63 protein-coding genes and 1 pseudogene (2 of these 64 running past the window's edge) are annotated in these 53450 nt (G+C 65.0%); 26 read left to right on the top strand and 38 right to left on the bottom strand.

The window, feature by feature from the left end; genetic code table 11:
• On the top strand, positions 1–480 hold the 3' portion of the coding sequence (locus tag AC1DJB_RS04870; protein ID WP_306960068.1) for an esterase/lipase family protein. Its footprint begins 369 nt before the window's first position; only the last 480 of its 849 coding nucleotides appear in the window; its start codon lies beyond the left edge, outside the window; its stop codon occupies positions 478–480.
• A 158-nt stretch (positions 481–638) separates the two neighbouring features.
• Complete coding sequence (locus tag AC1DJB_RS04865; RefSeq protein ID WP_476909985.1) at positions 639–1529, top strand: nuclease-related domain-containing protein; 891 nt, start codon at positions 639–641, stop codon at positions 1527–1529.
• A 3-nt stretch (positions 1530–1532) separates the two neighbouring features.
• Here the strand turns inward: AC1DJB_RS04865 and AC1DJB_RS04860 are convergent, their stop codons facing one another.
• Together AC1DJB_RS04860 and AC1DJB_RS04855 are read right to left on the bottom strand one after the other, a co-directional pair.
• The gene (locus AC1DJB_RS04860) at positions 1533–2441 is read right to left on the bottom strand and encodes a prephenate dehydratase (protein ID WP_307053756.1); all 909 of its coding nucleotides are present in this window, start codon (positions 2439–2441) and stop codon (positions 1533–1535) included.
• Positions 2442–2614: 173 nt separating this feature from the next.
• Positions 2615–3171, bottom strand: a pseudogene (locus AC1DJB_RS04855) (SDR family NAD(P)-dependent oxidoreductase).
• Between the two features lie 302 nt (positions 3172–3473).
• On the opposite strand from AC1DJB_RS04855, the gene AC1DJB_RS04850 reads away from it, so the two are divergent.
• Positions 3474–3911, top strand: coding sequence for a hypothetical protein (locus tag AC1DJB_RS04850; RefSeq protein WP_306972489.1), 438 nt, complete (start codon positions 3474–3476; stop codon positions 3909–3911).
• 28 nt (positions 3912–3939) lie between these two features.
• On the opposite strand, the gene AC1DJB_RS04845 is transcribed toward AC1DJB_RS04850, so the two are convergent.
• Both AC1DJB_RS04845 and AC1DJB_RS04840 read right to left on the bottom strand, forming a co-directional pair.
• Positions 3940–4482, bottom strand: coding sequence for a phosphatidylserine decarboxylase (locus AC1DJB_RS04845; RefSeq protein WP_306960237.1), 543 nt, complete (start codon positions 4480–4482; stop codon positions 3940–3942).
• Between the two features lie 28 nt (positions 4483–4510).
• Entirely contained in the window at positions 4511–4852 is a 342-nt protein-coding gene (locus tag AC1DJB_RS04840; protein ID WP_476909984.1) for a phophatidylserine decarboxylase associated domain-containing protein, read from the bottom strand.
• A 192-nt stretch (positions 4853–5044) separates the two neighbouring features.
• On the opposite strand from AC1DJB_RS04840, the gene AC1DJB_RS04835 reads away from it, so the two are divergent.
• Positions 5045–5998 (top strand): DUF5996 family protein, encoded by a 954-nt coding sequence (locus AC1DJB_RS04835; RefSeq protein ID WP_441437512.1) that lies wholly within the window; start codon positions 5045–5047, stop codon positions 5996–5998.
• Between the two features lie 55 nt (positions 5999–6053).
• Positions 6054–6401, top strand: a complete 348-nt coding sequence (locus tag AC1DJB_RS04830) for a UBP-type zinc finger domain-containing protein (protein ID WP_306960054.1) — start codon at positions 6054–6056, stop codon at positions 6399–6401.
• 152 nt (positions 6402–6553) lie between these two features.
• On the opposite strand, the gene AC1DJB_RS04825 is transcribed toward AC1DJB_RS04830, so the two are convergent.
• Positions 6554–6874 (bottom strand): hypothetical protein, encoded by a 321-nt coding sequence (locus AC1DJB_RS04825; RefSeq protein ID WP_306960052.1) that lies wholly within the window; start codon positions 6872–6874, stop codon positions 6554–6556.
• Between the two features lie 734 nt (positions 6875–7608).
• Positions 7609–8727: an alanine racemase gene (locus AC1DJB_RS04820; RefSeq protein WP_476909983.1), complete on the bottom strand. Its 1119-nt coding sequence runs from the start codon at positions 8725–8727 to the stop codon at positions 7609–7611.
• 224 nt (positions 8728–8951) lie between these two features.
• On the opposite strand from AC1DJB_RS04820, the gene AC1DJB_RS04815 reads away from it, so the two are divergent.
• A complete protein-coding gene (locus AC1DJB_RS04815; RefSeq protein ID WP_059388952.1) occupies positions 8952–9257 on the top strand; it encodes a hypothetical protein in 306 nt (101 codons plus the stop codon).
• A gap of 11 nt (positions 9258–9268) precedes the next feature.
• Positions 9269–9730, top strand: a complete 462-nt coding sequence (locus tag AC1DJB_RS04810; RefSeq protein WP_307053764.1) for a GyrI-like domain-containing protein — start codon at positions 9269–9271, stop codon at positions 9728–9730.
• A 91-nt stretch (positions 9731–9821) separates the two neighbouring features.
• On the opposite strand, the gene AC1DJB_RS04805 is transcribed toward AC1DJB_RS04810, so the two are convergent.
• Positions 9822–10517, bottom strand: coding sequence for a maleylpyruvate isomerase family mycothiol-dependent enzyme (locus AC1DJB_RS04805; protein WP_284989147.1), 696 nt, complete (start codon positions 10515–10517; stop codon positions 9822–9824).
• A 144-nt stretch (positions 10518–10661) separates the two neighbouring features.
• Here AC1DJB_RS04805 and AC1DJB_RS04800 point away from each other — a divergent pair, with 144 nt between their 5' ends.
• Entirely contained in the window at positions 10662–11144 is a 483-nt protein-coding gene (locus tag AC1DJB_RS04800; RefSeq protein ID WP_059388955.1) for a MarR family winged helix-turn-helix transcriptional regulator, read from the top strand.
• A 24-nt stretch (positions 11145–11168) separates the two neighbouring features.
• Here AC1DJB_RS04800 and AC1DJB_RS04795 read toward each other — a convergent pair whose 3' ends face one another.
• On the bottom strand, positions 11169–12563 hold the full coding sequence (locus AC1DJB_RS04795) for a glycosyltransferase 87 family protein (RefSeq protein ID WP_441437510.1): 1395 nt from the start codon (positions 12561–12563) through the stop codon (positions 11169–11171).
• Between the two features lie 112 nt (positions 12564–12675).
• Between AC1DJB_RS04795 and AC1DJB_RS04790 the strand changes: the two genes are divergently transcribed.
• Both AC1DJB_RS04790 and AC1DJB_RS04785 read left to right on the top strand, forming a co-directional pair.
• Positions 12676–13893: a molybdopterin-dependent oxidoreductase gene (locus tag AC1DJB_RS04790; RefSeq protein WP_284989145.1), complete on the top strand. Its 1218-nt coding sequence runs from the start codon at positions 12676–12678 to the stop codon at positions 13891–13893.
• A complete protein-coding gene (locus AC1DJB_RS04785) occupies positions 13893–14405 on the top strand; it encodes a hypothetical protein (protein ID WP_441437509.1) in 513 nt (170 codons plus the stop codon). The genes AC1DJB_RS04790 and AC1DJB_RS04785 overlap by 1 nt, the downstream gene beginning before the upstream one ends.
• Here AC1DJB_RS04785 and AC1DJB_RS04780 read toward each other — a convergent pair.
• The 8 genes from AC1DJB_RS04780 to AC1DJB_RS04745 form a co-directional block, all read right to left on the bottom strand.
• The gene (locus tag AC1DJB_RS04780) at positions 14366–15115 is read right to left on the bottom strand and encodes a methyltransferase domain-containing protein (protein WP_441437508.1); all 750 of its coding nucleotides are present in this window, start codon (positions 15113–15115) and stop codon (positions 14366–14368) included. The two genes, AC1DJB_RS04785 and AC1DJB_RS04780, sit on opposite strands and share 40 nt — an antisense overlap.
• A complete protein-coding gene (locus tag AC1DJB_RS04775) occupies positions 15112–15816 on the bottom strand; it encodes a TIGR04282 family arsenosugar biosynthesis glycosyltransferase (protein ID WP_284989142.1) in 705 nt (234 codons plus the stop codon). Before AC1DJB_RS04775 ends, AC1DJB_RS04780 begins: the two co-directional genes overlap by 4 nt.
• Entirely contained in the window at positions 15813–16586 is a 774-nt protein-coding gene (locus AC1DJB_RS04770; RefSeq protein ID WP_476909982.1) for a glycosyltransferase family 2 protein, read from the bottom strand. Before AC1DJB_RS04770 ends, AC1DJB_RS04775 begins: the two co-directional genes overlap by 4 nt.
• Positions 16587–16702: 116 nt before the next feature.
• Positions 16703–17767 carry an NAD-dependent epimerase/dehydratase family protein gene (locus AC1DJB_RS04765; protein WP_441437506.1) on the bottom strand — a complete coding sequence of 355 codons (1065 nt, stop codon included), beginning with the start codon at positions 17765–17767 and terminating at the stop codon, positions 16703–16705.
• Positions 17764–18753 (bottom strand): MTAP family purine nucleoside phosphorylase, encoded by a 990-nt coding sequence (locus AC1DJB_RS04760; RefSeq protein ID WP_441437505.1) that lies wholly within the window; start codon positions 18751–18753, stop codon positions 17764–17766. The genes AC1DJB_RS04765 and AC1DJB_RS04760 overlap by 4 nt, the downstream gene beginning before the upstream one ends.
• Positions 18754–18843: 90 nt before the next feature.
• Positions 18844–19191, bottom strand: a complete 348-nt coding sequence (locus tag AC1DJB_RS04755) for a DUF6510 family protein (RefSeq protein WP_441437504.1) — start codon at positions 19189–19191, stop codon at positions 18844–18846.
• Complete coding sequence (locus AC1DJB_RS04750) at positions 19188–19925, bottom strand: FAD-binding oxidoreductase (RefSeq protein ID WP_441437503.1); 738 nt, start codon at positions 19923–19925, stop codon at positions 19188–19190. Before AC1DJB_RS04750 ends, AC1DJB_RS04755 begins: the two co-directional genes overlap by 4 nt.
• A gap of 10 nt (positions 19926–19935) precedes the next feature.
• Positions 19936–20532 (bottom strand): sulfite oxidase-like oxidoreductase, encoded by a 597-nt coding sequence (locus AC1DJB_RS04745; protein WP_216363205.1) that lies wholly within the window; start codon positions 20530–20532, stop codon positions 19936–19938.
• A 130-nt stretch (positions 20533–20662) separates the two neighbouring features.
• Here AC1DJB_RS04745 and AC1DJB_RS04740 point away from each other — a divergent pair, with 130 nt between their 5' ends.
• Complete coding sequence (locus tag AC1DJB_RS04740; RefSeq protein WP_441437502.1) at positions 20663–21469, top strand: MGH1-like glycoside hydrolase domain-containing protein; 807 nt, start codon at positions 20663–20665, stop codon at positions 21467–21469.
• Between the two features lie 9 nt (positions 21470–21478).
• Here AC1DJB_RS04740 and AC1DJB_RS04735 read toward each other — a convergent pair whose 3' ends face one another.
• From AC1DJB_RS04735 to AC1DJB_RS04725, 3 genes are read right to left on the bottom strand one after another with little or no spacing between them, the layout of a single operon-like run.
• Entirely contained in the window at positions 21479–22567 is a 1089-nt protein-coding gene (locus tag AC1DJB_RS04735; protein ID WP_284989137.1) for a DNA polymerase IV, read from the bottom strand.
• Positions 22564–23190 carry a dihydrofolate reductase family protein gene (locus tag AC1DJB_RS04730; RefSeq protein WP_441437501.1) on the bottom strand — a complete coding sequence of 209 codons (627 nt, stop codon included), beginning with the start codon at positions 23188–23190 and terminating at the stop codon, positions 22564–22566. The genes AC1DJB_RS04735 and AC1DJB_RS04730 overlap by 4 nt, the downstream gene beginning before the upstream one ends.
• A 51-nt stretch (positions 23191–23241) precedes the next feature.
• Entirely contained in the window at positions 23242–23670 is a 429-nt protein-coding gene (locus tag AC1DJB_RS04725; protein ID WP_307053775.1) for a hypothetical protein, read from the bottom strand.
• 252 nt (positions 23671–23922) lie between these two features.
• Here AC1DJB_RS04725 and AC1DJB_RS04720 point away from each other — a divergent pair, with 252 nt between their 5' ends.
• Together AC1DJB_RS04720 and AC1DJB_RS04715 are read left to right on the top strand one after the other, a co-directional pair.
• Entirely contained in the window at positions 23923–24558 is a 636-nt protein-coding gene (locus AC1DJB_RS04720; protein WP_441437500.1) for a dihydrofolate reductase family protein, read from the top strand.
• A 22-nt stretch (positions 24559–24580) separates the two neighbouring features.
• Positions 24581–25120, top strand: coding sequence for an SDR family oxidoreductase (locus AC1DJB_RS04715; protein WP_441437499.1), 540 nt, complete (start codon positions 24581–24583; stop codon positions 25118–25120).
• A 16-nt stretch (positions 25121–25136) separates the two neighbouring features.
• On the opposite strand, the gene AC1DJB_RS04710 is transcribed toward AC1DJB_RS04715, so the two are convergent.
• Positions 25137–25697 carry a hypothetical protein gene (locus AC1DJB_RS04710; protein ID WP_476909981.1) on the bottom strand — a complete coding sequence of 187 codons (561 nt, stop codon included), beginning with the start codon at positions 25695–25697 and terminating at the stop codon, positions 25137–25139.
• A gap of 410 nt (positions 25698–26107) precedes the next feature.
• Here AC1DJB_RS04710 and trxA point away from each other — a divergent pair, with 410 nt between their 5' ends.
• The 4 genes from trxA to AC1DJB_RS04690 all read left to right on the top strand — a co-directional run bounded on the left by trxA (position 26108) and on the right by AC1DJB_RS04690 (position 27698).
• Complete coding sequence (trxA, locus tag AC1DJB_RS04705) at positions 26108–26434, top strand: thioredoxin (RefSeq protein WP_307053779.1); 327 nt, start codon at positions 26108–26110, stop codon at positions 26432–26434.
• A 65-nt stretch (positions 26435–26499) separates the two neighbouring features.
• The gene (locus AC1DJB_RS04700) at positions 26500–26889 is read left to right on the top strand and encodes a heavy metal-responsive transcriptional regulator (protein WP_307053799.1); all 390 of its coding nucleotides are present in this window, start codon (positions 26500–26502) and stop codon (positions 26887–26889) included.
• 46 nt (positions 26890–26935) lie between these two features.
• Complete coding sequence (locus tag AC1DJB_RS04695; protein ID WP_307053780.1) at positions 26936–27307, top strand: hypothetical protein; 372 nt, start codon at positions 26936–26938, stop codon at positions 27305–27307.
• A gap of 10 nt (positions 27308–27317) precedes the next feature.
• On the top strand, positions 27318–27698 hold the full coding sequence (locus tag AC1DJB_RS04690; protein ID WP_441437498.1) for a carboxypeptidase-like regulatory domain-containing protein: 381 nt from the start codon (positions 27318–27320) through the stop codon (positions 27696–27698).
• Positions 27699–27703: 5 nt separating this feature from the next.
• On the opposite strand, the gene arfB is transcribed toward AC1DJB_RS04690, so the two are convergent.
• The 3 genes from arfB to AC1DJB_RS04675 are packed head-to-tail and all read right to left on the bottom strand — an operon-like array spanning position 27704 to position 29062.
• Positions 27704–28126, bottom strand: a complete 423-nt coding sequence (gene arfB / locus AC1DJB_RS04685; RefSeq protein ID WP_441437497.1) for an alternative ribosome rescue aminoacyl-tRNA hydrolase ArfB — start codon at positions 28124–28126, stop codon at positions 27704–27706.
• Between the two features lie 51 nt (positions 28127–28177).
• Positions 28178–28762 (bottom strand): HhH-GPD-type base excision DNA repair protein, encoded by a 585-nt coding sequence (locus AC1DJB_RS04680; protein ID WP_307053783.1) that lies wholly within the window; start codon positions 28760–28762, stop codon positions 28178–28180.
• Between the two features lie 45 nt (positions 28763–28807).
• Positions 28808–29062 carry a hypothetical protein gene (locus tag AC1DJB_RS04675; RefSeq protein ID WP_441437496.1) on the bottom strand — a complete coding sequence of 85 codons (255 nt, stop codon included), beginning with the start codon at positions 29060–29062 and terminating at the stop codon, positions 28808–28810.
• 392 nt (positions 29063–29454) lie between these two features.
• Here AC1DJB_RS04675 and AC1DJB_RS04670 point away from each other — a divergent pair, with 392 nt between their 5' ends.
• The 3 genes from AC1DJB_RS04670 to AC1DJB_RS04660 all read left to right on the top strand — a co-directional run bounded on the left by AC1DJB_RS04670 (position 29455) and on the right by AC1DJB_RS04660 (position 32089).
• Positions 29455–30327 (top strand): NAD-dependent epimerase/dehydratase family protein, encoded by an 873-nt coding sequence (locus AC1DJB_RS04670; protein WP_284989130.1) that lies wholly within the window; start codon positions 29455–29457, stop codon positions 30325–30327.
• Between the two features lie 8 nt (positions 30328–30335).
• Complete coding sequence (locus AC1DJB_RS04665) at positions 30336–31367, top strand: aldo/keto reductase (protein WP_284989246.1); 1032 nt, start codon at positions 30336–30338, stop codon at positions 31365–31367.
• 77 nt (positions 31368–31444) lie between these two features.
• Positions 31445–32089 carry a hypothetical protein gene (locus AC1DJB_RS04660; protein WP_148667581.1) on the top strand — a complete coding sequence of 215 codons (645 nt, stop codon included), beginning with the start codon at positions 31445–31447 and terminating at the stop codon, positions 32087–32089.
• Positions 32090–32115: 26 nt separating this feature from the next.
• On the opposite strand, the gene AC1DJB_RS04655 is transcribed toward AC1DJB_RS04660, so the two are convergent.
• Positions 32116–33015 carry a transglycosylase domain-containing protein gene (locus tag AC1DJB_RS04655; protein WP_476909980.1) on the bottom strand — a complete coding sequence of 300 codons (900 nt, stop codon included), beginning with the start codon at positions 33013–33015 and terminating at the stop codon, positions 32116–32118.
• A gap of 290 nt (positions 33016–33305) precedes the next feature.
• On the opposite strand from AC1DJB_RS04655, the gene AC1DJB_RS04650 reads away from it, so the two are divergent.
• Positions 33306–34205: a diacylglycerol/lipid kinase family protein gene (locus tag AC1DJB_RS04650; RefSeq protein WP_441437495.1), complete on the top strand. Its 900-nt coding sequence runs from the start codon at positions 33306–33308 to the stop codon at positions 34203–34205.
• An 89-nt stretch (positions 34206–34294) separates the two neighbouring features.
• Here AC1DJB_RS04650 and AC1DJB_RS04645 read toward each other — a convergent pair whose 3' ends face one another.
• Positions 34295–34594, bottom strand: coding sequence for a muconolactone Delta-isomerase family protein (locus tag AC1DJB_RS04645; protein ID WP_307053787.1), 300 nt, complete (start codon positions 34592–34594; stop codon positions 34295–34297).
• 152 nt (positions 34595–34746) lie between these two features.
• On the opposite strand from AC1DJB_RS04645, the gene AC1DJB_RS04640 reads away from it, so the two are divergent.
• On the top strand, positions 34747–35673 hold the full coding sequence (locus AC1DJB_RS04640) for a LysR family transcriptional regulator (RefSeq protein WP_284989127.1): 927 nt from the start codon (positions 34747–34749) through the stop codon (positions 35671–35673).
• A 47-nt stretch (positions 35674–35720) separates the two neighbouring features.
• Here AC1DJB_RS04640 and AC1DJB_RS04635 read toward each other — a convergent pair whose 3' ends face one another.
• The 9 genes from AC1DJB_RS04635 to AC1DJB_RS04595 are packed head-to-tail and all read right to left on the bottom strand — an operon-like array spanning position 35721 to position 45833.
• On the bottom strand, positions 35721–36821 hold the full coding sequence (locus AC1DJB_RS04635; protein ID WP_476909979.1) for an ABC transporter permease: 1101 nt from the start codon (positions 36819–36821) through the stop codon (positions 35721–35723).
• Positions 36821–37930: an ABC transporter permease gene (locus AC1DJB_RS04630; protein WP_476909978.1), complete on the bottom strand. Its 1110-nt coding sequence runs from the start codon at positions 37928–37930 to the stop codon at positions 36821–36823. Before AC1DJB_RS04630 ends, AC1DJB_RS04635 begins: the two co-directional genes overlap by 1 nt.
• Positions 37927–38865 (bottom strand): ABC transporter ATP-binding protein, encoded by a 939-nt coding sequence (locus tag AC1DJB_RS04625; RefSeq protein WP_476909977.1) that lies wholly within the window; start codon positions 38863–38865, stop codon positions 37927–37929. The genes AC1DJB_RS04630 and AC1DJB_RS04625 overlap by 4 nt, the downstream gene beginning before the upstream one ends.
• On the bottom strand, positions 38858–40147 hold the full coding sequence (locus tag AC1DJB_RS04620) for a vWA domain-containing protein (protein WP_476909976.1): 1290 nt from the start codon (positions 40145–40147) through the stop codon (positions 38858–38860). Before AC1DJB_RS04620 ends, AC1DJB_RS04625 begins: the two co-directional genes overlap by 8 nt.
• The gene (locus AC1DJB_RS04615) at positions 40140–41081 is read right to left on the bottom strand and encodes an AAA family ATPase (RefSeq protein ID WP_284989122.1); all 942 of its coding nucleotides are present in this window, start codon (positions 41079–41081) and stop codon (positions 40140–40142) included. Before AC1DJB_RS04615 ends, AC1DJB_RS04620 begins: the two co-directional genes overlap by 8 nt.
• Positions 41068–42021 (bottom strand): XdhC family protein, encoded by a 954-nt coding sequence (locus AC1DJB_RS04610; RefSeq protein ID WP_476909975.1) that lies wholly within the window; start codon positions 42019–42021, stop codon positions 41068–41070. Before AC1DJB_RS04610 ends, AC1DJB_RS04615 begins: the two co-directional genes overlap by 14 nt.
• 1 nt (position 42022) lies before the next feature.
• Positions 42023–44416, bottom strand: coding sequence for an aerobic carbon-monoxide dehydrogenase large subunit (locus AC1DJB_RS04605; RefSeq protein ID WP_476909974.1), 2394 nt, complete (start codon positions 44414–44416; stop codon positions 42023–42025).
• The gene (locus AC1DJB_RS04600) at positions 44413–44949 is read right to left on the bottom strand and encodes a (2Fe-2S)-binding protein (protein ID WP_284989119.1); all 537 of its coding nucleotides are present in this window, start codon (positions 44947–44949) and stop codon (positions 44413–44415) included. Before AC1DJB_RS04600 ends, AC1DJB_RS04605 begins: the two co-directional genes overlap by 4 nt.
• Before the next feature lie 5 nt (positions 44950–44954).
• A complete protein-coding gene (locus tag AC1DJB_RS04595) occupies positions 44955–45833 on the bottom strand; it encodes an FAD binding domain-containing protein (protein ID WP_476909973.1) in 879 nt (292 codons plus the stop codon).
• 212 nt (positions 45834–46045) lie between these two features.
• Here AC1DJB_RS04595 and AC1DJB_RS04590 point away from each other — a divergent pair, with 212 nt between their 5' ends.
• The 4 genes from AC1DJB_RS04590 (at position 46046) to AC1DJB_RS04575 (ending at position 48776) form a co-directional block, all read left to right on the top strand.
• Positions 46046–46372: a YciI family protein gene (locus AC1DJB_RS04590; protein ID WP_113990748.1), complete on the top strand. Its 327-nt coding sequence runs from the start codon at positions 46046–46048 to the stop codon at positions 46370–46372.
• 40 nt (positions 46373–46412) lie between these two features.
• On the top strand, positions 46413–47756 hold the full coding sequence (locus tag AC1DJB_RS04585; RefSeq protein ID WP_332602254.1) for an RNA polymerase sigma factor: 1344 nt from the start codon (positions 46413–46415) through the stop codon (positions 47754–47756).
• Positions 47753–48091 (top strand): YciI family protein, encoded by a 339-nt coding sequence (locus tag AC1DJB_RS04580; protein WP_059389936.1) that lies wholly within the window; start codon positions 47753–47755, stop codon positions 48089–48091. The genes AC1DJB_RS04585 and AC1DJB_RS04580 overlap by 4 nt, the downstream gene beginning before the upstream one ends.
• 79 nt (positions 48092–48170) lie before the next feature.
• Complete coding sequence (locus AC1DJB_RS04575; RefSeq protein ID WP_476909972.1) at positions 48171–48776, top strand: DUF1326 domain-containing protein; 606 nt, start codon at positions 48171–48173, stop codon at positions 48774–48776.
• A 185-nt stretch (positions 48777–48961) separates the two neighbouring features.
• On the opposite strand, the gene AC1DJB_RS04570 is transcribed toward AC1DJB_RS04575, so the two are convergent.
• The 4 genes in view from AC1DJB_RS04570 to AC1DJB_RS04555 are tightly spaced (at most 6 nt apart) and all read right to left on the bottom strand, a layout consistent with a single transcriptional unit that may run on beyond the window.
• Positions 48962–50683, bottom strand: coding sequence for a CocE/NonD family hydrolase (locus AC1DJB_RS04570; RefSeq protein WP_441437486.1), 1722 nt, complete (start codon positions 50681–50683; stop codon positions 48962–48964).
• Between the two features lie 6 nt (positions 50684–50689).
• Positions 50690–51643 carry an MBL fold metallo-hydrolase gene (locus AC1DJB_RS04565; protein ID WP_441437485.1) on the bottom strand — a complete coding sequence of 318 codons (954 nt, stop codon included), beginning with the start codon at positions 51641–51643 and terminating at the stop codon, positions 50690–50692.
• Positions 51640–52581 (bottom strand): alpha/beta hydrolase, encoded by a 942-nt coding sequence (locus AC1DJB_RS04560; RefSeq protein ID WP_441437484.1) that lies wholly within the window; start codon positions 52579–52581, stop codon positions 51640–51642. Before AC1DJB_RS04560 ends, AC1DJB_RS04565 begins: the two co-directional genes overlap by 4 nt.
• Positions 52578–53450 carry the 3' portion of an FAD-dependent oxidoreductase gene (locus AC1DJB_RS04555; protein WP_332602250.1) on the bottom strand. The gene runs 282 nt beyond the window's last position, so the window shows 873 of its 1155 coding nt (coding positions 283–1155); the start codon falls outside the window, past its right edge — the gene reads right to left on this strand; the stop codon is at positions 52578–52580. Before AC1DJB_RS04555 ends, AC1DJB_RS04560 begins: the two co-directional genes overlap by 4 nt.

Raw genomic sequence — 53450 nt, 5'->3', positions numbered from 1 at the left:
GGCCACAGCCAAGGTGGGATGATGCCGCGCTATTACATCGGCTTCCTCGACGGCGCCAAGTATGTGCACCATTTGGTTGGCATTGCGCCGTCGAACCATGGCACCCAAGGCCTGATCGCGCCGTCGCCCGCAGGGATGATTCTCGACACGACCGCAACGAGCACCCTGTGCCAGGCCTGCGCGGACCAGCATGCCGGCTCGGCATTCATGACCGAGCTCAATTCGATCGGCGACGCCGTGCCGGGGCCGTCGTACACAGTGATCTCGACCCGCTACGACGAGGTCGTGACGCCCTATACGAGCCAGGCTCTTGTTGGGCCGCTAAAGCAAGTGTCTAACCTTGTCCTGCAGGACTACTGCCCGCTCGACACATTCGAACACGATCAATCTCCCAACGACCCGAACGTGTGGTCTCTCGTCTCCAACGCGCTTCTCCAGAGCGGCCCCGCAGATCCGAGGTATCGCCCGGAGTGCGTGTAGCGGGTGGTGGCCCGCCTGGGCTTTTGGTCCAGGAGGTTGCAGGCCCCGACGGCCATGCACGGTCCGCAGATCAGTCGGGCCGCCGATAATGTGCTGCCTGTATTCTCGCCCGGCACCGTTAGGATCGGTCCTGTGTACCAACGACAATGCGAAAGCCCATGATCCCCGACCCTTTCCCGACTGGTACAGGTCTGCCTCCGGACCCGCCGGAGGTTCCCGGCAAAGGTCCAGACACCGAGCTCAGTCCCGGGCTGCTGACTGACCGGGTACCGGGACAGGCCGTGATGGCCGAGCTCTTGGCCGTGCGGGAAAGGGACGCTCCGCGGTCCCGGCTGGGGCGCGTGTTCGGGCTTGACCCGCTGACCGCAGACAGCCGCCCCTGGTACACGGGCGCCGTCGGGGAATTGGCGGTGGCTCGGGTTCTGGCGCGGCTGGGACCGGAATGGACAGTCCTTCATGCGGTTCCGGTCGGGGCCGGCACGTCAGACATTGATCATGTGTTGATCGGGCCGGCAGGGGTGTACACAGTGAACACCAAGAATCATTCAAACCAGAGAATCTGGGTGGCTGGCCGCACTCTGATGGTGGCCGGCACGAGACAGCGCTATCTTCCCAACGCCATGCACGAGGCGGCCCGAGCCGCCAAGCTCCTCTCCGCAGCAGCAGGTCTGGCGGTGGAGGTCACCGGTGTCCTGGTGTTCGTGGAGCCCAAGGGCATCACGGTCCGGGAACGGCCCGAGAGCATAACTGTGCTGAGCGATGGTCAGCTGTTGCGCTGGCTTAACCGGCGCAGACCGGTCCTCACTCCGGAGCAGATCGCCCGCATTGTCGCCGTTGCCGCGTTGCCGGGAACCTGGCACCGCCAGCCTGCGGGGCCCGGGGACGCTGTCGCTCTTCAGCGGGCCTTCGACGCTGTCAGGACGGAAGTCGTGGGGGCCCGACGACGGCGGGCGGCATGGGCGCTTGCCGTCGCGGCCTGCTTCGTCGTCGCTGTTTTCAAACTTCCGGTGATCATTGCGTGGTTCGTTCCGATGCCCGTGCACGGCTAGCCACTAAAGCGACAAAGTGGTCTTTGGAGTGCCGGCAGGCGTTGTGCCTGGGTTGCCGGAATTGGTGAACCCCTGGCTTCGGTATGGAGCAGCAGCATATACGCCGAGAACCCTGACCTCATCGGTGAAGAACTCCAGCTCCTCGAGCGCGAGGCGCACGGGGGTGTCGGATGGGTGACCTTCAACGTCTGCCATGAAGGTGGTCGCAGCAAACTCGTTGCCCACCATGTAGCTTTCCAGGCGCGTCATGTTCACACCGTTCGTTGCGAAACCACCCAGGGCTTTGTACAGGGCCGAGGGGACGTTCCTGACCCGGAAGACGAAGCTCGTGATCACGGGACCGGGCAACTCGTCGCGGGTTTGCTGCCGACGCTCCCTGGACAGGGCGACAAACCGGGTCGTGTTGGTGGCGTCGTCCTCGACGTCTTCTGCCAAGACGTCCAGCCCGTACATCTGGGCGGCGAGCGGAGGCGCGAGCGAGACTTTGGAAGCGTCATTCCAGTCGCGGACCTCCCGTGCGGATCCTGCCGTGTCGCCGGCAACAACTGGTTTCAGCCCCATTGACCGGATCAGCTTCCTGCACTGGCCGAGGGCATGAACGTGGCTGTGCACTTCTCGCGCCTGTTCGAGGGTGCTTCCGGGTATGCCCAGCAAGTGGAATCGGATCCTGAGAAAATGTTCGCCCACAATCTGCAATCCGGATTCAGGCAGGAGCACATGGATATCCGCAACGCGCCCGGCGATGGAGTTCTCAATCGGAATCATGGCGAGGTCCGCGTCGCCGGATTTCACTAGTTCGAAAGCATCTTCGAAGCTGGGGCACGGTACTGGCTCCATGTCGGGGAACATCTGTAGGCAGGCGATGTTGGAGTTGGCGCCGGGCTCTCCTTGATATGCAACTTTACGAACCATGGAGCAAATGGTGTCACATTTTGCCGGGTGGGAAGCGCCGCGCCAGAACGGACTTTGGGTGTGAACCGGCTCGGAGCGCGCCGATGCGTGTGCGGAGGTATCGGGTTACCCTCACTGAACGGGTCCCACACTCGGACTACGCCCTGATCCACGAGCCGCCGGCTGGCAGCAGCTTAGACGGCGGTGTAGCCGCCATCGACGAGTACGTAAGAGCCGGTCATGAAACTGGCCTTGTCGGAAAGTAGGAACGTGGTGACGTTCGCGATCTCCTCAGGCTGTCCCAGGCGGCCGAGCGGATGCTTCGCCTCGAGCCCATTGAGGACTTCTTTAGGCGCAGCGGCCAGCAGCGGCGTATCGATATAGCCGGGGCCGATAGCGTTGACGCGCAACCCCTGGGCCCCATATTCAGCCGCAGCATTCTTGGTCAGGCCCACGACGCCGTGCTTGGCCGCGGTGTAAGCGGCGTTGCCGGGAGCGGCGACGGCGCCATAGCTCGCCACCGCGAAGTCGACGGCCTTCTTACTATCCTCGGCGACCGCTGTGTTGGCCTGAAAGGGAGCGGCGGTGCCGCCAGCGCCGTGATCTCGTTGGCCACGCGGGTGGCACCGTCCAGGTTGATGTCGACGACGACGACGTTGACACCGTTCTTCGCGAGGTCTTTGCTGATCGCTTCCCCAAGTCCGGAGCCTCCGCCGGTGACGATCGCGGTCTTGCCTTCGAAGTTACTCATAGTTCCTCCTCGTGCGGCGGAATCGGTCCCGCGATTTCAGTGTTGAGCGGTGGTTGAGCCGCTCGCTTGTGGCAACCGTACTCCGTCCCGCGAGAAGAAGCCGGGACTTCGAATCTCCTGGCTCCACAGCGAGGGTCCTTTGACCCAAACGTGCAAACGGCCGGAAAGTCTTCCTTCAGGTGCGAAACGGCGGCACCATGAAGGAGAGCAGAACCCGTCCACCGATGGAAGGGAGAGAGAACAGCGTGGATGAGCACAGGTCCCGTCGACGTCCCAGATTCCCGGGGTGGGAAGTCGGACCGGTGGCGGTCGGACTGGGCCTGGTCGCCCACCTGGTCTCGGGTGGCGTGTCTCCCGGGGTTCCGGTGCTGATCGCGCTGACGGCTCTGCTGAGTATGTGCGCTTCGCTGCTCGCCCGGATAAACCTACCGAGTTGGCTATTGGTCTTTCTCTGCGGTGTCGCCCAGCAGGTCCTGCATCTGGCCTTCGGCCGGCTCTCCGGGACCTTCTCGGTTGTTGCGCCAGCCCAACATCAGCATGCAGGGTCAGGATGGCAGCCTGGGCAGCTGGCCGTGACGCCATCCGTCGCGGCCGGGCACTCACCGGATTTGATGCTGGACACGCACGTTGCGGCAGCTTTGCTGACAGCGCTACTCGTCTCCCGGGCGGACATATCGCTTACGCGGGCGTTGGCCCTGTTCCGGCACTCCGGCCAGACCCCTAGGGCACATCTAGACTAGCTCGTGCCTCAGGAGGCCGCCGTCGGCCTCAGGACTTAGCGGTCGCCAGCTTCGACCGGACCCGCACGAGGGGCGCGTTCGGATCCTGCGGTTGGGGGATAGCGGTGAGAGCGAACTGGTCGATGACACCGGGCCGGAAGACGAGGCACTCGGTCGAGCCGCCGAACTGGAAGTACCCCAGTTCGTCTCCCTTGTTTACGTGGTGGCCCGGTACGATCTCCGGATCGATGACGCAGGACGAGACTTCGACCATGCCTACCGGGATCACTGCCATGAGACCGATGACGGGGTCGTCGGCCTGGATCAGGATGATCGCGCGGGCAGCGACGTGGGCCAGATATGACTGGGAGAGGGTCGGCTTGACGGCGTCGGCCCCCTCGGAGTCTGCCTCGGAGAAGTACGTGCCGTCCTTGACGTACGCCCGCACGATCGTTCCGGCGACGGGAGCGTGCCACCGGTGATAATTGAGCGCGCTCAGGAACGCCTGGTACACAGTTCCGCCCACAAAATGATCCATTGACTCGTCCCGGGCGAGCAGGTCCTCGAGTGAGAGGGCTGGTTCTTGACCCAGAACCGGCTCCGGCGTTGAACGTCGGAGCTTATCTTGTATGGGGTCGACTCGCAGGCGCTATGGCGATGATCCGGGGATCGCGGTGAGCCGCGAACCCGGCCTCGGTACCCATGGTCCAATCGAGGATCGCTGTCAACGGCGTGGTGACCATGCCGCCTTCGCTGAACTCGGGGGCAGTCGTCAGGACCTCGTTGATGAGCCGAAGCATCTGGTCAACGCTCGTGAGATGCCGTTTGCGGTAGGGCTTCAATTTAGGTACCTGCTCGATCATCTCCGTCATGTAGAGGCGGACAACCGGATCGCTGGCGATCAGTTCCTTGAACTCCACGATCACGGGATGCAGGGCAGCATCTTCGCCCCGCGCTTCCACTCGTTCCCGGTGACCGGCAATCCATTCCTCAAGGTCGTCTTGTCGCTCGGGCAGCCAGCCGCCCGGTCGTCGGACACGGTCGGATGAAGCGTTGATTGTGATAGTGCCGAGCCTGCGCGCCTCCGACGTCGGGCCAGGCGCCGAAGCAGGGGACCTCGGCGGTTCTGGCGCTTAAGGTGGCAGAATTGTCAGATGGCTCACCCTGGATGGCCACGGCTTCGGGCCGATGATTGGACCCTGACCCGGGAGACCGTGCACATGTGGACCCAGATCGTCGGAAAAATCCGCATGGCGCACAGCCCGATGCTGAACCACTGGTGGCAGGTGACGCTTTACGTCACGCCGCGCGGGCTGACGACATCAATGATCCCGTATGGCCGCGGTGCCTACGACATCGAATTCGATTTCCTTGAACACCGGCTGAACATACGCTCCAGCAATGGAACTTCAGCATTCGTCGTTCTCGGAGCCAAGTCGGTGGCCGAATTCCACTCCGAGGTATTCGAAGCCTTGGGCCGGCTCGGTATCGAGGCGTCTATCCGCGGCATTCCGAACGAGGTGGACCCGGCCATACCCTTCGCCGAGGACCATCAGCACGCCTCCTACGATCCGGAGGCCATCGGGCTGTTTTGGCGGCAATTGGTCCAGTCGGACCGCGTCCTGAACGAATTCAGGTCCCGTTTCAGGGGCAAGGCCAGTCCCGTGCACTTCTTCTGGGGAGGCATGGACCTCGCGTACTCCCGCTTCTCCGGACGGGACGCGCCCACCCACCCCGGAGGAATCCCGAACTGCGCCGACTGGGTGATGGTGGAGGGTTACTCCCACGAGCTAAGCAGCTGCGGGTTTTGGCCCGGGGGAGGGGACGAAGGAGCCTTCTATGCCTACTGCTATCCCGAGCCCGCCGGCTACGCCGAATATGTGACCGACGCCGACGGTGCCGTCTATAACAATGACGGCAGGCTGTACCTCCTCCCGTATGAGAACGTCCGCACTGCCTCGGACCCCGACAAGATGCTGTTGCGGTTCCTGCAGTCCACCTACGAGGCGGCTGCGGAGACAGGACGTTGGGACCGGGCCGCGCTGGAGGCGGATCCGGCCCGCTGGCGGCACTCACGACGAGGGCAGCATTCCTTCGGCGTGAAATAGCCGGGGCGTAAAGTAGTGGGTGGTCCAAAGGCACTCCAATACGAGGGAAAGCCACATGAATGCAAATCACGGAATCGACGTTTCGATTCCACCCAGCGGACCTGGTTGCGTCGAATGCGAGGCCAACGGTGGCTGGTGGCTCCACCTGCGGCGGTGCGCCCAGTGCGGGCACATCGGCTGCTGCGACAACTCGCCGGGGCAACACGCCACAGCCCATGCACAATCCAGCGGCCACCCGGTCATCCGCAGCTTCGAGCCGGGCGAGGACTGGTTCTTCAACTATCCCGACTCCGCATTTTTCGCCGGTCCGGAACTTGAACCGCCGGCGCATCACCCGCTCGATCAAAGCGTTCCGGGCCCAGCCTCACGCGTCCCGGCCGACTGGCAGCAGCGACTGCACTGACGGGGATGGAAGGACGATAGCGTGAGCGGCGTGCATCGCTTCCGGGCTGAACGCGGAGGTTGAGGCTGTGACCAGGGTGACGTCGTAGCCGAGATCCATGCCGAAGCGGCCGGTCTGTTCGTTGCAGCACGCGATCGAGCCCGGGAGCTGTTCTAGGACGCGTCGGTGATGTCAGCCAGCAACCAGTCCGGGGATCCGGGACTCCGCTGCAGATGGAATGTGAGCAATGCGGAGTCTGAGTTGAGGCGAGCCTGTACCCGCCAGTTTTCAACGGATGCGAGGTGTTCGCTGTCGGTGGCGGCGGAGTCGCCGCCATCCCGCCCGCTTCCGCGTCCGAACCAGTGCGCGGCGCCGCCGTCGGGATCCACAGCCCAGATGCCGCCGTCATATCGGACGGCCAACGGGGCGCCGTCGGGGCTGAAGCGGACGGCGATCTCTACTAGCGTATGAATGGCCTCGGCAGTGAGTGTCATTGATGTGTACTTTCCCGGGTTGTACGGCGCGCCGTTGTCATGCAGCCTTCACGAAGGTCAGCTCGGTATTGTCCACTCTTTTAATCGTTTGTGTCCACGGAACAGGTACGCCCTTTTCAAAATAAATTGGCCGGATTGGGGTGACCACGCACGGCCAAAGCGTGTTTCCTCCGGGCGTTTCGACCACTTTTCTACGTGAACCTATTTCGCCCGATCCAACGCGTGCATCAAGGCATCGGGCTCACCAAGTTTGAAATACGGATACTGCCATCGTTGCAATGATAGATATTCGGGAGGCTTCGGAAATAGAGTGGCGAACACCTGTACCGATAGCTCGTTTCCATTCCGGGCGGACCGGGACGTGGTCGCATGCCGCCGGGCCTCGGCGGTGCCCCACCTAGGAGGCGATGAGATGCTTGCGGACATCATTGCCCAAGTGGTGGTAGAACTGATCCAGGGATGGTTCGACGGGCGGCCCACGCCTCGCCAGCGTGTCTTACGGGCTCTGGATCTCTCGAGGGAGCCTGTCCTGTCTCCGAAGCAGCGAGAATTCGGCCGGAAGTGGCTCACGTACGGCTTGGGACATCTCGCGGATCTCGGGCTTGAATCGCGCGCCAAAGATATTCAGAAGGCACTGCAGCGTGTTGAACCCTTCCCTTGGGAGGACAGATGACGTTGCTGCGCAGAGACAAGTCGTAACGGACGTTCCGGATGCCAGCCGCTTGCAGGACTGCCTAGAACACCGGACGCCAGGTCTCGACGGCGTCGTCGCTGACTGCGACAACCTCACGCCAGCGGTCGAACACTGAGCAAGGGTGGGAGATGCCCAGATCCACGATATCGCCGACCTGCAGGCCTTCTGCGTCGTCCACGATGGCGTGGTGGTCGAAGAGGCGCGTCAGCGTGGCGCCTTCGCCGTCCGGCAGGAGGGCCCCGTTACGGAATCGGGAGACGATCACCGGCAGGCCGGCGTCGTACGCCAACTCCCGCTTGCCCGCGTTCAGGACAACGCGCCCGGGTTCAGGGGCGGAGATGACCAGTGCCCGAACCACGACGGCGGCGGTGAGACCCGGGATTGGCGAGACGCTCTGGTAGGTGCCGTGGTCGTGCACGACGTAGCAGCCTGACCGGAGCACGTTGACGGAGGTGCTGTGCGGCAGGAACGCGGCGGCACGGTCTTGGAACGCCGAGCCGCCGTTGCTGAACACCGGTAGATCCACCTCGAAAGTGGCGTGCAGTTCGTCGAAAATGTCGCGGGCCAGGCGGCAATGCGAATCGATCCCGGCCAGGTTTGCATCGGTCCTGGTGTTCGGTGCCACGCCCTCGTAGGCGCTGACGCCGGCCAACAGTAATCCCTGGGCGGCACGAACCTCAGCAGCGAGAGGCCCGGCCTCGGACTCGCTGCGGATCCCGGTGCGGCCGCCGGCGGTCCCGACGTCGATCAGTACGTTGAGCGGCTGTGGCGAGTGTTCGAACACTTCGGCCATGGCTTGGACGCCCGCCGTCGAATCGGCCAGGCAGTAGATCTCCAGCTCCGGCGAGGCTGTCAGCCGGGCGCGGAGCTCCTCGAGGTGGCCGCGGAACAGCACCTCGTTCGCGATGAGGATCCGGGTGGCACCCCACTCGATGGCCTGCGCGGCCTGCGCGGTGGTCGCCACGGTCACGCCCCAGGAACGGGGCAACTGCCGACGGACAATCTCGCCCGTCATGGTGGTCTTGATATGCGGGGCCAGCACCATGCCGCGCTCCCGTGTCCAGGCCGCTTTGATGCCGATATTGCGCTCGACGGCGGCAACGTCCAGGAGCATCTGCGGCAAGGTGTTGAGAGGGAGGGCGGGGTCAAGGTGCGGCATGCGATGCGGTTCCTTCAGGACGTTCCGGAAGCTGGGTACCCGGAGATCCTATCCGGGTTCAGTAACTAGAGAACCCGTCGGCAGGTCGCCGCGAATGACAAGTAGTGGCCACTCGGGCGGTTACAGGGCGGAATGAGTATGGTCTTTCTCGTGTCAGACCTTTCAGGCGGATCGTCGCGTGTCTGGCTGCCACGAGCTGAGTCCAGGCCATAGGAGGTCACATCATGTCCGTCATCATTGCAACCAAGGTTTCCGGTGACACGAGCGTTTTCGCCAAGTCGCTGGAGGAGCGCGCTGACGAGTATCGCCAATGGGGGGAGCGCGGCCGGGCTGCTGGGGCCATCCACCATCAGTTCGCGGTCGGCGACGGGTTTGTCCTCGTAGTCGATGAATGGGAATCGACAGAAGCATTCCAGAAATTCTTCGGTGACCCCGAGATCCAGGCGTTCATCGGCTCGGTCGGCGGCGACCCGAACGTGGCCCCTGAAGTCACCGTCGGGGAATCGGTCGACTCTGCGGACAAGTACTAGCCGACTCCTGCATGTCGGTCCCCGTCAACGTACAGACTGTTCGCCCCCGCATGCTGGCCGCCGTCCGGCGTGAGGTCGTTCCGGGCGAAGTCGGCTCGGCATGGGGCCCTGCTGTGGCGCTGGTCTGGGACTTCATTCGCAGTCAGCCGGGTCTGTGGACGGACGGCCACAATGTCTTCGTCTACCACCACCCGAACACGCCTGACGCACCCCTTCTGTGCGACTTCGGCGTCGAAGTCACGCGCACCTTTGAACCGGCGGGCGAGGTTCATGCAACCGAAACCCCCGCGGGCCAGGCTGCCGTGGCAGTCCACCGTGGGCCGTACCACCGCATGGACGAGGCATACAAGACGATCGAGGAGTGGATGGCGGCGAATCATAGGGAGTCTGCCGGGCATTCGTGGGAGATCTACGGAGATCCGACACCAGATCCGGCGGACACTGAAACCACGATCGTGCACTTGCTGAAGTAGCTGGCCGGCCGGGGCGCCTTTGCCGAGTTCGCGGAACATGGCGGGGGGATGGCTGCGCGCCGCTATGCATATAGGCCGAAAAACCAGGTGGTCAGGGGGTGAGGGGGCCTTGCAGAACCTGGACGGCAAGCGCTTTGTCACCTTCGATGAGAGCAGTTTCTGCGAGGTTGGAGCGGCCCCAGAGCCCCAGGTACATCCCGTGCAGCGGGGCGGCAATGGAGGCCTCGGCTACCCCTTGGCCGAGTTTCCAGCTCCGGGCTCCGGGTACGTGGAAGATCACTGCCCCTTTCGGCTGGGGCATCCGTCCCAGGCGAAGCTGTCGCGGAGTGAACATTGTCAGGATTTCGTCGATTCCGTCGAGCAGGAAATCTTCTGCGAAAACAGGGTCTGCCAACCCTGTTGTTTGGCAGGCGTCGATGAGGTGGACGGCGTGTTCATGTGCCTGGCGCCGGCGCCAGAACCCGGCTTTGCGCGGAGGCGGGCCGAAGTTCCAGCACGGCTCCTCGGGTTCGAGTGCCGACATTGTCGCGAGGAAGGCGTCCGCGCCTTGGAGGAACCACATTTCGGCTCCGGTGACCGGTGGTTCAGGTTCCTCGACGAACTTGCCCGAAAGGACTATTTGGGCTGCCCAACGTTCGATCGACCCCAGATGCCCGAAGAGATCCCTCAGTGTCCAGCCAGGGCACGCGGGGACAGGACGGGTCAGAATGTCCTCGGGTTGGCGAGCGAGGACGCTCAGGCGGTCAAGGCTGTTGGCCAGCTCAGTAAGAAGGCGATCCGGCGACATATGCCGAGCATAATGGGCCGGCCGGTTTCCCTGAATTCCAGCGGGTTCCAACACGGTGTGGCGATCACGCCAACGATGCTCCTGGCGCGGGTCGTTTCACACTGGCATCCCGCACTTAGGAAGCAGGCTTACTATGGTGGATGTATGCCGGACTTAAACGACTGGACGACTCCACGGTTGCTCTCAACTGCAGCGCGACTGGTCGAGCATGCCTGGAATGAAAAGCTTGCTGTCTTGGGCCTGACCCATGCGGGTGTCATAGCGTTGGAGGTTCTCGACGCGGAAGGGGCCATGGTGCAGGCCCGGCTTTCCACCAAAGTCCAGGTGCGGGCGCAGACCATGGGACAGACGCTTTCGAGGTTGGAGGCGCATGGGCACATTACCCGGGAACGTAGCCGCCTGGACGGGCGCTCCCAGCGGGTGGCTGTTTCCGAGTCGGGCCGGACGGCCCTTGTCCAGGCCCGGGCGCTTGACCGGAATCTGACTCCCGGCGTCGAAGTCGGCGTGGAGGAACTGCGCGGCAAGCTAGTGGCCGTTATCCGCTGGCTCGGTTCTGCGCGCTGGGGCGAAGAAATGCCCGAGAACGAGTCAACGGCAACCAGCAAGGATCTGCCTGAGCAGAGCTAGCGCACCAGCAGCATGGCCGCCCGATTACGCCACTGCGTGCTGCCGCCGTCGTCTCACTACCGTTGCAACCACCAAGAGCACGACGACGGTCCCCAGGCCGAGTCGCGCCGCCAATGGGCCGTTGGGTTCGGCGCCGGTGAAATACATCAAGGCCAGCACGGGAGCGATGGCGGTGAACTCGTAGCGACGGCTCAGCACCACGAAAGGAAGGAGCAGCAGTGCGTACCACGGATAGCTGGGCGAAACGACCAGCAGCATCCCTCCGATCATCAAGACTTGTCCGTCCCATGGCCGGGCGGCGTCGGTTGTCCGCCATACGTAACCCGCGAGGCCGAGCAGGAGCACGAGCGCTGCCGGCGCTGCCCAACTGGCCGGGAGCACCAGCTTCAACAAAGCGAACCGCGGGCTGTCCTGCCCGTCGTACCCCTCCGAACGAAGGTATTCGGGAAGATAGCCCAGGACAGCCCAACCGCTGGCGAGGACGTACGGTACGTACACCACGGCGAACGTGGCCACGGCGGCCGCGCCGAAGCGGAACGGCCGCCGGTACAGCAGTGCCGGGGCGCTGATGACGGGGATCAGCTTGGTGGCCACGGCCGCGCCAAAGGCGACTCCGGAACCCAGTGTGCGCCCGCCCACCAGCAGTAGCGCCGCCGCCAAGGCCAGGGCGGTGCCCAACGCATCCACATGCGCCCCGTTGATGGCTTCAAAAGCCACCAGCGGAGACCAGGCCCACCAGACGGCTTGGTGCGCGGGCCTTCCGGTGCGGCGCAGGAACGCCAGCAATGCCACCGTGATGGCGAGGCTAAGCAGGAGCCCTGCCAGTTGGAAGGCGATGAATCCAACCTCGGGACCCGGGACGAACCGCACGGCCAGGAAATAGAGTTCTGCCACCGCCGGGTAGACGGTGGGCACGGCGGGCCTGTTGATGGCCGTGCACAGGGTACTGCCGCCGGGAATGTTGGTGGTGGTCTCCGTACCTGTGGGGAAGGGATTGCTATGGCATGTTCCATCCGGCCCGGCGTCTTGGAACAGCCACGGCGGCCGCAGCGGCCGCAGCGCTTCGTCCGCCGGAACGTGGGCATATGGAGAGATTCCGGCCTTCTGGACGATGCCGTCCCACGCATAGCGTGCGGAGTCGTTGCTGGTGGCCGGCGGTGCGGCGATGGCCGCGGCTCCCACCAAGAGCGAGCCCAGAAGGACGACGGCGGCCGCGTGCCGCGCCGTGATCCGGCGCGCCACTAGTACCGCCGGGAAGAAGACAATCCAGGCGGCCAGCGTGCCAAGGGGAGACACCCACTCCGCGGACGGATCGGTGGTGACGGTCCACCAGACGACGGCGGCGAGCAGGGCCACCAGTGCCAGCGCCATCACCGCGGCCGAAATGCCGGACGCGGGCCGGGTTGTTGGTTCGCTCACCCTTCGATCGTGCACCACGTGCAGGCTGGTGGGCCATTGATCCGCGGCACCGTATGCCTTTCGTAAGGTCTGCATCGGGACGGCGGGAGGGTCTTGGTGGTGTGATCAAGGCATGGACAGATTGACCACTTTCCTCCAACAGCGGATGGAAGCGGTGAACGGACGGTTCTCCTCGCCCTTGCGCAGCAGGCGGCTGACGGTGGTGCTGGGCCGTTGGCTCGGCCTTGCCTTCACTGTGTGCTTCTTGACCGGACTGTTCAGCCACCTTCTGCAGGATCCGCCAGCGTGGATGCTTTTCCTTACCCGCCCCGTATGGCTGTACGTGGCTACGCAGGGCATCCACGTCACCACCGGGATAGCTTCTATCCCGCTCCTCGTCGCCAAGCTCTGGTCCGTGTATCCCGAACTCTTGCGGTGGCCCCCGCTGAAGTCCGTGGTGCACGGCCTGGAACGGGCCTCCATTGCGCTCTTCGTGGCCGCTTCGCTGGTGGAAGTCACCATCGGCCTGCTTAATACTTTCCAGTGGTACCCCTGGCCGTTTTCCTTCAGGGATGTCCACTATTGGCTGGCCTGGGTCATCATCGGATCTTTGGCGCTTCACATCGCTGTCAAGATGCCCCTGATCCTGGCCCATTGGAGCCGTCGGTCGGACGCGGCCACCATCGCTGCGGCGACTGAAGGGGGAGTGCCGGACAGCAAAACTCTTCCTGCAGCCGCGAAGGCTCGAACCGGGCACGGCTGGAGCCGCAGGGGGTTCCTGGCGGCAATCACTGCTGGCACCGGCGTCGTCGTCTTGACGACTGGGGGCCAGTCCTTCGCCTGGCTGTCGGGCCTGAACCTCTTCGCGCCGCGCCGAATGGATACCGGCCCCCAGGCCGTCCCCATCAACAGGACGGCCGCCCAGGCCGGTGTGGCTGACGCTGCGCTGGGCCCCGACTGGGTGCTGACCGTGTCCTCGGGATCGGTGCAGAAGACGTTCACACTGGCGCAGCTCGCGGCCTTGCCGCAGTACAGCTACGGATTGCCCATCGCCTGCGTGGAAGGCTGGAGCCAAGGAGCCCAATGGCGCGGTGTCCGAGTCAGGGACCTGATGGCAACGGTGGGCGCACCGGCTGATGCCGAGTTGCAGATTTCCAGCATGGAGAAAGGCGGCGTCTACGGGCGGTCCTTCATGCCCGCTGCGTACAGCCAGGACGAGCAGACCTTGCTGGCGCTCGAGCTCAACGGCGAACCCCTGGACCTCGACCACGGCTATCCTGCACGGATCATCGCACCCGGACGCCCGGGCGTCTTGCAGACCAAATGGGTGCACAAAGTGGAGGTGATCTGATGCGGCTCTCCTTGGGGATTCCGACGGCGCCCGGTAGGCGCGGGACCGTCTGGTGGGTGCGTGCAGCCCTGGGCATCCTAGGACTGGCAGCCCTCGGATACGCCCTCTTCGGATTCCTTGCCAATGTGCCGCCTGCCCAGCTGATCGGTGTGGCTGCCTGGCTTGCTGTGGCGTTGTTGGTGCACGACGGCGTGCTGGTTCCGTTGACGACGTTGGCCGGCGGCGGCTTGTCGAGGTTGACGTATGGGCTGGGCCCCGTTCAACGGGGGATCGTGCGCGGGGCCCTTCTGGTGGGGGCATTGATGACGTTGGTGGCGGCCCCGCTCATCCGCGCCCAGCAGGTGCTCCAGCCAACCGGGCCGGGCAGCGGCGCCAACAGCACCGTCCTGCAGGGAGGCTATGTGCTGGCCTTGGGCGTTTTCTGGATGGTCCTGGTGGTGGCCGCAGCGGTTGCTGTGGCCGCCGTCGGACTCTACGGCCGCCGTTCCAAGGTCAGGAAGACCCGGCCCTGAACGGTCCGGGTTGCCACGGTAGCCAATCCCGCGCGGGCCGCGTGGACAGCGAGCGCTTTCGCGCCGGCACGGGCCCAGGGAAAGGCCGCGCTGGCACGTCCGTCTGAATCCTCCAACACCGCCAGATAGGCCACATCGAGAAAATCGCGTGCTTCGGCCTCCGAAAGCACTTGCCCGTCCGAGGCGAGCAAAGAGGCAACACGCTCCAGGAGCACCCGGATGTTTCCGCCGATGCCGATGTTGCCATCCAATAACAGGGCCGAACCCCAACCTCGCTCGTGCGGGACGGGGTCAAAGATGGAGCCCAGGATGGCCGCACCGCCCCGGGCGGTGGCCAGCTTCACGGCGGCTGGGCTCGAATCGACACCCATGGAGGCCAGCCCCAGTTCCCGGGCGGCCTCCAGCATCCGCCCTGGGCCGCAGCCCACATCAAGAACGGGCCCGCGGAGGGCGCGAAGCAACTCGCGCTCACCTGCCGTGGCCGGGCCGGACCAGCCGAGCATGTTGAAGTGGACGGGCCCGATGGACTCCGGCAATGCCGACTCCGGACGCAGCGTCAGTCGCCCCAGGCCGAGGGGCAGGCTGCGGGCATAAGGCTCGTGGCCGCCCTGTCCAAAGAGAGCCGGTCCAAACAAGGCGAGCGGGCGGGAGTCAGGCGCAAAGGAATCGGACCGGGCACCAGGGCCTCCGCGAGCTGTCTGGATGCTCATCGCGAGGAACCCCACGTGGGCACGACGCCGGCCGGCACCCCAAGCGGCATGCCCGCCTCGGGCAGTCCGACGCCAAACCGCTCCACTGCGAGGGCAAACCGGGTTCCGCTGCATTCCCGCGCGGCAGCCAGAGCATCGGCGAAGTAGTCCACGTCCCGCACGACGGGAAGCAGTCCGACCTCCAGGCCAGCGCCGGCAAGCCGGGCCAATTGCTGCGCCCCGGTCCGCGGAGTGGACATGTCCACCCCGCGGAGCAAACCGCCGTCGGGCCGGTACAGGCCCAACGCCCAGAAGCCACCGTCCGACGCCGGGCCGAACCACGCGCCGCGATGCGGTACCGGAGCGGGGGCTGCCCAGTCCGCCAGGAGCGGGGCCAATTGCTCCCCGCGTATTTGGGGCGTGTCCATGCCCAGAATCAGCAGGGGTCCGGCCGTGAGCGAACAGATGGCCGCCAGCCGCTCGTCCAGGCCACCGGAGCACTGGGCGGATACTTCAAAACCGGCTGCATCTCTTTCGTGCGGCGTGCCGTCAAAGACGAGCAAACGCCTATCCGCCGGAAGGGATCGCACTGTTTCCAGGGTCTGGCTCAGGCTGGTCTGGGCCAAGGCTGCGGCCTGCTCCGGGGTGAGCGGGGGAGTGAGGCGCGTCTTGACCTTGCCCGGGCTGCATTCTTTGGCAATGACGGCGATGGTGAGGTTCACGGCGTCGCTCCATGGGGATCGTCCGGTGCTCGATCGGCCGGCCCGTCGCCCTTCGTCGCCTGAGTCCGCTGCGATGCGGCGGCCAACTGGGTCCCCATGTCTTTGAGCGCAGTGACGGTTCCGCGGAGTGTCCCCGTTACTTTGGACTTTCCCAGCCGGGGAGCATAGTCGACCGGAACTTCGGCCACACGCCAACCGTCGCGGTGCGCTTTGAGGAACATTTCCAAGGGGTAGCCGCTGCGTCGGTCCTTGAGGTCCAGGCCGAGGAGTGCGCTGCGCCGGGCAAGGCGAAGGGGGCCGAGGTCAGTTAGAGGGATCCCCGTGAGCCTGCGCAACTGCCGGCTCAGGACCATATTGGCCAAGCGGGCGTGGATCGGCCAAGCACCGCGGGCCGGACGCCTGGCACCCAACACCAGATCGGCACGCGCTGTGCGCACGAGCTCGAGCATCGGGGCCAATTGGGCGGGGTCCAGCGAACCATCGCAATCGCAAAAGCCCACAAACTCCGCCGTGGCCGCCAGCAGTCCGGCATGCGCCGCTGCGCCAAAACCGCGCCTCGGTTCGTCGACGACGGTGGCCCCCAGGCTCGAGGCCAGGGCGCCGGAGCCGTCGGTTGATCCGTTGTCCACGACGATTGCGCGGTATCCAGGCGGCAAAGCTCCCAGCACCTTGGGAAGGGCCGAACGTTCGTTGAGGCACGGTAAGACGACGTCCACGAGTGCGGCGGGTGGGCCTCCATCGTCGGCCGGTCCGTTGGGGAGGCCGGCCATTCCTCTTCGATCGCGCGAACCGCTTTGCTCTTTCTCCACCCTTTGACCGTAGAATCCGCAGGCCCGGTGCGACAGGCGGATTTCCTTACGGAACCGGGACGTTTGCCTCCTACGGCCTAGGCCTGATCCCCGCGCAGCGGTGCAATGGCGAACTCCCGCATTCCGTCCTCGAAACCACGCTTGGGGATCCAACCGAGCTCGGCCCAGGCCCGGGCCGAGCTGGCGGTGATATGACGGACGTCGCCCAGCCGGAATTCTCCTGTGACCACCGGCGCGGGCGCCCCGGCAACAGAACTCAGGACCTCCGCCACCTGCCCTACGGTGTGGACCTCCGACGCGCCGATGTTATATGCCCTCACGCAGCCCGAGGCAACCCGGCCGCCAACCAACGCGTCAACGGACAACAGATTTGCCTCCGCAACATCCCGGACATGGACGAAGCTGCGGCGCTGGCCGCCATCCTCGAATACCCGCACTGCCTCCCCACGGGCCAGCGCAGAGCGGAACACGCTGGCCACGCCCGCGTACGGGGTGTTCTTGGGCATCCGAGGGCCATAGACGTTGTGGTACCGGAGGGCAATCGCAGTGCTTCCGGTTGAGCGCGCCCACGCGGCAGCGAGGTGCTCCTGGGCCAATTTGGAGGCGGCATAGACGTTCCGCGGATCCATGGCCGCGTCTTCGGTGACCAGTGCCGGGAGCAACAACTCGCCGGTGGCGGGGTCCCGGGGGTCAAAGATTCCGTGCTCCAGATCCTCCACCCGGCGCGGGGCGGGGTGCACCGGCCTGCCTGCCGAATCGGTGTAGGCCCCCTCACCGTAAACCACCATGGAGGAAGCGAGGACCAGTTTGTCGACGCCGGCGGCTGCCATGCCTGCCAGGAGCACGGCCGTGGCCAAATCATTGTTGCGGATGTAGTCCGGTGCGTCGAAGAAGTCCACGCCGAGTCCCACTTTGGCGCTCTGGTGCACGACGACGTCGACTCCGGCGAGCGCCTGCGCCACCGCGTCCGGGTCTCCGGCGTCGCCCACCAGCAGGGACACGCCAGGAATTCCCGGCGGTGGATCCGGGTGGACTGCCGGATCCAATGAATCCAGGATCCGGACTTCCCAGCCGCGTGCCATAGCGGCTTCGACTATATGGCCGCCGATGAAACCGGCTCCGCCGGTGACCAGAATCCTCACGGCGCTGTTCGTCCCGTGCCGGGGAGGAGAGGGCCGGGGAGGACAGGGCCGGCGGCTCCCATCACGGTGGCCACAGCGCCGGGCGGCATGGGCACCATCCGCCACGTTCCGCCGTCGTCCGCTGGTTCTGCGCCGCCAAGCCCCGCGGACACAGTCCGCACCGCGTCTGACAACACCGCGAGGATCCGCGGTTGCGCCGCCGCCAGGCGTCCCAGGACCAGTTCCGCCGTCACCGGCTCGGAGCCATCGTGCCCCGTGTCGGCATCAGTGATGAATGCCAATGCGGCGAAGTGCATGTTCAATTCCGCCGCGAGCATCGGTTCCGGGTACTGGGTCATGCTGATCAGCTGTGCCCCGGACTTAACCAAGGCCGCGGACTCGGCCTTGGTGGAGAATCGCGGACCATTGATGACGGCCACGGTGCCCGCCCCAGCGAAGTCTTCGCTCCGGTGCTCCAAGGCGGCGATGAGTGCCGCCCGCAGCGGGGCGCTGTAGGGCTCGGCGGCAGGCAGGTGCTGCACCCCGGTGGGCAGCGAGCCGTCGTAGAAGGTGTCCGCCCGTCCCCAGGTCTTGTCCAGGACTTGATCGGGTACGGCAAAAGTACCGGTTCCGTGGCTTGAGACCAGTCCGCCCACGGCCGCGGAGGAGATGACGGCTTCTACCCCGAGGCTCTTGAGGGCCCAGAGGTTGGCGCGGTAGTTGATCTGCTGCGGGGCAACGCTGTGCCCGCGGCCGTGCCGGCTCAAGAACGCGACCACCGGGCCGCCGTCGCGGTCACCGTCTGCGCCGGTGCCGCCGTCGTCGCCGCTGGTGCCGGCCGGCGCGGTGAGCCGGGCAATCGTGACCGGACTGGAGGGAGGCCCGAACGGCGTCGGGATGTCGAGCCTGCTGAGCACGACGGCCCCGGGCAGCTTGTAGAGTCCGGTCCCGCCTATGATTGCAATCCGTGCGCGGTGTTCTGCTTGGTGTTCCGGGAGCGATGACATGACCCCATCATGCCAACGCCGGCCCGCGCCGTCGCGGGTGGAATCCTTACGGGTTCAGAACGCGCGCCGGGACGCCTGGACTGGATTGACTTAGCCCTCGCGGTCGATTTGCAAATAACTGAGTCCGCTCACATCGAGCCAGTACCGTGTGGGCGTCTCCACGAGGCGCAGGAGCACGCCCTCGCAGGAAGCGCAGCGCACAACGATTCCCGGAGCGTCAACGTAGACCGTCGTCTCCCCGAAGACCCGGACCGCGCCGCAGTGCTTGCATCGTCCGATCGCTGCGACGATATCGAAGCGGAACAGTTCCCACAGCGGTCCTGCCACCGCGTTTCCGTCGAGATGGGCTATAGCATTGCCTGCGATTCCAGCGATGTCCTGATCCTCGAAGCCCGGATCTTTGGCACCGGAAGAATCAGGGCCGTTGTTGCCACTCACCGGGTTCCTCCTGTTCCGCCGAAGCGCTCGGTCTTGATCGATCCGGCGGGATATCCCGCCTGCACGAGCCATTCCGCGACAGTTTCCACGAAGACCGTCTGGCCGCAAATGAAGACGTCCGGGGCAGGGTCCGTTGGCAAGATGTTGGCCAGCAGGGTTTCCGCCGTGAGCCGTTGCGGAGGAATCGGCCAATCCGCGGGCGCCTTGCGTGTGTAGACGTAGTCGATGATGAGCTTGCGGGATTCCCGGGTCAAGGCTTGGAGCTCTTCCCGATAGAAGCCCGATTCCGGTGACTTGAGCGAATAGAGCAGCCGGAACTGCGCAGGATTCTCCGAAACATGGTGCGCACGGATCATGGACATGAGCGGTACGACCCCGGATCCTCCGGCAATCAGCTGAACGGGGTTCGTGTCCGTTGGCTTCCAGACGAACCAGCCGCCCACTGGTCCGCGGATCTCCAACTGGTCCCCGACCGCCAGCTCCCGGACCAGATAGGGGGAGACTTCTCCGTTGGCCAATTCGTCAACGGTAATCTCCAAGGTTTCGTCCAGGCCTGCCCTGGCCACGGAATATGAGCGGACGGCCGTGTAACCGTCGTCCGCGGTGAGGCGGATGTCGATGTGCTGTCCGGCGAGGTTGCCGTTCAAGCCGTTCACCCGCAGCCCGATGGTTCGCGCGGTTTCCGTTTCGGGCATGCTGCTGACGACGTCGGCCACGCGCCATAGCGTACTCATCGGATGCACCTCATGAGTAGCGCTCCTCGCGCCATGGGTCGCCGTGGAGGTGGTAGCCGTTGGATTCCCAGAAACCAGGAACATCATCCTGCGTCAACTCGATGCCGTTGATCCACTTTGCGCTCTTCCAGAAGTACAAATGCGGCACCAGGAGACGGGCAGGTCCGCCGTGGGTGCGTTCAAGGGGCTCACCGTCGAATTCCCAGGCCACCCACGCCCGGCCGCCAAGGAGGTCCTGGAGCGGGACGTTGGTCGTGTATCCGCCGTAGGAGTGGGCCGTGGTGAACCTGCAGCTTGTTTCCACGTTCTCAAAAAGAGAATCCAGTGACACTCCCCGCCACGAGGTGCCCAGCTTGGACCAGCTGGTCACGCAGTGGATATCCGTATGGATGTCCACTTGGGGCAATCCCATGAAGGCGTCCCATGACCACGCATGGCGCTGCCCTGCCTCAGTGGTAATAAAGAATTCCCAGTCGTCTCTGCGGATCCGGGGAGCGGGGCCGGCGGTTAGGACCGGGAAGCTGCCGGTCTCGTATTGGCCCGGTGGCAAAGCGGGATTGCCGCTCTGCCGTCTTCCATGAAATCCAGAAGAGATAATGCCCACCATGTACCTCCGATGCGGAGACTCAAGCCGGCTGTGCCCGGTTCCCCCCACGATAGGGCAACGGCCGGGCATGGTCCAGACACTAGGCAAAGCCTGACCGGGTGACGCCCGCTGCAGTAGCTTGGTAGGTGTCATGCTCGCCATCACGGAGCTCCGGACCCTGCTGTCCGCCCAATGGTCCACGGGAATGATCCCGCACATTGTCTTCAGCGAGAACAGCACAGACTACTTTCCCGGTTTTGATCGCTGGGGCACCGGGTCCGCGAAGGCACGCCCTTCGGGCATCGAGAGCAGCGGCATTTGCCAGCCTCCCGTCCACTCGATTGCCTTGCGGCACATCCTTGACCGGGGGAGGGAGAACGGCGGCGCCGACCGGGAAGCGGCAGAGTCCTTCCTCGACGAATCGTTCGACGGCTGGCTGGCGTGGCACCGCTGGCTTGCCACCGTGCGCGACCCGGACGCTACCGGGCTGATTGAAATCCACCATGGTTGGGAATCCGGGTTCGATAACTCTCCGCGGTGGGACGGGCCCTACGCCCGCGTCCAGCCCGGCACCGTCCCGGCCTTCACCCGGCGTGACACCCTCCGCGTCGCAGACTCCAGCGAGCGGCCCGATGACAGCGAATACACGAAGTATCTGTGGCTCGTTCAGCAGATGGCTTCCGTAGGGTACGACGACGGCGACGTGCGGAGCGTCGTCGGCTTCCGGGTGCGGGACGTATTCTTTTCCGCGATCATGGCCGCTTCCAGCGATGTCCTGGCCAACGAGTGGATCTCTACTGACACTGTCTCCGGATTTGCGCCGCTGGTGTCCGGAGGCGAAGAGTCGTTGCTCGCGGCGCAGAGGACCGCTGGGAAGCCTGAACCAGTCCTGGACAGCCGCGGCCTGCCTCGAATGGATCGGGCCGGGCTGGTAGGTGCGCACCGCTTAAGGAAGTGAACGACGCCGTCACCAACCGCCGCGCGTGGGCGTATGTCCCTTCCGGGCATCGCCGGGCATTGCCATCTCGGCCCGCAGGCCAAGGAGCCGGATCGGACGGCCCGCCTCGATTCCAGCCGCGAGATCCAACGCCCGCGCGAGGATTTCGTCCCGGTCGAAGGTCTCCGGAATCTTCCTCCCCTGGGTCGTGGTCAAGAACGGCGCATACCGGACCTTCAGGGTCAGCCCGATGACGGGCCGTCCTTCGGCCACAACATCCTCAAGGACATGCGCTGCCAGCTCCCGCACCGCGTCCTCCACCTCGGCCGGATCGGTCAGGTCGTGCTGGAAGGTGGTCTCGCGGCTATGTCCGCGGGCAACCCACGGGGTGTCGTCCACGACGCTCGTGCCGTCGCCGCGTCCGAGTTCCGCGTACCACGGACCCATCCTGGGGCCGAACTCCGGGACCAGGTCCTGGGGATTGGACGCGGCGAGTTCGGCCACTGTGTCGATGCCGAGCTTGGCCAGCCGGGCAGACACCCTGGTCCCGACGCCCCACAGTTCCTTGGTGGGCCGGCGGCCCATGACATCGAGCCAGTTCCCGGCGGTGAGCCGGAAGACGCCGGCTGGCTTGCCGAAACCGGTGGCGACCTTGGCCCGGACCAGGGTATCGCCGATGCCCACGCTGCAATGCAGCCGTGTGCGCTCCAGGACGGCGGCCTGCACCTGCCGGGCGTAGGCTTCAGGATCCTCCGTCTCGACGCCCACAAAGGCTTCATCCCAACCCAGCACCTGCACCGTGGCCCCGGGCTGCGCGCGGAGGGTAGCCATCACCGTTTCGGACGCCGCGAGATAGGCCTCCTGATCGACGGGCAGGATCACGGCGTCGGGCACTTTCCGGGCCGCAATGCGCAAGGGCATGCCGGAACCCACGCCAAACGCCCTGGCCTCGTAGGACGCGGTCGACACAACGGCCCGTTCCGTGGGGTCGCCCCGACCGCCGACAATGATCGGCTTGCCGGCAAGTTCCGGCCGTCGGAGCACTTCGACCGCTGCGATGAACTGGTCGAGATCAACGTGCAGCACCCACGGGATTCCGCCCACGCCACCAGCTGTCATGGCTGCGTGCGCTCCGCCTCGATGTCGATGCCCGTCACCACATCTCCGGCGCGCTCGTAGACGAGCCAGATTGCGCCCTTCGGGAAGGCCTGAGGCGGCTGCGTGACCGTGAAGGCGGCTGGAACGGTACCGTCCCGGAAGATCTTCTTGCCTGTACCGAAAGTCACCGGGTACAGCCAGAGATTCAGCCGGTCAACGAGGTTCTCGGTGAGGAGGGACTGGAAGAGGTCGCCGCTGCCGATGACGTGGGTCTCGGCGTGCCGTTCGCGGATTTCGCGGGCCTCGGAGGCGACATCCGTCAGCACCGTGGTCCCGGCCCAAGCGGGGTCGCTCAGGGTATTTGATGCGACATATTTCGGCACAGCGTTGAACCGGGCAGCAATCGGGTCATCGGCCGGTGCGGTGGGCCAGAAACCGGCGAAAATGTCGTACGTCTTCCGGCCGAGGAGAAGCGCGTCGAGGCGTTCGATTCCCGCGGTGATCGCCTCACCGGATTCCTTGTCGAAGTATGGTGCCTGCCAGCCGCCGAACTCGAAGCCGCCCTCGCGATCCTCGTCGGGCCCGCCGGGCGCCTGGTAAACCCCGTCAAGGGTGCTGAACAGGTCGACCACGATGATTCCCACACGCCCATTTTTCGGCGGGCGCGGCCGAGTTGGCAAGAGCCTGTGCAAAAGCTAGCTATTCGCCGTGTCCAGCTCGTCGAACAGGCGCGACAGGCAGTCGACATAGTTGGTCATTGCGTCCGCGAAAGTGAGAAGCCTGGGTCCGCCTTTGGTGCCGGGCTCTGCCCTTTCGTTGCCTGCTTCGTCGGTGTGGCAGAGGAGGGGTTCGCAACTGGTTCCCTTCGCGGTCAGCCGTGCGATTCCCCAAGGATGGCTGGGGTCCGTCACTGCGATTCCCGCCGCGTCGAAGGTGTCGCGGAGGACGTATCGTGTGACTGTCCTCCATGACTGGAGGAACTGTGGCTGCAACTGTTCAATGAGTTCGTCGTCGTTGCTTTCGTATGCGCGCCCCAGGTCCATGGAAAGCTCGTCCCATTCCCGGGCGTCGCGGACCATGAGGTGCCCGGCCCGGAGACGGGCAATCGTTTCGTTCAACGTCATGGTCTGTCCCCAAACTTCCTGTCGTGTCTGTCCCCGCCTGTGAAAGCAGGTCATCAACGAAGAGAACGGACGGGAACTCCGCATGATTCCCGCGGGCGGTGGGCCGCTTGGACGTTCATCTGAAGTTGCTCGTGCCCGCGGACCCTTGAACGTCCGGTCGCTCGAGGGCTAGCATTGCGGCCACCGGACCCGGCTGTCCTTGGCCGAGAGGCCGGGCGGACACTGACATCGGTCGACTTCGGGGAGACGGTCATGGGCGGGACAACTGCGGACGCGTCATCAGCGGACCTGATGGTCGACCTGATCATATCCCTGGACGGATATGCATCTGCCGAGGGATGGCCCGGCTGGTGGGGTCTGGAGGGGCCGGAATATCTGGCATGGCTCGCTGAAGAGGGGGAGAAGGGCTACACCTTCCTTCTCGGGGCGAACACCTACCGGCTGCTGTCCAGGATGTCGGAGGAGGCCGAGGCCCAAGGCCCGGGATTCTCGGAGGATGAGGGGGCCGCCCTGACCGGCCTTGCTGCGGTACCGAAGGTCGTTTTCTCCTCCACGCTCCACGCTCCCCTCACGTGGCCGAACTCGGAACTCGTCACCGGGGACGCGGTCCAGGCCGTGGCGGAGATGAAACGGACCCGGACCGCGCCCTTAAGCACCCTCGGAAGCCTGAGCCTGTGCCGGTCCTTGCTGACCGCCGGACTCGTGGACAGGTTCCGGGTGGTCGTTTTCCCGGTGATCACGGGCAGCACCGGTCGGGAACGGATCTACGACGGCTATCCCGACGTCAAGCTCGAGATGGTGGAAAGCAGGACCTTCGATGGCCGGCTCCAGCTGCTCGAATACGTCCCCACCGTCCTCAGCGGTCCGCCGGGCAGCGGTCCGGCGTGAGCCAATCCGAAGGGAATCGGTCATGAACTCGACGATGTTGGTAACGGGCGGCACCGGCACCCTCGGGCGGCTCGTGGTTTCGCGGCTTCGGGACCGGGGCCATGCCGCACGCGTGGCAGGCCGTCATGCCCCTCCACCGGAGCAGCACATCGAATTCGTTAAGTGTGACCTCGACACCGGCGAGGGAGTCGAAGCCGCCTTGAGCGGTGTCCGGACGGTGGTTCATTGCGCAGGCGCGCAAAAGGGCGACGGCGACAAGGCCCGCCGCCTAGTCGCCGTGGCTTCCCGCGAGGTCGCGGACCAGCTCGTTGAGCTCGCGCTCGGTGAGCCTGCAGGTCTGGTACCCGATTTCGCCGGGCCGGCCTGCTACCCGATGGGTGGCCTCATCCGCTCCTACCTCGCCGCGGCCGGTCAGAGACGCCTTCTCGTCCCGCTTCATATGCCGGGGAGTGCCGCCAAGGCAATACGGGAAGGGGCGAACCTTTCCGAGGACAGGTCAGTCGGCCGGAGGACCTGGGAGGAGTTTCTCACCGAGCATGTGTCCAGAGCTGTCCGGAGTTGACGCGGCCGGGGTGAGCTCAACTTTCCATGCCGTCCACGGCCGGCGGGTGCAAGGCGGCATGCCTGGCCCGCGCCGCCGGCTCAATGGAGTCCACGGCATAGGGTTTGGTGGCCGAGCGCTGCAGAGGAAGACGCAAGCGCACCTGATAAGCGCCGCTCCGGAACTTGGCGCGCGGATCCATCTGGATAACCAGGAGCGGCTCTTGCCGTGAGGCGTCCACCCGCAGCAGCATTCCGTGCCGGAGTCCATCGACGAGCAGCGGGGTGGCCGGCTCAACCGCGGTCTGCTTGAGGAGATGCTGATATTTCGGTCCAGCCGCCAGGAACAGAATGCCGTGGGAGAAGCCGACGACTCGCAACGGGATTACTGTGTCGGGCTGCCGGGTGGGCCTGGGGTGCCTTTCGTGTTCCCCGGTTAAGGGTTCAGTGACCGTCTTCAACGAGCGATCGCATTCCCGGCACTTGGTGCGCGTTCCCACGTCGGCCAGAACGGTCACAAGAAGTCCCCTAGGGGCCTTGCTCCACTTGTCGGCCACAACGTGGCACCACGCCGGGTGGTACTCCTTGCCGTTCTTCATCACGTAGACCTGGTCTTCGCCGAGGAGGGGCTTACCCTCGCGCCGCGCGGCCGGCTCGACAGGTTTGAGGGCGCCGAGGCCTTTGGCATCTGCGCGGACCGCGTCCCCACCCTTCAGGTACGTGCGGATCCATGGAGAGAGTGGTCGTTTTGGGCTAGGAATTGCGGGGCCTTCCTCTGCGGAGGGAGTGGTCCTTCCCTCAGTTCCCCCCGTACCTAGCTTGATGGCTTTTCACGGAAGTCGCCACTCCGGCTACCGTAGCTCCGTCACAAGATTCCGTCCTTGACTTTTCCCTTAGGGGAAGGTGCGAAGGTGGGAAGCAGGGGCGCTGCCAGTCGCGTTGACATCGGAATGAATGGGATGGGGAGTAACCCGGCATCACAATTCGGGCCATTCAAGAAGGGGAAAGCATGGCAAAAAACAAGGAGGTCACTGACGCGTCCTTCGACGCTGAAGTGCTGAAGTCAGCCAAACCCGTCGTCGTGGAATTCTGGGCGGATTGGTCTGGACCCTGCACCAGGCTTGCCCCGGTTCTGGAACAGCTCGCGGTCGAATACGCCGACAAAATCGACGTTGTGAAAGTCAACGTCGATAAGAATCCGGAAACCGCTGCTGCCTTCAGGATCAGCTCTATTCCGTCCGTGTTCTTGTTCAAGGACGGCGAACGGAGAATCTCCGTGATCGGCGTCGGCGCGAAGCGGTACTTCGAAGTGGAATTCGCTGAATACTTGCGCTAGTCCTGCTTCACCCCATGAGCGCCTTCCCCTACAGTGGGAGTCAATGGGGGAAGACGGGGTACATGGTGCGAATCGGTGAAGCCGCCCAGGCGGCGGGGATGACGAGCAAGGCCTTGAGGTTCTATGAAGAGCATGGGCTGCTGCCGGCTGCAAAACGGAGCGCCAACGGATATCGCGATTACACAAGTGAAACCATCAGCAGGCTCGACTTCATTCGCCGCGGGCGCGCCGCTGGACTGGCCCTTGCACAGATCCGCGAAATCCTGGCCCTTCGCGATGCGGGCCGCGCCCCTTGCACCCATGTGCGCGACCTTCTGGCCGGTCAATTGGCAGACCTCGACGCGCAGATCGCAGAACTCGTCGCGCTGAGAGCCGCCGTCGCCGACTACCACGCTATCGCGGCTGCCGCGGACCCGGAGGCGTGCGACGCCGAGCGGATCTGCAGCTACATCTGAAGGCTGCCTCAGCAGCGGCAGTCCCTATGAGCGGGAGGCTTTGCGCATGGCAACTCGATTAAGCCTAGGAATCACCGCCGCGGCGGCCACGTTGGCGGTGCTGGGCGGATGTGCGTCGCCTGCAACGCCGCAAACCAACGTTCCGGGAAGTCCGACAACATCCGCTGCCCCGGGTATACCTTTCGCTCTGTTCACGCACTGTGGTATCTACGAGGCGCAGGTGCAGGGCTCATTCTTTATTGCAGACGAACCGCTGGACGACGGTCACGGCAATCCTCCGGCAGGCTGGGGCAACCCCTACCAGCCGGGCATCATGACTGTCGAGGGACAAAGGGCGGTCTTCCATGACGACGGCGGCCATACGGTGACCTTCCACGAACGTGCTGGTGCCACGGGCTTTCTGAGAACCTGTTCTTAAGGTGAGCGACGTGAAGCGATGTGTCGTGGCCCTGCTGGCCACGGTCCTCTGGTTGTCCGGGTGCGCCGGCCCGGGCGGTCCGGACGCGGGCCACACCGGAGTTGTCACCGGTGTTGTGCTGACGGCCCCGGTGTGCCCCGTTGAGCGCGTCGGTCACGAGTGTCCGCCGCGCCCCGTGGCCGGGGCCGCGGTTGTCGCCCTGGACGGAGAAGCTGTCCGGGGCTCGACGCGGACCGATGGAACCGGAGCCTTCCAACTCACAATGCCTGACGGCAGTTACGTCATCAAAGCGAGCAACGTCGGCGGTTACGTTTCGACTGCGACCGAGCCGGTAGTCATCTCGGAGACCCCCGTTCACATCACGCTGGTTGTTGACAGCGGGATTCGCTAAGCCAGTTAGTCGGCGGACGGTCGTTTTCGTTGTTGTTTCGTCGCCGCCCGGTGTTCCTTTGCGACCCGGTGCCGGCGCTTCGAGCTCCGGGTGGGTTTGCTCGCCCGGCGGGCAGCAGGCTCGGGAGCAAGCCCCTCCGCCACGAGGCGGGAGAGCTTGGCCAGGGCAATCTCACGATTGCGCAATTGCGACCGCTGCTCGGAGGCGGTCACGGTGATCACCCCGGCGATGAGGCGTGGTCCAAGACGCGTGACGAGCTGCTGCCGTTGGTCATCGGAAAGCGCCGCGGAGCCGGCGACATCCCATGACAGTTCGACGCGGCTGTCCGAGGTGTTGACGTGTTGACCGCCTGGCCCTGACGAGCGGGAGAACCGCCAGCCAAGCTCCGACGTCGGAATCGTGAGCGCGGGCGACACTTCGAGATCCATGCCGTAAGCGTTTCACGATATAGGCGGGAACAAATCCCCGCCGCGTATCTCTCAGCTCCCGGATGCCTTCGCTGCTTTGATCGCGGCCTTGGCAGCCTGTTTGTTGGCGCGGACTCTTCTCAGCGACTCCGGATCCACGATGTCGGCGACAGAAAGAAATGCGTTCTCCTGGCCGTAGGCGCCCGCAGCCTCACGCCAACCTGGCGCTTGGAGTCCGCGCTGCTTGCCGAGCAGTGCCAGAAAGATCTTTGCCTTTTGCTCTCCGAAGCCGGGCAACCCTTTCAACCTGTTGAGCACTTCCTGGCCGTCAGGCTCGTCCCGGGTCCAGATGGCGGTTGCGTCTCCGTTCCAATCGCGCTGAACAACTGCGGCTAGATCCTGGACGCGGCTGGCCATCGAGCCTGGGAAACGGTGGACGGACGGCCGTTCCTTGAAGACGTCGACGAAGCCATCCGGGTCATATTCGGCGATTGTGGCAGGGGACACGGATCCGATGCGCGTCCGGATCTTTTCGGGTCCGGCGAACGCCGACTCCATGGTCACCTGTTGGTCCAGCAACATGCCGATGAGAAGTGCGAACGCGTCATCGCTGAGCAATTGGTCGGCGGCGGGGTCGCCAGTAATGTGCAGTTCCATGCGCCCATCCTCCCACCTGCTTCGAATCGCGTCATGGTGGCGTGCTCACGAGCCCGGTTCGGTCTTTGCCAGCGGGCTCGCCGGCAATTCGCGTCGTTCGAGTGTCTGCCCGAAGGGAACGTCCCGGCTGATGGCGACGGTGTACCTGGTGAACCCGTGCTGCGTGACGAGGATGCCGTGACGGCTCTCCTTGACGGCATGTTCGCGGGCGATTTCGACGGCGGTGTTCAGGTCGTTTTCGATGGTGTCGGCGTCGTGGGCGGTGACTTCCAGGACGACGTCCGAGTGGCGTTTGATCATTGTGGTCTCTTTCTCGGCGGAAGTACCGGGGCTCTCGGCGCTCGCGGGCTTCCAGGGCCGGGCGCACCCGGCGAGGCGGAAAGCGGTGGTTCGAGAGGGGTTGCCCGGCATTCTGTGATGGGGCGGTTGACGGCCGTAGAGTCCGGCGGGCTTGATCGGCGGAAGCATCTTCCTGCGGATCTGTAGCCAGTGTGGATGATCGGCGGCCCGGGCACAAGGTGAAATGCCGAAAAGTCTGGCGTGTCGGCAAAATCCCGTGGTCGCACCATCGGTGGACCACCTCACGTGTCAGCGGGTGCCTGACGTTCCTAGGATCAGGAGGGCCATGCGCAGGAGCCGGCTTCTGCCCTAGTGTCGATGTGAGGCCACCAAGCCGTATCGAGGGAGTACTGATGAGAATTGCAGTGACGGGTGGAAGCGGAAAACTGGGCCGGCACGTGGTGCGCCGGCTTAGCGGGGACGGGCATCAGGTGTTGAACCTGGACCGTGCGGGCGAAAGGAGCCCGGGTCTGGCGATCGTCGACCTGCGTGACTATGGCCAAGTGCTGGATGTGTTCCTGGGGCTGGACGACCGGCACAGCGGCTTCGATGCCGTGGTGCATCTCGGGGCCATTCCAGCACCCGGCATTATCCCGGATGCTGCGACGTTCGAGAACAACATGCTCTCGACGTACAACGTGTTCCAGGCGGCCCGCCGGGCCGGCATCAAGAAGGTCGTCTACGCCTCAAGTGAAACGGTGCTGGGCCTGCCGTTCGACGTCGACCCTCCCTACATTCCGGTGGATGAGGAATACCCGGCGCGGCCCGAAAGCACCTATTCGCTGGTGAAGCATTTGGAAGAGCAGATGGCCATCGAGTTGACTCGCTGGGACCCTGAGCTCAGCATCGTGGGACTCCGGTTCTCCAATGTCATGGACGTGGAAGACTACGAACGGTTTCCATCCTTCGACTCCGACGCCACGCTGCGTAAGTGGAACCTGTGGGGTTACATCGACGGCCGGGACGGCGCGCAGGCCGTGGCGCGGGCCCTTGAGAACGGCAAGCCGGGGTTCGAAGCATTCATCATCGCCAACGCGGACACCGTCATGCGCCGGTCGAGTGCGAGCCTGGCTGCGGAGGTATTCCCCGGCGTCAAGGTGATCAAGGAACTGGGAGAGCACGAGACCATGCTGTCCATCGACAAGGCCAGGCGACTGCTGGGCTTCGAGCCCGAACACACCTGGCGCACCTACCATTCGAACCGCACCACCCCCGTCGAGGATTGAGGAACATGATGCAATACCGCACTTTGGGCAACAGCGGCGCCGTGGTGTCGAACTACGCGCTGGGAACCATGACATTCGGGGCCGAGGCCACCGAGGAAACGTCCCGCGACATCCTGGATAGCTACGTTGCGGCCGGTGGCAACTTCATCGACACCGCAGACGTCTACAGCGCCGGAGTATCGGAGGAGATCATCGGCCGCTGGCTGGCCGAACGGCCCGATGCGCGGGACCGCGTGGTGCTGGCCACCAAGGGCCGCTTCCCCATGGGGACGGCCCCGAACGATGTCGGTACCTCCCGACGCCACCTCACGCGGGCGTTGGACGACTCGCTGCGCCGCCTGGGCGTGGAGCAGATCGACCTCTACCAAATGCACGCATGGGACCCGATTACGCCATTGGAGGAGACGCTGCGCTTCCTGCACGACTCCGTCAGCAGCGGCAAGATCGCCTACTACGGTTTTTCCAACTTCCTGGGGTGGCAGTTGACCAAGGCCGTGCACGTGGCCAAAGCCTTTGGCTGGAGCGCGCCGGTGACGTTGCAGCCCCAGTACAGCCTGCTGGTCCGTGAAATCGAATCGGAAATCGTTCCGGCTTCCCTGGATGCCGGCATCGGGCTGTTGCCGTGGTCTCCCTTGGGCGGAGGCTGGCTCTCCGGCAAGTACAAGCGCGACGTGCCGCCCACCGGAGCCACCCGCCTCGGTGAAAACCCGGAACGCGGCATGGAAGCGTGGCAGGCACGCAACGATGACCCCCGCACCTGGGACGTCATCGGGACAGTGGAAAAGATCGCGGCAGATCATGGCGTCAGTGATTCCCAAGTTGCACTGGCATGGCTGGCGGACCGGCCTGCCGTGACCTCCGTGATCCTCGGCGCCCGAACCACGGAACAGTTGGCGGACAACCTGGCGGCGGCTGACCTGGAACTCAGCCCTGAGGAAACCAGCCGGCTCACGGAGGCCAGCCAACCGCGCGTCGGCGTCTATCCGTACGGTCCGATGGCGCAGAACCAGCGCAGCCGGAAGATCGAGGGCGGCCGGTAACGCCGAGCCCGGGTTCGACGCCTGTCCGGCCTCGCAGCCGATTGCCCGCGAGGCAGGACAGGCGTTGAATGTGCCTTATGGTCGATTGGGTTCTGATCTCCAACCTCGGCACCGCCCTCGGTACGACGGTTCTCGCCGTCGCGACGTTCATCTCCACGAGATCGGCCAACCGATCCGCGCGGCTGGCCGAGCGTGCCCTGCTGAACGGATTGCGCCCGATCCTGCTGCCCTCCAACTGGTCTGACGCCCCGCAGAAAGTGCGGTTCATGGAAGGCAAGTGGATGGTGGTGCGCGGTGGCCACGCCACGCTGGAGATCAGCAGCAACGCCGTGTACCTGTTGATGTCTGTGCGCAATGCCGGTGCAGGAGTGGCGGTCCTGCATGGTTGGCACCTGCCACCGGACGCCAGGGCTCCGCTGGCGCCTGTGGAAGAGTTCCACCGGCTGACCCGGGACATCTACGTGCCTGCCAACGACGCCGGATTCTGCCAGGTTGCGATCCGGGACCCTGAGTCGGCCGACTTCCGCAACGCCACCGCGGGAGCAGCCGGAGAAGGCTTCACGGTGGATGTCCTCTACGGAGACGCCGAAGGCTCGCAGCGCGTTGTGTCCCGCTTCTTCATCACGCCCGGACCCGGCGGAGCGGGCCACGACGACGACGTCGATTGGCTGCTGATGGTCTCGCGCCACTGGAACCTGGACTTGCCAGCGCCGCGCGGCTGAACCCGGGTACGGCGCCGGCCGCGTTCCTAGCCGGCTTCGCTTTGGATCCGGTCCTTCACGCTTTGGGGCATGGTTGAGCACGCGTCGTTGTCGGAGCGCTGGCCGGCATGGCTGTCGGCAGTGTCTGTGATGCCGATCGTTCCAACGGCCGCTTGCCATCCGCCCAGGCCATCGAGTTGCCGGGGGACCCAGACGTTCGCGGCGCCGTTCACAAGGTTCCACACGGCAGGGTTGACGCCTGTGCCAAGGTAGATGCCTCCGTTGGGATCCCGCCTGACCAGATCCGGCAGCGGAAGGACGCCCATCAGCTGGGCCGACTGGTAATCGGACATGTTCCACGGTGGTGTTCCGAAGTAGTACCAGCTTGCGGCGCAGACCCCGTACAGATGGGGACCGAACTGGGCATAGTTCAGGTAGAGCTCCAAGGTGCGCTGAGGGCTCAACGTGTAGCTGAACTGAGTTGCCAGGACGGCTTCAATTCCCTTGCGGACGGCATTCTGGTCGTCCCAAAGGAAAATGTTCTTGACCAACTGCTGGGGGATGGTGGAACCGCTGGGGTCCGGCTTTCCCTGGAAGTACGCCTGTGCCCTCGCCTGGAGGTCTCCGACGTCGAAGGCTCCGCTGCGCGTGCCGAGCTGTTCGTCCTCATGGGCGATGGTCGCCGCCAGCAAGTGCCGGCTCATGTGGTTGATCGAGACGAACTGGTAGACGTTGGGTTCACCCGCTTCCAGCATGTAGGTGGTGCGCGGTGGGGTCACGCCCATGCTGAACATGAAAGCGACGATTTGGACCAGAACAAGCGGGGCGATCAGCGCCAAGAGGAGCTTGCGGCGCCACTTCCCTTTGGATCGTTTGGCCTTCTTGCCATCCGGGGGTACCGGCGGCTGGGCCCGATCCGGCTCTTGCGGCTCCAGCGGGACAGGCACCGGGGAGCTGATGACTTTGGCCCGGGCAGGATAAGGGCGGCCCGCTGAAGGAGGTCTTCCTGGCTGCGGACGCCGAGGCGGGGTCGGTGGTGTTGGAGTGTCCATCGGTCTGCCTTTGCTTCTCGTCCCGCGCGGTTACCCCTGGAAGGGGGGAGAGGATGGCACGAGAGTCTACCGGGCCTTGCTGATTGTTCCGTCCAGCTAAGTTGGCCGGAACCCGGTCCTTAGCGTGCAGGAGAAGATTGTAAGTACACTTACCGAAGTCATCACGAGCGAATATCGGAGCGGCAATGACTTCTGCACGGACCTTTGAGTCGATCGTCATTATTTTTAATCCCAACAGCACGGGGGATGCACGCAGGCTGGCTGAGGGTCTCCACAACGAGCTGGAGAATCTTCTCAGCTACACCGCGGACATCAGGCTCCAGCCAACCGCCCATGCTGGCCATGCCGTCGAGCTGGCGCGCGACGCTGTGAGCGGTGGCGGGGATGTATTGGTGGTTTCCGTCAGTGGTGACGGCGGCTACAACGAGGTTGTCAACGGCGTAATGCAAGGATGCAACCCCAAGGCGGTGTGCGCGGTGCTGGGGGCGGGCAATGCCAATGATCACAGGCGGAGCACGGGCACCCAGCCGCTCGGGGAGGCGATCGCCGCGGGCAGGGTGCGGAGCATCGATTTGCTGCGCGTGCACACGGGAAAGGGGTCGGTCTCGCCGGGGGAGTACGCGCACTCGTATGTCGGCTTCGGGCTGACCCCGGTAATGGCGATTGACCTGGAAAAGGGCGGCAAGGGCGCCCTGAAGGAAATGGTCTCCGTGATCCGGACCTTCTCGAAGTTCGAGCCCTTCGAAATACGCCTGGCCGACGGCAAGCGCCGCCGTTTGGACAGCCTCGTGCTCGCCAACATTCCGGAGATGGCCAAGTATGCCACGCTCAGCGACGCCGACGACAAGCTCGCTGACGGAAAATTCGAAGTGGTCCTCTTTGCCCACAAGCCAAAGTGGCGGGTCCTCTTGACGGCGCTGCGTGCGGCTACCAAGGGGCTGGGGGACCAGCCCAGCGTGAGCAGCTACTCGTTCACCACCCTCAAGCCCCTGAGCTACCAGATCGACGGTGAAGTGAAATCCGTTGACGCGGACGTGCCGGTCAGGATTGAGTGCGCACCGGCGGCCCTGTCCACCCTGGGATAGGAGGGCGCGGGGCCGTCATCGTGCTGCTGATCTTCGGCCTATTCAGAGGACGTCGAAGCAGGGTCTAGACGTGGATGGCCCGCAGATGGTCAGGCCTTCGCCGGCACAGGATCGTTCGGGTGTGGATTCAGTGGCGTGATCTCCACGGTCATCCACACGTGCAATGGGAGCGAGGCAAGGATTTCCTTGAGATCGGCTTCGGTGTCGGCGCTCCAGAGGCCGACAGTGCGCCACTCGCCCGGCTCTGTGGGCGGCCGCCACAATCGCAGGAGGTGGCCCATCTGCGCGAGTTCGGCAGCGCGGATAGCCTCGCGATCCTTGGTGGAGTCGACCGTCGATTCCGGCGTTCCATGCGGGACGTTCGTGGTGAGGGTGGTGAGGAATTCCATCGGACTGATTTCTTTTTTGTTGTGTGATTGTTGGCCTGCGGGCGGGTGCCCTTTCTCTGAGTCAACCCGAGTCCACGTCTGCGGTCCACGACTTGTATCCGAGCACTGGTAGGCCCCGCCTCCCAGCGGTCATTCCGGCGTACAATCAACCCGTGGAACTCCGGCAGCTCACCTACTTTGTCGCTGTCGCCGAGGAGCTGCATTTCGGTCGAGCCGCAGAGCGGCTCCACATTGCCGGCCCGTCGCTGTCCCAGCAGATCATCAACCTTGAGCGCGAGCTCGGGACTCAGCTCCTCATCCGTGATCGCAGGCATGTCGAGTTGACGCCCGCCGGCAGCGAGTTCCTGACTGACGCCCGCGAGGTGTTGGCCGCTGCCACGCGAGCGTTCGATCGGGCTCGCAACGGAGACCGACAGTTGCCGCTGCGGCTGGGCTATGTCAGTTGGCTTCCCCCGGGGATCGCGACAATGCCCACCCTTCGGATCCGTATCGACGAGTGGGTCCTGCCATCCCATACCCAAGCGGCGCGGGTGGCCGAAGGCAGCCTCGACCTCGCCATCGCGTGGATTGAGAATGCCGACGTCGTGCGGCAGAACCTGGTGGCCGAGCTCCTAATGTACGAGCGACTGCAGGCGGTCATGCCAGGCGCCCACCACGCGACCCGTCACGACAGCGTGCCAGCAGCCGAGCTCACGGTTCTCGTCGATGTTGACGAAGCGTCCTGGGACTCGTGGAACCGCTATGCGTTGGCCTTCGCGAAGGCCAGCGGGGCGTCCGTCACACACATCGACGACGGTGGCATTACCGGACCGGCATTCTTCGAACATGTGGCTCGTTTGAGGCGGCCAGTGCTGCAATCGCCTAAACGCCATGCGGCGCCGATGCCACCCACCTTGACCCGCCGGCCCGTCACGTCCCCGGTACCGCTGTGGGCATGGGATCTGCTGCATCGCGCGGATGACACACGGCCTATCGTCACGGGCGCGATCCGAACGTTGATCGACGGTGCATCGGCGGCTGGGTGGCGAATCCCCCCGACCGAAACCCACTGGCCCCCAACCACTGAAAAGCAAGCGTGAAACGTTTCGCACACCTAGGTCAAGGGAACTGAGGCAGCCACCGGAGCCTAGTAATCGACGAGCCGCCGCCGGAGGGACACCGTCCCCAAGACGAGTCCGACTGCGGCCGTAGCCAGCAGTACCGCGAGGTCGCGGCCGAGGTTGTCGGTCGATTGGTAGAAGATCGCGGCCTCCAAGGCATCCACGCCATAAAACGTTGGTGTGAAATGCGCTATGGCCTGGATCCAATCCGGCAGGAAGGCTGCAACACTGATTCCTCCGCTGAGGAAAAACAGGTAGATGGAGAGGTTGATGCCTGCCCCGGCAACGGCTGAAAAGCGTCGCAGCGCGCCTCCCAAAGCGGTCCCAAGCCCCGCGGCCGCCAGCGCGATCAATCCGATCGCGGCCAGAGCCGGCAACCAATACCAGCCGGCAGGCCGGAGCACCCCAAAGGCGAACGACAAGGCCAGCACCACCGCCGCCACGAGCATTGTCGTCACCCAGCACGCCAGGATTTTGCCGGCAATCAGTGTCCCGCGGCCAATCGGCGAGAGCAACAGCGCCTTGATGGTCAGGTCTTCGAACTCGCGGGCCGCGGCCAACCCGCCGTTGACGATCCCCATGATCGTAAGAAGGAGCACGAGGATCGGCACGAGCTGGAACTGGACCAGGTCGACGTCGTGCGGCCTCAGGTCCGATTCGGACACGCCGACCATGATCGGAGTGTCCGGCTGGCCGGCATAAAAATTCGTAATAGCGGCTGGCACTGAACGGCGCAGATCGTTGGTGAAGTCGAGGTTCAGGTTGTTGATCTGCACGCTGACGGGGTCGGGCCGCCGGGCCCGGTAGTCGTCGTCGAACGTGGCGGGCACGGTAATGACCGCCGCAACATGAAGGGTGTCCAGCAGCTGGGTGGCTTCAGAGGGAGTTGCCCGCTGGACGCGGAAGGCGTCCGAGTTCTCAAGGATCGAGACGAGTCTCTGCGCTTGCGGCCCGCTGTCCTCGACCACCAGGGCGACCGGGTTCCGGCCGACCGCGCCGGCAACTACGAAGATGATCAGCAGGAACGCGACGGGCGGCAGCAGGCTGGCCAGAATCGCCGACGGCGTGCGGAACCAGGTCAGGATGTCTTTCGCCGCGATAGCGAGCACGGCACGCCCGGACGCCATCAGTGCCTCGCCCCCCGCCGGCTGAACACGAAGGCCGAGAACCCTACGGCCACCACGGTGAAGCCCGCCAGCACGATCGCGTCCGCAGTCAGGCCCTGCGGAGCCGTCTGGTAGCCGTGGAAGGCGTGCTGGAAAGCGGCGATGGCATACGCGAGGGGCGATATCGCGGCGATCCCGCCCGGGATGGCACCCAGCCAGTTCGCCGGCCCGAACGGTCCACTCAAGAAAAACAGGGGAAGAACGGCCGCGATGGACAAGGGGATTGCCTGCTGCCTCCGGCGGACCAGCGTCCCGACGAGGACGCCGAGGGCGAGGAACGCCGCCAGTATCAGGAGTCCGAAGCCCAATACTTCGAGGGGATGGAGCGGATGGACTCCGATAAACAGGACCACGACGGCGAGTAGCAGCAGCGCGGACGCCGCCGCGAGGACCGCGGCTCCCAGTACCTTGCCTACCCCGATGGTCAAACGGCTCACAGGCGCCAGTGCGAGTTCCTTGATGGTCCCGAGCTCGTAGTCCCTCGCGGTATTGACGCTGCCTTGTAGTTGGGACGCGAGCATCAGGCCGGCAACCATGATGCTCACGGCGAGGTACGGAATGTAGCCGGTGTCCTGGGCGTGGACGTCGGATTCGCGGGCGGTCACTACTACTTGGTCCGGGAAGGCGTCCGCGTAGAAGGACGTGATGGACAGCGGCACGGCCCGGCGGATGTCGTTGGTGAAGTCGACGTTCAAGTTGTTGACTTCCACGGGAATCTCGATCCGCGCTCGGGCGGCAAGTGCGGCGTCGAACTCTTGCGGCACGGTGACGACGGCGACGATGCTGCCGGAGTGGATCTCGCTCTCCGCTTCGGCGGGGGTTGCGGTGTGGATGATGAACGAATGCGAGCCGTCCATGGCCTGGACGAAGCGTTGCGCGAGCGGTCCGTGGTCGTTCATCACGACGGCGATCGGTGCCTGGCCCCCGCTGATCGCAAAGAGGAGGAAGAGCAGCAGGAAGTTGATCGGGATGAGGACGCCGATGATCGCGAAGAGCGGCTCCCGGAGGGTGAGGCGGATGTCCGTCGCCGCCACGGCCCGTATCACGCGGAGGTCATGGCGGAGGCTCATTCCCGGAGCTCCTTGCCTGTCAGGCTGAGGAAAACCTCGTCGAGGCTCGGCTCGCGGCTCTGGATCTCCTCAAGGCTCGTGGAATCGACGACGGCGGTCACCACCCTGCCGGTGACATCGGAACCGCCTTCCACAGTGACCTTCAGCGAGCCGTCGGATGTAACTGCCGAGACAACGCCGGGGAGCGCGAGGACCTTTTGAACGATGTCTTCCCCAGGCGCCGGATGGGTGCGCATTTCGACCACCGTGTCACCGAAGCTGCGCCGCAGCTTCGACGGCGAATCGAGCGCCACGAGCCGTCCGCGGTCGATGATGGCCAGGCGATCGCACAGGGCGTTCGCTTCCTCAAGGTAGTTGCTGGTGATGAGCACCGTGGTACCGCGGTCCTTAAGTTCGAGGATCCGGTCCCAGAGGGCATGCCTGCTCTGCACATCGACGCCGAGGGTCGGTTCGTCGAAGTAGAGCAGTTCCGGTTCGTGGAGCATGGCCCGGACCAATGCCAGCCTTCGCTTCATGCCGCCGGAGAACGTGGCGACGCGGCTCTTCCGGCGCTCCTCCAATTGCGCCAACTCGAGGAGCTCGGTGATCTTCCGCTCGAGACCATGCCTGGGCACGTCGAAGAGATCGGCGTGGAACCGCAGGTTGGCCTCGGCCGTGAGTTCCTCGTACAGGGCGTTCTCCTGCGGTACGGTCCCGAGCGAGCGCCGGATCCCGCGTGGATCCTTCAGCAGATCGATGCCCAGCACCTTGACATGGCCGGAACTTGGGCGGCTGAGGCCGCTGATCATGTTGATGATGGTCGTTTTGCCTGAGCCGTTGGGCCCCAGAAGGCCGAAAATCTCCCCGCGCTCCACCTGCAGGCTGAGATCGTCGACGGCGGTGAGGGAACCGAAACGCTTGGTCACACCTACGAGCTCGATGGCCGTTTCAGTCATGCCTTCTCCTGCCCGTGCTGGCGGGTTGCACAGCCGCCACTCGCGACGGGCGCGACGGGCGCGGCCGCTCGGCGCGAATCGCGGCGGCCGCTTCCGTCAAAGCGGCGTAGTTGTGCCCGCTCACGAAGGCGTCACAATAGGGCAGCGCAGCGGCCATCCCGCCTGCCAAAGGTTGGTAGCCGGTGCCAGCCTTCCTCGGATTAACCCAGACGATCCGGTACGCAAGGCGTCGCAACCGCGCCATCTGGGCTTCCACCAATTCCGGCGCGTCCTGGGCCCAACCGTCGGAGAGCACCACAACCACCGCGCCCCGTGCCAGCCCGCGGCGTCCATGGCCGTCGATGAAATGCCGGAGGCTCTCCGCCAGCCTGGTGCCACCCGCCCAGTCCGGGGCGGCTGCGGCTCCGAGGGCCAGGGCCTCGTCGGCATTCCGGTTCGAAAGCTGCCGGGTCAGCCTGGTCAGCCGGGTGGAAAACACAAACGCCTCGGCTTGGGCACCGGCCACCGCTCCCTGAACCAGGGACAGGAAGACCTGTGTATACGGTTCCATGGACCCGGATATATCGCACAGGAACACCAAGCGGCGCGGACGCGCGCGACGGCGGGAGTAGACCAAGGAGCTTGCGTCGCCACCGGCGCGCCGGGCAGCGCGGATGGTGCGCCGGAGGTCGAGCTTCGCACCGTTGTGCGCCCATTGGCGTGTCCGACGGCTGCGGCGCTCCGGGGTTGCCAGCACGATGCGCCGCACCAGCTGGCGCACCTGGGCACTTTCTTCGGGGGTGAGCTCGGCGAAGGATTTCTCATGCAAGTGCTCGTCAGCGGAGGCCATGGCCAGGATGGCCTCGAACCCGGGTGCGTTGGATTCGTCGTCGTTCCCTTCGCCGGGGACGGCGAGGGGTGCCCGCGACGCCGGGACGTGGCCGTCGGCATGTGCCAGGCGTCGCTCGCTTACAGCGGCCCGGGCGTGCTCCGCCGCGCCGATTGCTGGAGGACTGTTGGCATCACCGCGGGTGTCTGCCGGATCGAGCATCCCGTCAAATGCTGCCGAAAAGACGGCATCGAATGCCGGCAGTTGCTCATGCGAGGAGACGAGCGCCACCCGGCAGGTCCAGTACAGCGGCTCCCGCGCAGTAGGAGGAACGATCCGGAGCGCTTGGGCCAGCCAGCCCGCACGGTCCGGGGAACTCGGCAGCCCTGCACGGCGCAGGGCCATGCTGAACCCCACCGCCAAAGCCGCCGCATCGACGCCCGCCAGGCCATCACTCGGCGCGTACTCAGGCATTGCCGCCCGCCACCCATCCCGGGCCGCGGGCCCACGCAAGGTCCAGGTCATCGCGATTCTTCAGGACCGAACCCCAGGTCTGATTCACCGCAACCGGATCCAGCCGGTCGACGCCAAGCACAGTGAGGGCGGACACCCAGTCGATTGCCTCCGCGATCCCCGGAGGTTTGGCCAAGTCCAAGGATCGCAGCCTGGTGATTGCAGCTGCGGCATCCAGGGCGAGTGGCTCGGCGCTCCCAGGCACCCTACGGCGAACAATCGCGGCGATCCGCTCCGGCCGGGGGTAGTCAATCCAGTGGTACAGGCAGCGCCGGGTCAATGCGTCGTGCAGGTCCCTGGTCCGGTTGGAGGTCAGGACGACGACGGGCGGGTGCGTGGCGCGGATAGTGCCCAGCTCGGGAATAGTCACGGCGGCTTCGGCCAGCAGCTCGAAGGTGAAGGCCTCGAACTCCGCGTCGGCCCGGTCGATCTCATCCAGTAGCAGGACGGCGGGACGCGGGCCCGGATGCTCGATCGCCTTCAGTAGCGGGCGACGCAGCAGGTACTGTTCCCCGAAGAGGTCGGCCTCCTCCATACGGACGTCCCGGACTTCCGCCAATCGGATGCCCAGGAGCTGGCGTTGATGGTTCCACTCGTAGAGCGCCTCGCCCACGTCGATGCCCTCGTAGCACTGCAAGCGATACAGGGGAGTGTCGAGCACCTTCGCCAGTGCCTTCGCCGCCTCGGTCTTCCCGACGCCGGCCTCACCCTCCAGCAGGATGGGTTGCGGCAAGCGGACGGACAGGAACAGTGCGGTCGCCAGTCCGACGTCGGCAAGATAGTCGCCGTCGTCGAGCGCGGACGTGAGCGCGGAAACGTCCGGGACAAGACGCCGCACCTCGTCTTCCGCGCCTGCCCGCACCGGCCCGGAGGTCCGGGGCTCAGGACGCGGCATATCGTTCCGGATCGGCGAGGAAGGCCCTCCTGCATCCAGGGGAACAGAAGTAGTACGTCGTTCCGGCATATTCGGCGTGCAGCGTCGACTCCACGGCCGCGACGCTCATGCTGCAGACGGGATCCACGGCGGTCGCAGGTTCGGCGCTCGCCGGCACCGGATCCGCCGTCGCAGCCTCTACGGTCGCAGCCTCCGGAGTCGTCGTGTCCGCAGTCCGGCCGAGGTGGCGCACGGACACTAGCTCGGCCAAGATCGACAGCGCGATCTCGGCAGGAGTCCGGCCGCCCAGCAGCAGCCCCGCCGGGCTGTGCACGCGCGCACGCTGGCCGTCGTCGACGTCGAGCGAGGCCAGGACGGCGGCGCCGCGCGTGCGGCTTGCGACAAGGGCGACGTACGGCACCCCTAGCCGGAGCGCGGCCTCCAATGCGGGTTCCTCGTCCCGGCCCTGCGACGCGACGATGAGGGCGGCGTCGTCGGCCCGCGGTTCCGCCGTGGCTCCGTCGCTGAGTTCCATGTCCAGGTCGAGGATGGCACCCAAGGCACCCAACGCTTGTGCCACGGGGGTCGCGCCGACCACCACCACCCGGGGAGCGGGCATTTGCGGCTCGAGGAAGATCTCCACGGCGCCGCCGCTGAGGCAGGGGTTTGAAACCTCGACGGCGCCCTCCTCGCGGGTGCGGGACGGTTCACCGGGGACGACGCGCAGCAACAGGGGTTCGTGCTTGGAAAGCGTCTGCAGGCCGTATTCGCGCACGGACGCCTCGACGCACGTGCCACCCAGGAACCCGTCGATGTCCCCGTTGGCCAGCACCAGGGCGGTGTCCCCGGCGTGGGCGCTGGTGGGGTGCTGCGCGCGGACTACCGTGGCACGCACAAACGGTTCCCGGCGCTCCACAAGTTCCTGCACCTTAGCGGCCAAGGCTTCTCCGTGCAGCGGCATGTCACACCGGTGGCCTGGCCCGGCCCTGCATGGCCTCCCACACCCGGGCCGGCGTGCACGGCATATCCATGTGGGTCACTCCATATGGCGTCAAGGCATCCACGATCGCATTGACGATGGCCGGCGGGGACCCGACCGTGGCGGATTCACCGATGCCTTTGGCGCCGATGGGGTGGTGCGGCGATGGCGTGACGGTGAACCCGGTCTCCCAGTCGGGGACTTCCATCGCCGTCGGGATGAGGTAGTCCATGAACGAGCCGCTGAGGCAGTTGCCCTCCTCGTCGAACGCGATGATTTCCATGAGCGCCATCCCGACGCCGTCGGTCAGCCCGCCGTGGACCTGGCCTTCGATGATCATCGGATTGATCCGGGTCCCGCAATCGTCCACCGCGATGAAGCGACGGACCTTGACGTGGCCGGTACCGGCGTCGACGTCCACCACGCAGATATAGGCGCCGAACGGGAACGTCAGGTTGGGAGGGTCATACGTCACCTCCGCGTCGAGGTTACCGTCGATGCCCTCCGGGAGGGCCACCGTGCCGTGGGCGCCGAAGGCGATCTCGGCGATCGTCTTGCCGGCGCTTGGATCGCCCTTGACGAACCAGCGGCCCTTTTCCCACTCGAGGTCCTCGGGCCGGGTCTCAAGCATCGCAGCGGCAATGAACCTCGCCTTGTCCCGTACCTTCCGCGCCACCAGCGCTACCGCGCCGCCGCTGACCGGCGTCGAGCGGCTCCCGTAGGTGCCCAGGCCGAAGGGGGTCTGGTCAGTGTCGCCGTGGACGACGTCGATGCTCTCAGGCGGGATGCCGAGTTCCTCCGCCACGATCTGGGCGAACGTGGTTTCGTGGCCCTGCCCCTGGCTTTGCACCGAGATCCTGACGACGGCCTTGCCGGTGGGATGGACGCGGAGTTCCGCGCCGTCGGCCATGCCGAGTCCCACGATGTCAAAATGCTTACGGGGCCCGGCGCCGACGGTCTCAGTGAAGAAGGACACGCCGATGCCCATCAGCTCGCCGCGCTCCCGCTTTTCGAGTTGCTCGCGCCGGAGATCCTCGTACCCGGCCATTTGCATGGACAGCCGCATGGCAGGCTCGTAGTTGCCGGAGTCGTAGATCCAGCCGGTCTTGTTGGCGTAGGGGAACTGCTCGGGTTTGATGAAATTCTTGAGCCGGAGCTCTGCCGGATCCATCTCGAGTTTCCGGGCCAGGATGTCCACCATGCGCTCCACGAGGTAGACCGCTTCCGTCACGCGGAAGGAACAGGCGTAGGCGACGCCACCGGGGGCCTTGTTGGTGTAGACACCAGTGACCTTGCAGTAGGCCGCCTTCAGGTCGTAGCTCCCGGTAAAGATGGAGAAGAAGCCGGCCGGGGTCTTGGTGGGCTGTGCGGTCGCGTTGAATGCACCGTGGTCTGCCAGCACGTTGGTCCGGACTGCCAGGATCTTGCCTTCCTTGGTGGCTGCGATCTCGCCCTGCATGATGTAGTCGCGGGCGAACGACGTGGACATCAGGTTTTCCGAGCGGTCCTCCACCCACTTCACCGGCTTCCCGGTGACGATCGAACCGACGACGGCCAGGACATAGCCGGGATAGATGCCCACCTTGTTGCCGAAGCCCCCGCCGATATCGGGGGAGACGATCCGGATCTTGTGCTCCGGAATGCCGGCGACTATCGCATACAGGGTCCGGTGGGCATGCGGGGCCTGGGTCGTTTCGTAGAGGGTCAGACTGCCGTCGATCGGATCGAAGTCCGCCACGGCGCCGCAGGTTTCCATGGGCGCCGGATGCACTCGGGGGTACACAACCTCCTGGGCGACGACGACGTCGGCAGCGGCGAACACCGCCTCGGTTTCGGCCGCATCGCCGATCTCCCAGTCGAAGATCCGGTTGTCCGTCCGGCCCTCGATATCGTCGCGGATGACCGGCGCGCCGGGATCGAGGGCGCGGCGGGCATCAATCACCGGAGGCAACATGTCGTATTCGACGTCGATCAGCTCCAAGGCGTCCCGGGCGGCGTAGCGGTCCTCCGCGACCACGAAGGCGACTTCCTGGCCCTGGAAGCGGACCTTGTCCGTGACGAGGACTGCCTGGACGTCCGCGGACAGGGTGGGCGCCCACGCGAGGTTGAGGGCCTGCAGGTCCTTGCCGGTGATAACGGCGAGGACCCCGGGATGCGCCAATGCTTCGGACGTGTCTATGGAAACCAGTCGGGCATGCGCAACGGGAGCGCGCAGAATGGCCCCATGCAGCATGCCGGGCAGCACAATGTCGTCGAGGTAATTGCCCTTGCCGCGGACGAACCGCGGGTCCTCCTTGCGCTGGAGGCGGCCGAACCCGATCGGGCGGCCCGGGTCTCCGGCCGCCGGGTTGGGTGCATGCTCCTGGACGGTGGTCATGCCGTCACCTCTTCTTCGATGGTCCCTCCGGCACCGCCGTCGTCCGCCTGGGCGTCCGTCTCAGCGTCCCAACCGGGCGGGTGGGCTGCGGCCCACTTCACCGAGCGGACGATCGTCGCGTAACCGGTGCACCGGCAAATCTGGCCGGAAATGGCTTGGCGGATCTCGCCGTCGTCGGGATGCGGGTTGCGGTCCAGCAGGGCCCTGGCCGTGAGCATCATGCCTGGAGTGCAGAATCCGCATTGCAGGCCGTGCTCCTCCATGAACCCCTGCTGCACCGGATCGAGCGTGCCATTGACGGCCAGTCCCTCGACGGTCCGAATGTCGTGCCCGTCGGCCATGGCTGCCAGCACGGTGCATGATTTCACCGGTTGTCCGTCCATCAGGACCACGCAGGTTCCGCAGTTGCTCGTGTCGCATCCCCAGTGCGTGCCGGTCAATCCAAGGTTTTCGCGGATGAAGTGGACCAGCAACACGCGGGGTTCGATCTCCCGGGTCACCTTGTCCCCGTTGACCGTCATGCTGACCTGCATTGCTTTCAGCCTTCCTGTGCGCCTGCCGCGCGTGCACAAGCACGGCGCAGGACCCTGCGGGTGAGTTCATCGGCCAAGTGCCGTTTGTAGTCGACCGGCCCGCGCTGGTCGTCCACGGGGTGGCAAGCGGCTGCTGCGATGCGGGCAGCCTCGGCGAACAGGTCTTCCTGCGGCTGCTGTCCGCGGAGCACGGCTTCGGCCTCGGGGATAGTGCCGTCCAGCCCGACCGCCGTGAGCCCGATGGCGGCCTCCTCCACCGTGCCGTCTGCGGAAAGCCCGACGGCGGCCCCGGCCGCGACGACTGCCCAGTCACCCACCCGGCGCTCCACTTTTTCATAGGCGCTGCCCGAGCGCGGGCGGATCGTGAAGCGGACTTCGTACAACAGTTCGTTTTGCGCCACGGCGGTTTCGTAAGGGCCGCGGTGGAAATCCGACATCGCGACGATCCGTTCGCCGTCGGGCCCGCGGATCACGGCCTCGGCGCGCAGGACATCGCAAACGGTAGACAGGTCTTCGGCCGGATCCGCTTGGCAGAGCGAGCCGCCGATCGTTCCACGGTTGCGGACCACAGGGTCCGCGATCACCTGCTCGGCGTCGCGGATTATCGGAAAGAGCTCGGCGACTTCGGCTGACTCGAGGAGCGCCGTGTGGCGGGTTAACGCGCCCACACGCAACTGCTCGCCTTCCCTGCGGATGAATTCCAGTTCCGTCAGGTCGTTGATGTCGATCAGCCACTCCGGACGCGCCAGGCGGAGCTTCATCATCGGCAGCAAGCTGTGCCCGCCGGCGATGATGCGCGACTCGGGACCGTGGCGTTCGAGGAGGGACAGCGCGTTTGCGACGTCGCTCGCGCGCTCATAATCAAATGGAGCCGGAATCTGCATTGTCCACCCCTTAGGGGCCAGACGTCCTGCACCTCGTAGGACGCGGACCTATGATCAGTCTTGCCCGCGTCATTGTGGGTGTCAACATAGTCAAGGGGCAAGATCACAGCCATTTTGACCCGAAAAAGAATTTCCCAGGCAGTGTCCTTTTCGCGACGTCCCGCCCGTCGTCATGGTGTATCAACCGAGAAGAAGGAGTCATCGTGGAGTACATGCTTTTCATTTGCAACGACCCGGCAGCGCCGGAATACGTCGCCGCCGAGGACAATATCGTTGAATGGGTGGCCGAGATGGAAGCCCGCGGCGTAACCCGTCACGGTGACCGGCTGCGTCCCGTCGAGGACGCCACCACCGTCACGGTGCGGGCGGGCGAAGTGGTTGTCTCGGACGGGCCGTTTGCGGAGACAAAAGAGTGGATCGCGGGCTACGACGTCATCGCGTGTGCCGATCTCGATGAGGCCATCGAGGTGGCGTCCAAGCATCCCATGGCACGATTCGGCAAGATCGAGATCAGGCCAGTGTGGCCGCTCGGGCTGTAGCGGTTCGCCCGGCGTCCGGCGTCTTGAGCGGGGAGATGAAATGGCGAGAGAACTGACGGATGCCCGGACCGCCGTCGAGGCTGCCTCCGCCGAGGAGAACGCCCGGATCACCGCAACCCTCATCCGGGTGACGGGAGACTGGAGCCTGGCGGAGGATTGCGTTCAGGACGCGTTCGCAAAGGCATTGGTCGACTGGCCGGAGCACGGCGTTCCGCGGAACCCCGGGGCTTGGCTGACCACAGTGGCGAGGAACAGGGCGATCGATCGCATGCGGAGTGCGGCCAGCGAAAAGAGGGCTGTCCGTGAACTCGCGATCATCGCCCAACTCGAAGGCCTGGGGGATGGGGGCAGCAATGATCCGGGTGCGGAAGACGACCGGCTGCGGCTGATCTTCACCTGTTGCCACCCTGCCCTCCCGCTCGACGCAAGGGTTGCGTTGACGCTGCGTACCGTCGCAGGGCTGACGACGGGTGAGATTGCGCGTGCGTTCCTCGTCTCGGAGGCAACCATGTCAAAGCGGCTGGTCCGTGCACGGGCCAAGATACGTGACGCAGGAATCCCGTATCGGGTACCGCCCCCGGAGCTGAGAGCCGAACGCACGTCCGGGGTCCTGGCGGTCCTCTATCTCATGTTCAACGAAGGCTATTCCGCCACGGGCGGCGACTCCTTGATCCGGGAGTCCCTTGCGCGGGAAGCGATTCGCCTCAACCGCTTGCTCGTTTCGTTGCTTGCCGGTTCACAGCAGGAACCGGAGGCCATGGGCCTCCTCGCGCTCATGCTGTTCCACCATGCCCGGCGAAGCTCTCGAACGGACGCGGCGGGGGACTTGGTGACGTTGGAGGAGCAAGACCGCGAATCGTGGGACCACGCTGAGGTTGCCGAGGCCGTTGCGCTCCTTGCCGCTGCCGAACGGCTTGGCATTTCACACCGATCCCGGCCAGGGAGCTACCGTGTCCAGGCCGCTATTGCGGCATGCCATATGACCGCCCGCACCCCAGGAAGTACAGACTTCGCCCGGGTGGCCTTGCTGTACGACTCCCTTGCGCAGATTGCGCCGTCGCCGGTTGTCGAACTCAACCGTGCTGTCGCCGTCGCAATGTCCCAAGGTCCGGAGGCCGGGCTGGCCCTCATCGAGCAACTGGACCGATCCCGCTCGCTCGAGGGGTACTACCTTCTGCCCGCCGCGAAAGCGGACCTCCTGAGGCGGCTCGGCCGAAGGTCGGAGGCGAGGGACGAATACCAGCGGGCCCGCGAACTCGCACCATCCGAGGCGGAACGCCGCTACCTTGGCAAACGCCTGGCGGAGACTGGTTCTGCGTCCTCGTCCTCATCTGAATCCACGCCGAATAGCAATGCGACATCCGCCGTCAAGGAGAAAAAATGAAACATCTCTTGCTGATTCAAAACAATTTCGACGCCTGGAACGCCCTTCCAGAGTCCGAGATCGACGCGATCATGGAGGCGCACACCTCCTTGCAGCAGGAACTCAGGGCCTCCGGAGAATTTGTGGAGGCTCATGAACTCGGTGAAGAAGCGAAGTTCGTGAGAAACAACGGCAGCGGGCCTACGGTGACGGACGGCCCGTTCATCGAGACGAAGGAAATCGTGGCCGGCTACTACGTGGTTGACTGCGTGGACATGGCAAGGGCTGTGGAGATCGCCGGCAAGTTCGGAGAGGCCAGGCTGTGGCCTATCGAGGTACGACCCATGGACCCGTGAGCGATCCGGAGAGCGTTGACACTGTTCCGGGCCGCGAGGAGACTTTTTTCTGGGGATGCCTCGCCGAAAGGAGCCCCAGATGTCGTGGCACGTCGAGGGTACGTATTTTGAGAATTGCAACTGCGACATGGTCTGCCCGTGTTCCACTTCAGGGCTGACCGCACCGGCGGATAACGATCGATGCAACGTGGCCCTGGCCTTTCATGTGGACACAGGTGAGGTAAACGGCGTCGACGTCGGTGGCCTGACGGTCTGCGTCGTCGCCGATACGCCTGCCCTCATGAGCGACGGGGGATGGAAACTCGGCGTGCTGATGGACGCCGCCGCCTCACCCGAGCAAGCCGAAGCGCTCGGCGCTGTTTTCGGTGGCCAGCTCGGCGGACCAATGGAGGGCCTCACACCCCTGATCGGTGAAATGGCGGGAATGGAATCCCTGGAAATCGCCTACACCGAAGACGGTCGTTCGCACCAGGTCCGCGTCGGCAGTGCCGTCGACTTGGCCGTTGAGGACTTCGTGTCTCCGATGGATGCCACAGGGCTCGGAGTGAAAATCAGCGGGGTAGGATTCCCGGCGGACACCTTGGCCGCGGGCACAGCCAGCACGGCCCGCGTGGACGTGTTCGGGATGACCTGGGACAACGCCGGAAAGAACTCCTTCTCCGCTCCCTTTGCCTGGTCGGCCTAGGTGCCGCTTCCTGGACGCTCGCTCGCTTATACGGTCAAATTCCACGACGCTCGCTCTGATATGTCGTCAAATTCCGGGACGCTCGCTCACATCATGTGAGCGAGCGTCGACGGAAAACACCCTAAAAAGTGAGCGAGCGTCCCGGGACGCGAAGCTTAGTCAAGCGGTCCGACAACCCGGTGCGCTTAGCCGTCCACCCTCGTGAACGGCAAGACGAGCCGCGACTGGTGGGTGGCGTCGCGGTAGATCTTGTGCGTGACGGGGCGGCCTACCGGCAAGTGGAAGGCGTCAGGCGGGAGTAGTGCGTTGTGCTCGTCGGCCAGCGGCTCATCGTTGGACAGTTCAACCGTGAGGCGATGACCTGCCTTGAACGTGTTGGCGAACGGGTAGAGGCGCAGTACGTACTCCTCGATCGTCCCGGGCTCCACCGGCACTGATCGGGTGTGCGGGTGGTAGGGGTTGCCCTCGGTAGTCCGTTCGTCCAGTTCACGGTGCGATGCCTTGAGGTAGCCGGTGGTGATCAGCTGGCGTTCCCCGTTCGGCGCGGTGTCCCAGAGGCGCAGGATGAAGTTTGTGTCGGCCTGGTCGATTTCCGCGAAGATGTGGGCGGCGCCTGCGCCGATCAATTCCGTGTCCTGCTCGAACGGCTGGGTGCTCCACGAGAGGATCTCCACCTTGTCGGTCACCGTCAACGGGGCTTGGTAGAAACCGTCCGGGACGGCGTACTCGGCACCCATCGGCTCCGGCTCTTCCGACAGCTTGTGGCGCGGCCGGAGATAGAGGGACTTGTACTCGATGTCCTTCGGGGGCCACTGCCCGGCGGTCACCACTTCGCGCGAGCCCTCCACGAAGACGCTGACGGGCGGCTCGTCCATGACCCCGTTGTCGATGCCTTTGATCCAGTAGTCATACCACCGGAACATTTTGTCGTGCTCCTCGATGAAGGGGCGTGATTGCATGGGCGGGTAGGGGCCGATGGTCAGCTTTTTCGGGCCCTTGAGTGCGTTGTACAACTCGATGGTGCCGTCAAGGGTCCACCCGCGGCCTTGGTCGAGCTGCAGCCAGACCGGGATGTCGATGTTCGGGGCCAGCGTGATGGGGTTGCGTTCTTCGTACCATTCACCGTCCAGTTCGTTCATGACGATGTCGAACCAGGCCTCGTGGTTCTTGGGGTAGTTCAGTACATGGACCAGGTTCGGCCAGGCCGCGATGTCCGGATCCTCGAGGCGCTCGGCGACGAGCTTCTTGAGTTCCCCTGGAGAATGCTTCTCGATCATGCGGGACTTCACGTTGTCGGTGAACGCCCAGCCCGAGTCCCCTCCGCGTCCTTCGCGGGCGGCACGCGGCATGAACCACATGATGCCGCCGTGGTACGTCGTTTCATAGAAGTCGTAATGGCCGCCGGAGACGAAGATCGCCTTGAGGTGCGGCGGACGCTCGGCGGCGGCCAGAACCTGCATCGAACCGAAGTAGGAGATGCCCACCATGCCGACGTTCCCGTCGCACCATGGCTGCGCGGCGACCCATTCGATGAAGTCGTAGGCGTCCTGGCCAAGCGACACACCGCCGGCGTTGTAGTTGCCGATGTGCTCGCCGCCCGAGAAGCCCGAGCCTCGGAGGTCGCCGATGACATGGACGTAGTCCTCCTTGACGATCCTGGCGATGTCCCCGGCCTCGATGCAGCCGTCCCACATGGGGCTGGGACGCCGCTGCGGGGGAGCGGTGAGGGCAAGGGCCTGCAGCTCCTTGCCGTACGGACTGAGTGCCACCAAGGCCGGGCGCGGCTTGTTTTCGGGGCCGTGGTAGGCGTCCGCGGCGAGCTCGACGCCGTCCCGCATCGGGACCCGAAGGTCCTTGCGGACAGCTATGGATTGCCCGCTTGCATCCAGGAACTGAAAGTCATCCATGAGTGTTTACTCCTCGTCTTCGATCAAATGGTCCAGCGACGTGCGGTACCCGTGGAGGGTGGTGAAGAACGGGGAAGGCTCCAGCGTGGGGTCCCCGTCGTATCCAAGGTCCTCGGCCACGCGGGTGAAGGGGGAGTAGGGCGAGTCCGTATCCTGCAGGCCGGATGCTATGCAGCCGTAGGCCGCTTTGCTGACACGGGCCTCGATGTCCAGGCTCCCTTGGAGCGCTTCCCTGGCTTGTCCGGCGTCGAGCTCCACGCCGTAGGGCGTGCCGTCCCTGCGGCGGTACGGGTGCCCCAGGTACAAGTGCCGTGGACGGACCTCATCGCGCAGGTACTCAAGGCTCGAGCGGTAGGCGGCCGGGTCCACGAACCCCGGAAAGCCGTTTGCCGCGCCGTGGATTTGGACCGCGTCGCCGACGAACACGTCATTCTGCCCGTCGAGGACGTAGGCCACCGACCCCGGGGTATGGCCCGGAATCGAATGGACCGAAACCGTGGCGCCGCCGCCCAGCGGGATGGTCTCGCCGCCCCGCACCAACAGCGTCGGCTCCATCTCGCCCGAGATCACGGCATTCGTGGCCGCGGTGAGCTTCGCCTCGCCGTCGGGATCCTGCAGATACTGCGCCCGCCCGGAAAGGTATTCGTCCACATGGGCCCGCCGCGAGCGCAAGAACGGTGCGTCGGCCTCATGGATGACCACTTGGGCGCGCCGTCCGGTGAGCTCCCACAGGGCGTAGGCGCCGCCAATGTGGTCGATGTGTCCATGGGTCAGCAGGATCCAGCGGACGTCTTCGATCCGGCGTCCGATTGCCTCCAGTGCCGGCACCATGCCGTCGGCGGGGGAGGATGCGATCCCCGTGTCGACGATGGCCGGTTCGGCGGCGTCGATAAAGAAGCTGTAGAGGCCGAAGCGGCCCCACGGGGAGACGAGGGGATGTACAGCAAGCTGCTTCGTCATTGGCCGGTCCTCGCGTTCAGGAATTCGCCCGTCTCCTCGAATGCCCGGTACAGCTCCGGTATCCAGGAGAAGTGCTGGACAAAACCATGATTGGCGCCGGGGTAGCGGGTCACTTTTGTCTCGACGCCGGCCTCCGCCAAGCGCCGGCCATAGAGTTCGCCCTCGTCCCGGAGGGGATCGTGCTCGGCGGTGATGACCAGCGCTGCCGGAAGCCCGGCGAGATCTTCCCGCTTGACGGGGGAGACACGGGGGTCTGCAGGGTCGGCCCCGTTCTCAAGGTAGAACGAGTTGAAGGGTTTGAGGCCCGCCGTCTCCAGCCCGTATCCTTCGGCGTTTTCGCGCAGTGAGGGGTAACGCTCGACGTCGAAATCCAGGTCCAGCGACGGGTAGAACAGGACCTGGTGGGTGATCTGCTTGAACCCGTCGTCGAGGGCTTTCGCGGCGACGGCGGCAACGAAGTTGCCTCCAGAGCTATCACCTGCGACGGCGAGGTTCTTCCCGTCCCACTTCAGGTTTCCGCCCTTCCCGGCCGCCCAGCGGACCACGCCGTAGCAGTCGTCAAGCCCTGCAGGGAACACGGCCTCGGGAGCCAAACGGTAGCCAACCGAGATGACCTTGTGTCCGGTTTCCTTCGCCAGGGCGCGTGCCACGTAGTCGTGGGTGTCCAGGCTGCCCAGGAAGAAGGCGCCGCCGTGGAAGTACACCAGCAGGCCATAGGAGTCGGCCTCCATCGGCGTATAGATCCGCACCGGCACTTCGCCCGACGACGTGACAGCCGTGGCGTCGTCCACCGAGTACAGCGGTAGCCGCTCCGCCAGCGGCGGGACCTGGGCTGCCTCGCCGGCGCGCATGGCTCGAGGGTCCAAGGGCGAACCATCGGGTGCCGGCAAAGTGGCCAGGACCTTGGCGATTTCCGGATGGATGGCCATGGCGTTCATGCCCTCGCTTCTGCTGTTACGGGCGCGCTGGCGGGCTTTTGCGACGTGGGCTTCTGACCCGGGAAGACATCGTTGACCTCTTCCTCGCTCCAGCCTTGACGGGAGATGCGCTGCAGCTCATCCGTCACCGGCTTGCGGGTTGCCTGGAACAGGGCCAGCGCCTCCTTGACCGTGGCGGCCTGGGTGAGCGCGTCGGCGAGTGCACCTGCGTCCTCAATGGCCGAGTTTGCGCCTTGTCCCTGGTGGTGCAACATGGAGTGCGCCGCGTCGCCCATGAGCACCACGGAGTCGGTGTGCCACGAGTCGACCGGGTCGATGTCGTAGACGGCGCGGACATTGACCGTGTTCATGTCGAGGCCCCTTGTGATGTTCACGATGCGCTCGTCGAATCCGCTGACGGTTTCCAGGAGGCTTTCCTTGCTCACCTTCGGCGCCCAGGTACCGTCCGGGTTCAGGGCAGTAATGTCGAAGGACACCTGGTTCCGGTGGCGAAGCGGCAACAGGTAGACCTTGGTGCCCTTGCCGATGTACATCCGTAGGTTGTCGTCAACCACCAGGCCGTGGGCGTCGTCGGCGGAAATGACCACACGGTAAGCGTGTTCTCCCGAGAACACGGGGCCTTTGTCGCTGAAGAGCTGCTCGCGGACCACGGATTTGATGCCGTCGGCACCCACCACGAGGTCTGCCTCGACGGTATTGCCGTTCGTGAAGCTCAGCACGGAACGGCCGTCCATTTCCTCGATCTTCTCGAGCTTGTGGCCCAGGTGCACCATTCCCTTCGGGAGCACGCCGAGCAAGGCCTCGATGAAGTCGCCCCGGTGGATGAGGTAGGTGTGGGCCTGCTCGCCGAACTCCGGCCATGTGTCCTT

It is taken from the genome of Arthrobacter sp. 01T428 (genome assembly GCF_056398685.1).
The sequence above is the reverse complement of the archived record's forward strand: the minus strand, read 5'-3'. Positions and strand labels throughout refer to the sequence as shown.

Coding starts and splice junctions, on each gene's coding strand:
- AC1DJB_RS04780 (WP_441437508.1), bottom strand. CDS start 15,115: ATGAGCATCCAGACAGCTCGCGGAGGCCCTGGTGCCCGGTCCGATTCC.
- trxA (WP_307053779.1), top strand. CDS start 26,108: ATGGCAAAAAACAAGGAGGTCACTGACGCGTCCTTCGACGCTGAAGTG.
- AC1DJB_RS04620 (WP_476909976.1), bottom strand. CDS start 40,147: ATGCCTGAGTACGCGCCGAGTGATGGCCTGGCGGGCGTCGATGCGGCG.
- AC1DJB_RS04680 (WP_307053783.1), bottom strand. CDS start 28,762: ATGGAACTGCACATTACTGGCGACCCCGCCGCCGACCAATTGCTCAGC.
- AC1DJB_RS04825 (WP_306960052.1), bottom strand. CDS start 6,874: ATGACACTCACTGCCGAGGCCATTCATACGCTAGTAGAGATCGCCGTC.
- AC1DJB_RS04595 (WP_476909973.1), bottom strand. CDS start 45,833: ATGCAGATTCCGGCTCCATTTGATTATGAGCGCGCGAGCGACGTCGCA.
- AC1DJB_RS04665 (WP_284989246.1), top strand. CDS start 30,336: ATGCAATACCGCACTTTGGGCAACAGCGGCGCCGTGGTGTCGAACTAC.
- AC1DJB_RS04670 (WP_284989130.1), top strand. CDS start 29,455: ATGAGAATTGCAGTGACGGGTGGAAGCGGAAAACTGGGCCGGCACGTG.
- AC1DJB_RS04800 (WP_059388955.1), top strand. CDS start 10,662: ATGCCGGACTTAAACGACTGGACGACTCCACGGTTGCTCTCAACTGCA.
- AC1DJB_RS04790 (WP_284989145.1), top strand. CDS start 12,676: ATGGACAGATTGACCACTTTCCTCCAACAGCGGATGGAAGCGGTGAAC.
- AC1DJB_RS04785 (WP_441437509.1), top strand. CDS start 13,893: ATGCGGCTCTCCTTGGGGATTCCGACGGCGCCCGGTAGGCGCGGGACC.
- AC1DJB_RS04740 (WP_441437502.1), top strand. CDS start 20,663: ATGCTCGCCATCACGGAGCTCCGGACCCTGCTGTCCGCCCAATGGTCC.
- AC1DJB_RS04580 (WP_059389936.1), top strand. CDS start 47,753: ATGAAACATCTCTTGCTGATTCAAAACAATTTCGACGCCTGGAACGCC.
- AC1DJB_RS04565 (WP_441437485.1), bottom strand. CDS start 51,643: ATGACGAAGCAGCTTGCTGTACATCCCCTCGTCTCCCCGTGGGGCCGC.
- AC1DJB_RS04645 (WP_307053787.1), bottom strand. CDS start 34,594: ATGGAATTCCTCACCACCCTCACCACGAACGTCCCGCATGGAACGCCG.
- AC1DJB_RS04835 (WP_441437512.1), top strand. CDS start 5,045: ATGGCTCACCCTGGATGGCCACGGCTTCGGGCCGATGATTGGACCCTG.
- AC1DJB_RS04860 (WP_307053756.1), bottom strand. CDS start 2,441: ATGGTTCGTAAAGTTGCATATCAAGGAGAGCCCGGCGCCAACTCCAAC.
- AC1DJB_RS04625 (WP_476909977.1), bottom strand. CDS start 38,865: ATGACTGAAACGGCCATCGAGCTCGTAGGTGTGACCAAGCGTTTCGGT.
- AC1DJB_RS04600 (WP_284989119.1), bottom strand. CDS start 44,949: ATGCAGGTCAGCATGACGGTCAACGGGGACAAGGTGACCCGGGAGATC.
- AC1DJB_RS04575 (WP_476909972.1), top strand. CDS start 48,171: ATGTCGTGGCACGTCGAGGGTACGTATTTTGAGAATTGCAACTGCGAC.
- AC1DJB_RS04725 (WP_307053775.1), bottom strand. CDS start 23,670: ATGACGTTGAACGAAACGATTGCCCGTCTCCGGGCCGGGCACCTCATG.
- AC1DJB_RS04590 (WP_113990748.1), top strand. CDS start 46,046: ATGCTTTTCATTTGCAACGACCCGGCAGCGCCGGAATACGTCGCCGCC.
- AC1DJB_RS04745 (WP_216363205.1), bottom strand. CDS start 20,532: ATGGTGGGCATTATCTCTTCTGGATTTCATGGAAGACGGCAGAGCGGC.
- AC1DJB_RS04635 (WP_476909979.1), bottom strand. CDS start 36,821: ATGGCGTCCGGGCGTGCCGTGCTCGCTATCGCGGCGAAAGACATCCTG.
- AC1DJB_RS04615 (WP_284989122.1), bottom strand. CDS start 41,081: ATGCCGCGTCCTGAGCCCCGGACCTCCGGGCCGGTGCGGGCAGGCGCG.
- AC1DJB_RS04585 (WP_332602254.1), top strand. CDS start 46,413: ATGGCGAGAGAACTGACGGATGCCCGGACCGCCGTCGAGGCTGCCTCC.
- AC1DJB_RS04630 (WP_476909978.1), bottom strand. CDS start 37,930: ATGAGCCTCCGCCATGACCTCCGCGTGATACGGGCCGTGGCGGCGACG.
- AC1DJB_RS04715 (WP_441437499.1), top strand. CDS start 24,581: ATGAACTCGACGATGTTGGTAACGGGCGGCACCGGCACCCTCGGGCGG.
- AC1DJB_RS04650 (WP_441437495.1), top strand. CDS start 33,306: ATGACTTCTGCACGGACCTTTGAGTCGATCGTCATTATTTTTAATCCC.
- AC1DJB_RS04810 (WP_307053764.1), top strand. CDS start 9,269: ATGTCGGTCCCCGTCAACGTACAGACTGTTCGCCCCCGCATGCTGGCC.
- AC1DJB_RS04770 (WP_476909982.1), bottom strand. CDS start 16,586: ATGGCCGGCCTCCCCAACGGACCGGCCGACGATGGAGGCCCACCCGCC.
- AC1DJB_RS04720 (WP_441437500.1), top strand. CDS start 23,923: ATGGGCGGGACAACTGCGGACGCGTCATCAGCGGACCTGATGGTCGAC.
- AC1DJB_RS04805 (WP_284989147.1), bottom strand. CDS start 10,517: ATGTCGCCGGATCGCCTTCTTACTGAGCTGGCCAACAGCCTTGACCGC.
- AC1DJB_RS04710 (WP_476909981.1), bottom strand. CDS start 25,697: ATGAAGAACGGCAAGGAGTACCACCCGGCGTGGTGCCACGTTGTGGCC.
- AC1DJB_RS04570 (WP_441437486.1), bottom strand. CDS start 50,683: ATGGATGACTTTCAGTTCCTGGATGCAAGCGGGCAATCCATAGCTGTC.
- AC1DJB_RS04560 (WP_441437484.1), bottom strand. CDS start 52,581: ATGAACGCCATGGCCATCCATCCGGAAATCGCCAAGGTCCTGGCCACT.
- AC1DJB_RS04605 (WP_476909974.1), bottom strand. CDS start 44,416: ATGACCACCGTCCAGGAGCATGCACCCAACCCGGCGGCCGGAGACCCG.
- AC1DJB_RS04750 (WP_441437503.1), bottom strand. CDS start 19,925: ATGAGTACGCTATGGCGCGTGGCCGACGTCGTCAGCAGCATGCCCGAA.
- AC1DJB_RS04735 (WP_284989137.1), bottom strand. CDS start 22,567: ATGACAGCTGGTGGCGTGGGCGGAATCCCGTGGGTGCTGCACGTTGAT.
- AC1DJB_RS04820 (WP_476909983.1), bottom strand. CDS start 8,727: ATGCCGCACCTTGACCCCGCCCTCCCTCTCAACACCTTGCCGCAGATG.
- AC1DJB_RS04815 (WP_059388952.1), top strand. CDS start 8,952: ATGTCCGTCATCATTGCAACCAAGGTTTCCGGTGACACGAGCGTTTTC.
- AC1DJB_RS04695 (WP_307053780.1), top strand. CDS start 26,936: ATGGCAACTCGATTAAGCCTAGGAATCACCGCCGCGGCGGCCACGTTG.
- AC1DJB_RS04760 (WP_441437505.1), bottom strand. CDS start 18,753: ATGTCATCGCTCCCGGAACACCAAGCAGAACACCGCGCACGGATTGCA.
- AC1DJB_RS04830 (WP_306960054.1), top strand. CDS start 6,054: ATGAATGCAAATCACGGAATCGACGTTTCGATTCCACCCAGCGGACCT.
- arfB (WP_441437497.1), bottom strand. CDS start 28,126: ATGGATCTCGAAGTGTCGCCCGCGCTCACGATTCCGACGTCGGAGCTT.
- AC1DJB_RS04865 (WP_476909985.1), top strand. CDS start 639: ATGATCCCCGACCCTTTCCCGACTGGTACAGGTCTGCCTCCGGACCCG.
- AC1DJB_RS04675 (WP_441437496.1), bottom strand. CDS start 29,062: ATGATCAAACGCCACTCGGACGTCGTCCTGGAAGTCACCGCCCACGAC.
- AC1DJB_RS04610 (WP_476909975.1), bottom strand. CDS start 42,021: ATGCCGCTGCACGGAGAAGCCTTGGCCGCTAAGGTGCAGGAACTTGTG.
- AC1DJB_RS04660 (WP_148667581.1), top strand. CDS start 31,445: ATGGTCGATTGGGTTCTGATCTCCAACCTCGGCACCGCCCTCGGTACG.